This window comes from Acinetobacter sp. D009 (genome assembly GCF_038562025.1).
Classification (GTDB): Bacteria; Pseudomonadota; Gammaproteobacteria; order Pseudomonadales; family Moraxellaceae; genus Acinetobacter; species Acinetobacter pittii.
This window is the reverse complement of record NZ_CP151886.1, coordinates 2,535,841-2,592,545: the sequence shown is the minus strand read 5'-3', so window position 1 is coordinate 2,592,545 and position 56,705 is coordinate 2,535,841. Positions and strand designations below refer to the sequence as shown.

The window sequence follows — 56,705 nt, the reverse complement described above, 5'->3', positions numbered from 1 at the left end:
AGATATTTAGGCTACTTTATATCCCATAATTTAATTATTTTATGAAAATAAATAATATTTTACTATTCTAATTGACTTGATGTGTAAAACCCTATTTTTATTAATTTTTTAAGAATAGAAAATTTTTACTAATAAATGCATCCTTTTTACTAGTTCAATTAACTATTTTTAAAAAATATGGCACTAAGTCTTTAAAACTTAATGCCATATTTTTAAATAAAAACAATAAAAGTTTTACTTAATCTTTTTAAAGATAAAGTCATTAATCTTATGACCTGACTCAATACCACGGCGTTCAAACTTAGTCACTGGGCGCCACTCTGGACGTGGATAGCTATTGCCTTTACCCGCCAAGTTTTCAAGGTCTGGACGGTTGTCTAAAATATCAAGCATCCATTCAGCATACGGTTCCCAGTCTGTTGCTGCGTGGAATGTACCACCCAGCTCAAGTTTTTGTTCAACTAATTGCATACGCTCATGAATAACAAAACGACGTTTGAAATGACGTTTCTTTTGCCAAGGGTCTGGGAAGTAAAGTTGTACACAGTTAATACTGTTGTCTGGCATTTCACGTAAAACCTGAATCGCGTCTGCATCAAGTACACGTAAGTTTTTAAGTTCCGCCATACCTGCTTCATAAAGACACTGAGCAATACCAGGTACGTGAACTTCAATACCCACATAGTTGCGTTCAGGGTTTGCTTTTGCCATAAGCACTAATGAACGACCCATACCAAAACCGATTTCAACAGTTAAAGGACGTTCTGGATGTTCGAAGTGCTGACGTAAGTCACCAACAGGATATTCCAAAATTAAATCGCGATGTTGTTCTAATGCCGTGCGTTGAGACGTATTAAGTGGTGCTGAACGACGCATAAACGTCACAATTTCACGGTGTTCAGGCAAATTGTCTAAGTCTGCAATTTGCGTTTCTAACTGATCGATCGACATAACCTTGGCAATATTGAAATTCAAATGCGGTATTTTAAGTCTTCATGTGGTCAAGTCAAATGTTTCGGTGTTTTTCTTCATGTAGATGTCATGTTCAATATTTAATCTAAGAATCTATATAAATTTCAAATGAACATATTTACTCATGAAAACTTTTCAATTACGCACACTTTCTGTGCTGTTAGGGGCACTTGGTGCTTTTACATATAGTCCTTGGGCACAAGCACAGCTCATGTTTAGTCAATATGTTGACGGCAGTAGTAACCGCAAAGGTTTGGAAATTTATAATCCAGATGGGACTACAGTTAATTTAGCCGACTATGAAATTCAACAATTTAATAATGGCGGTACAGCAAAAACAGCAACTTTCCGTTTACAAGGATCGTTAACCAGTAAGCAGAAGTTTTTGGTAGGTCGCTCTGAGTTACAGGCTGAACTTGGTAGTAAAGTAAATCAGGTCGCTGCATTATCTTTTAATGGTGATGATGCTGTTGTACTTGTTTATAAAGGCACACCTGTAGACCGTTTTGGGCGTATTGGTGAGCGACCGGAATCAGGATGGGGAACAGCCGTTTCGAGCGTGGGAAATAGTTTTAAGCGTCTTGAAACTGAGAATCCAACTTTAAGTATTGATACAACTGCAGCATTTGATTTGGACCGTTCATGGTCAGCTTGGACAAACCGCAATGACTTTTCAAATTTATCTGGCTCAACAACACAGCCTCCTGTTGAAACGATAAGTTGTTCAAGCTCCGATACACCAATTGCTGATTTATCAACCGCAGCACAAAACCACACCTATACAGTGCGTGGTGTGATAACTGCTGACTATCGTTATGCCAATGGCTTCTCTGGTTTTTATGTTCAGACACCAGACACAAAAGCACGTGCAAATGTCAGTAATGCTATTTTTGTTTACATTCCAAATAGTAGTGCTGTAAAAGGTGGGCAAGTTGGCGATGAAGTTATTTTGCGTGGTCGCTTAACAACTTATCAAAACCAATTGCAATTAGATCAATTACAACAAGATATTCAAACTTGTAATAGCAATATGGCAAATCAGGTGCAGCCGATTAGCGTTGAACTTCCATTTGCTAGCTTAACAGGTGGTTCAACCCATTCTCCGCAGCGTTATCAAGGTATGTTGGTCAAACTACCTCAGACTTTAACGGTGAGTGAGAATTACAATTACGGCCGTTATGGTGAATTATCTCTAAGCTTAGGCCGCTTATATATTCCAACCAATTTATATCCTGCACTATCTCCAGAAGCCAAAGCTCTTGCTCAGAAAAATTTATTGTCGAAAATTATTTTTGATGACGGCTATAACAACCAAAACCGTACTCCATGGTTACCGACAAATTTTAGCGCTGCTAATACGCTACGTTCGGGTTATCAACTTAAGAATGCTGAAGGTATTTTGGAATACCGTTTTAATGGTTGGCGTGTGCAACCAGTGCTTGGACGTAATCAGCCTGAAGTGATTACTCAAACAAACCCGCGTCAAAATGTCATTACCAAAAATGCTAATCACATTCGTGTAGCTTCATTTAACGTTTTGAACTATGACAATGGTGCAACGGGTTTCCCAACAGAGCGTGGTGCAACCACACAAACTGAGTTTGATAAACAGCACCGTAAAATTGTGAGTGCGCTCAAAGCAATTGATGCCGATGTGTATGGTTTAATGGAAATTGCGAACAATGGTTATGGGCCTAATAGTGCAATTGCCAATTTGACCAAAGCTTTAGGTAGCGATTGGAAATACGTCGTTCCTGAAAATCTAGACCGTTTAGGTGGTGATGCAATCGCAGTTGCTATTATTTATAACAGCAAGCGTGTTAAACCTTTAAATAAGCCTGTAGTGCTTGATTTGGGCGACAAGAACCGAACAACATTGGCGCAAAGTTTCCAAGCCGTTCGTGGTAATAAAACCTTTACCGTTATTCCAAATCACTTGAAATCGAAAAGCTGTAGTGGGGTGGATGCTAGCTCTATTGATGCAGACCAAAAAGATGGTCAAGGTTGTTGGAACCCGACTCGCGTGAAAGCAGTAGATCAAATTGTGCAGTGGTTAGCGAAAAATCCGACCCAAGTGCCTAAGCAAAATGCTTTACTTGTAGGGGATATGAACAGTTATGCAAAGGAAGAACCTATTTTGTCATTTGAAAAAGCGAACTATAAAGTTTTACTTAATGACACAAAGGTCGGTCAGGGTACTCAGGCATATAGCTATGTGTATGGTGTTGCGAGTGATGCCAACGGCAATGGTGGAGCAGGTAACTTAGATCATGCAATTGCTGATGCAGCTCTATATCCAAAAGTAGTGAGAACCTTTGCATGGCATATCAACGCAGACGAGCCAACGGTTCTAGATTACAACGAAGAATATAAAACGGATGAGCAAAAGGCATTGTTTTATGGTGAAGATGCTTATCGTTCTTCGGACCATGACCCTGTAATTGTCGATCTAGATTTAAATGGAAAAGACTCAAGTCATCCTGACAATGATAAGAACAATGGGATTTTTGATTTCTTAACTGAATTAGTGAATTGGCTTAGCCAGCTTTTTAAGCGTAATTAACGGAAAAATTGCGTGACGCAAATGTGTTTTATCATATTTTAAACAATCGTCACGCAAGACAACTTGCAAGGAATGACTTTTTGAAGAATATTAGATGGTGTAAGTATTTTATAAGTTTACGCTTTTTTACAATTAAAGAATTGTGCAAACCTTGCAGGTTTTCTAGAAGCAATTTAAAACGTTAATATGAGATAACAAGGATCAGATATGAAATTATATTATTCGCCAGGCGCATGTTCTTTAGCTGCACATATTATTTTAAATGAAATTAATGTTGATTTTGACTTAGAACGGGTAAATTTAAAAACTCATAAAACAGAAAAAGGCGCAGATTATTACGAAATTAATCCAAAAGGATATGTACCAGCTTTAGAAATTAACCCTGGTTTAATGTTAACTGAGAATGTTGCGATTTTACCTTTCCTTGCTCAGCACGATCCTAAGCAGGATTTAATTCCTCCATCAGGGATGGGCCGTGCGAAAGTATTGGAATGGTTGGGTTATTTGAACTCTGAATTGCATGATGCTTATGCAGTTTTCTTTGGGGCACCTTTAACGAGCGATGAAAAAACCAAAGCTTATGCTGAAATCGACCGTCTTTTAAAATATATCGATAACTATTTGTCTGAATCTGATTACGATTATTTGGTAAATGATAATTTTGGTCCAGCAGATGCTTATCTATTTGTTTTAACAAATTGGTCAAACTCAATTGAGCATGACTTAACACCTTATAAGCACATTATTGCATTACGCAATAAAGTTGCAGAGCGTCAATCTGTACAAATTGCGATGCGTGACGAAGGCTTAATTTCATAAAAGATTTAAGAGCCAAAAAAAAGCCCCTAATCAATAGGGGCTTTTTTATACTAAAAACGATTAGTGTTGAGCGTCTTTTTTCACTTCAGCAGCGGTATTTTCAACAGCTTGAGCTGTATCAGCAGTCGCTTTACGTGCAGTCGCTTCTGTTTCAGCTGCAGCTTTAGCAGTCGCGTCAGCAGCGTGATCGGTTGCAGCATCGATCTTCTCAGCAGCATTATCAGTTGCAGTTGCAATATCGTCAGCAGCTTTATCACCAGCAGATTTGATATCAGCACTTGCTTGTTGAGCAGCATTTTCTAAGTGTTCACCTGTAGTCGCGCCAGTTTCTGGAGCTTTATCTTTATTACAACCAACAAGGGCAACAGTCGCAGCAAGACCTAAAGCAACAAGTAATTTATTCATTGTGTTTTTCCTTCTAATTCATGGCATCCAAATATGGATGTCTAAAATATAAACATAAAGTAAATGATTAATAAAGATCGAAAATTGTTAAAAAGTTGTAACTCTAGTATTAAAAAAGCCTAGCATTTTGTAATGCTAGGCTTGAAATAAATAATAATGATTTTGACCGATTTTACTGCCCAGAACGGATGATGTAATCAAACGCTGAGAGTGATGCTTTAGCGCCTTCACCTGTAGCAATAATGATTTGCTTGTAAGGTACAGTCGTACAGTCACCCGCCGCAAATACACCTTGTACATTGGTTTCGTTGCGGTCATTGACAATGATCTCGCCACGGTTGGTTAATTCAACTTCACTGTCTTTCAAGAAGTCAGTGTTTGGCAGTAAACCAATCTGTACAAAGATTCCTGCAAGCTCGACCACATGCTCTTCATCAGTCGCACGGTCTTTATATTTAAGACCAGTCACTTGTGAACCATCACCTAACACTTCTGTACTTAAGGCATTCATAATCACCGTTGTGTTTGGCAAGCTATGCAATTTGTTTTGCAACACTTGGTCAGCACGAAGTTTGGTATCGAATTCAACCAGAGTGACATGCTCAACAATCCCTGCAAGGTCAATTGCTGCTTCAACACCTGAGTTACCGCCACCAATCACAGCAACACGTTTGCCTTTGAACAATGGACCATCACAGTGTGGGCAGTACGCAACACCACGGGTACGGTATTCTTGCTCACCCGGTACATTCATCTCTCTCCAACGTGCACCTGTTGAAAGGATCACCGTTTTCGATTCAAGTTTTGCACCGTTTTCAAGTTCAACTTCAACCAGACCATTTGCAGTCTTGTTGGCACCTGTGATTTTGCTGACACGTTGCAGGTTCATGATATCGACATCATATTCACGAACATGTGCTTCCATCTCGGCAGCAAACTTAGGACCTTGAGTCTTTTGCACAGAGGTGAAGTTTTCAATGTCCATGGTGTCCATGACCTGACCACCAAAACGTTCAGCCACGATACCTGTATTGATACCTTTACGTGCCGCATAGATTGCAGCTGTTGCGCCCGCAGGACCACCACCAATCACCAATACATCAAAAGCATCTTTGGCATTCAGTGCTGCCGCATCTTTTTCAGCAGAGTTGGTGTCGAGTTTTGCCACAATCTCTTCAAGGGTCATACGACCTTGACCAATGTGCTCGTTGTCTTGGAATACCATTGGTACAGCCATGATTTTGCGTTGTTCCACTTCATCTTGGAAGAATGAACCGTCAATCATGGTTGCCGTGGTGTTCGGGTTATAAATGGCAATCAGGTTAAGCGCCTGTACCACGTCCGGACAGTTATGACAGCTTAATGATACAAACACATCAAAGTTTGCTTTGAGGTTTAAGCCTTTAATCTGGTTAAGCACTTCATCTGACACTTTAGGTGCATAACCAGACACCTGCAACAGTGCCAAGATCAAAGACGTAAACTCATGACCCATTGGTAAGCCTGCGAAGAACACACGAGGCTGTTCACTTGCTTTAGCCACACCAAAGCTTGGACGACGTGTATTGTTACCGTCAAAACGGGCAGTCACTTTGTCAGAAAGCTCAGCGATTTCACTCACCAACTCTTTAATTTGAGCTGCTTTATCTGATTCATCTAAAGCAGCAACTAATTCGATTGGACTTTCTAGACGTTCTAAGTAAGCTTTTAATTGAGTTTTAATGTTTTGATCTAACATCTGTTTTTACTCCAATGCATCCAAATTCTTTCAATAGATGCATAGTACGTGAAAACACAGAATAGGTGAAACAGTATGTTTTTATAGATTTAATCGGTTTTTTGAATTATCAAAAACATTCATAAATAAGATCAATAATCTATCTCTCAAATATGCTTTTTTATGTTTTGTAGTGTTTTAAAGTGAAAGTATTTAAAAATTTATATATGTTATATGGCTGTAAAGATTTTATGTCATAACATTAAAAGGTACTTTCATGTCATTGCAACGCGGCATTTATCAGCATTATAAAGGTAATCTCTATCAAGTTTTTTCTGTGGCAAAACACAGTGAGACTGAAGAAGAGTTAGTCGTTTATCAGTGTCTTTATGGTGACTATTCAACTTGGGTACGTCCGCTAGAGATGTTTACTGAAACGCTGAAAATGGCTGATGGAAGTATCGTGCCGCGTTTTAAGTTAATTCAAAGCACTTAACGCAAACGACTTTTATATAAAATAACGATTTTAAAGGGTGAATATATGCCAAATACTTTTTTCTTACAAAGAGTTGCCGATTTATATGACACCTTTAAACGACATGATGCACAGCAGACAGACCGTTTGCTGCGGTATCGTAATATTGAGGCGGAGTCTGCAAAATTATTATCGCAATTTATTCGGATGCAGCAAGCTAAATCAATTTTAGAAATTGGGACTTCAACAGGTTACTCTACTTTATGGCTTGCTGAGGCTGCTCAAGCTACTCATGGAAAAGTAACCACGCTTGAAATTGATGCCAATCGTAGTAATGAAGCTAAACGCCATGCGACTGAACTGGCATTAGAGGAATTGGTAGATTTTTGGGTGGGAGATGCAGCCGACTATTTAAAAGAAACTCAGGAAACTTTCGATTTTATTTTGTTAGATGCTGAGCGACCTGCTTACGAGAATTATTGGCCAGATTTAAAACGGCTGATGAAGCCAAAAGGTGGCGTACTCATTATTGATAATGTTATTTCACATGCGGCTGAAGTCAGCTCATTCTTAGCTTTAATTAAAAAAGATGAAAATTTTATGAGCAGTATTTTGCCTGTAGGCGCTGGTTTATGCATTGTAGTGGCAAGGTAAGCCATTTAAAAATCTGATTTATTCATTCATAAAGGCCTGTTCAAAGCAGGCCTTATTTCATTATGTTATGAAGCATTCACTAAAGATAGGCGAGTAAAGTGTAAGTCGAATTCTAAATATTTATGTACAAAAGCAGCTTTGTCTGTTGATCGTAATAAGTTGTCATAAATAAATTCTGGTACAGGATGATAAAGTTCGCCTGAACCATCGCTATAAAATATTTTTAGATGACGTGAAGTCGCATTGTATTTCCATGAAGTGACTGCCACAGTATTCGCCATAAATTTTTCCCCTTTTATTTCATATTACTTAAGCTCAAAAAACATCGGTTATTTATTCGACATTACTCAAACTTCATGTAATGGGGAAGGGCATAATTGTAAAAGTATCAGTAGAAAATGTGATGTGCTTATTCAAAACAAAAGAACCATCCGATGAGGGATGGTTCTTTGAGTTTTTAAAATCTAATAAGAGATTAGATTTTACCAACTAGGTCGATAGATGGAGCAAGAGTAGCTTCGCCTTCTTTCCATTTAGCTGGGCAAACTTCACCTGGGTGAGCGTGTACGTATTGAGCAGCTTTTACTTTACGAAGAAGTTCAGATGCGTCACGGCCGATACCACCAGCGTTGAGTTCAACGATTTGGATTTTACCTTCTGGATCGATAACGAAAGTACCACGGTCAGCTAAACCTTCAGATTCGATAAGAACGTCGAAGTTTTTAGAAAGAGTCCAAGTTGGGTCACCAACTAATGGATATTGGATTTTTTTGATTTCTTCAGAAGTGTCGTGCCAAGCTTTGTGAGTGAAGTGTGTATCAGTAGATACAGCATAAATTTCAACACCAAGTTTTTGGAATTCAGCGTAGTTGTCAGCTAAGTCACCAAGTTCAGTTGGACAAACGAAAGTGAAGTCAGCTGGATAGAAGAATACAACAGACCATTTACCTTTAAGGTTAGTTTCGTTAACTTCAACAAATTGGCCGTTGTGGTAAGCAGTTGCTTGGAATGGTTTAACTTCAGTATTAATCAAGCTCATCATTGTCTCCATGATTGAGGTTTATATTTAAACTTGTTTACGAGATGTAGAATAAATAAAAATTCTTTATTGGGGAAATAGTATTTTTACATGACTAAAATCGGAAAATCGAATAAGTGATAAATTTACGATTTTTAAGTCCCCAAACACTGTATTCGATTTGACTGCAAAAACATGTAAAACAAATGACAGTTATCGTAAAAGAAACTTGCCTAACAACATGAAGTCTAGTGAGACAAAATTCAAGGGTAAAATTTTAAAAAATTAAAAATATATAAAAACCCAACTGTTTTACCTTATGGTCATTAGAGCGTAAAATAGAGGATTGTTGTATTTTCAGGAAAATTTGTCTGTGCAGAATGATTTAAATATTGATCAGTGGGTGATGGCAAGAGATCGTTACCGTTTAAATCGTTTGCGTAAAGATAAAAAAGCCAATACAGCAGAGATTGAAAAATTATTTGAACAATCTAATGCCAAAGTAAGGCAGCGATTTGAACGTCTCCCTAAAATTAAACTGAATCAGGATTTACCTGTTTCTCAATATGCAGACCGCTTAATTGATGCGATTCAAAAGCATCAGGTAATTATTGTGGCAGGTGAGACAGGTTCAGGTAAAACCACACAGCTTCCTCAGATTGCAATGTTAGCGGGACGTGGCTTAACGGGAATGATTGGTCATACTCAGCCACGTCGTTTAGCTGCACGTAGTGTTTCTCAGCGTATTGCAGAAGAAGTCGGCGAAAAGCTTGGCGAGTCTATTGGTTTTAAAATCCGCTTTAATGAACAAGGTTCGCAAGATTCAATTGTACGGTTAATGACCGACGGTATTTTGCTTGCCGAGTTAGGTAATGACCGTTATTTGTCTAAATATGACACGATCATTATTGATGAAGCGCATGAACGCTCACTCAATATCGATTTTATTATGGGCTATTTAAAGCAGTTACTGCCAAAACGCCCAGATCTAAAAGTTATTGTGACTTCGGCAACTTTAGATGTAAATCGCTTTAGTAATTACTTTAATGACGCACCTATTTTTGAAGTAGAAGGGCGTAGTTATCCTGTCGAAGTACTTTATCGCCCAATTTCAGAAATGAATATTGGCGGCAGTGATGACGATGAGTTTGATGATTTTGAAGAAAACCTTCCTCGTGCAGTTGTACAGGCTGTAGAAGAATGCTTTGCTGACGCAGAAGCAAAAGGTCATCCTGAACATGCCGACATTTTAATTTTCTCAAGCACAGAACAAGAAATTCGTGAGTTGCAGGAAACCTTGCAAAAGTACGGGCCTAGACATACCGAAATTTTACCTTTGTATGCGCGTTTAGCTGTTTCTGAACAACAGAAGATCTTTAGTCCGGGTGGAAAAGGCCGTCGTATTATTATTGCGACGAACGTAGCCGAAACTGCACTTACGGTTCCAAACATTCGTTATGTGATTGATAGCGGTTTTGCTCGTATATCGCGTTATAACTATCGTTCACGTGTACAACGCTTACCAATTGAAGCAATTTCTCAAGCCGCAGCCAATCAGCGTAAAGGGCGTTGTGGCCGTATTGCTCCGGGTGTGTGTATCCGTTTATATAGCGAAGAAGACTTTTTAAGTCGTCCTGAATTTACCGAACCTGAAATTAAAAGAACCAACTTAGCATCTGTTATTTTGCAAATGCAGAGTTTAGGGTTAGGTGAGTTAGAAAACTTCGATTTTATTGAGCCGCCAGATTTCCGCCTTGTAAATGATGGTCGTAAGTTACTGATTGAGTTAGGCGCACTTAACGAGAAGAAAAATGAGCTGACTAAAGTCGGGCAAATGATGGCACGTATGCCAATTGACCCACGTTTGGCACGTATGATCGTGGGCGGTGCTCATTTTGGCGTACTCAAAGAAATCTTAATTGTGGTAAGTGCTTTAGCGGTTCAAGATCCGCGTGAGCGCCCAGCCGATAAACAAATGCAGGCTGACCAAAAGCATGCATTATTCAAAGAAGCGGATTCAGATTTTCTGTTTTATTTGAAGCTTTGGGAGACTTTAAATCCTAAAGGCGAAGCAGGAATGTCTGAAAATAAACGGCGTCAATTTGCCAAGCAGCATTTCTTAAGCTGGTTGCGTTTACGTGAATGGAAACAGACACACCAGCAATTGGTTGAGTTAGCCGAAGGCTTAAAACTTAGCTTTAATGAAAAGCCTGCAAATTATGAAAACTTGCATCGTGCATTGCTGACAGGTTTATTATCCTTCATTGCCAATAAAACTGATGAACGTAATACCTTTATGGCGGTGCGTCAGCAAAAGGCTAAAGTTTTTCCAGCAAGTACGCTGCACAAAACCAATACCTCTTGGGTGATGGCTTTTGAGATGGTCGAAACCTCTCAAGTGTACTTACGTACTTTAGCCAAAATTGACCCTGAATGGATTTTGCTTGCTGCACGCGACTTATTGAAATATCACTATTTCGAGCCGCATTGGTCTAAGAAAGCTGGGATCGTAAATGCCTATGCGCAAATTTCTTTATTTGGCTTAATTGTTGAGCCAAAACGGTTAATTAATTTTGAGAAAGTTGACCAACCTGCTGCTCATGAGATTTTCTTACGCGATGCATTAACCACAGGTAACTTGGGTACGATTCCGCCATTTTTAAAACACAACTTACTTAAGCTTGAAGAAGTAGAGCGAGTTGAAGATAAATTGCGTCGCCGTGATTTAGTGGTCGATGAAGAAACAATTTATCAGTTTTATGCCTCTAAGATTCCGGAAGAAATCGCGAGTCGCCGTAGTTTTGAAGACTGGCGTGCCACAGTAGAAGCAAATAATCCTCGTTATTTATTTATTGACGATGATGCGCTCTGGCTCAATGATCGGCCAACTACGCAGCAATTCCCAGATCATTTACACAATGGGCAGCTGCGTTTAGCAACCACATATCATTTTGACCCGAGCCATGACGAAGATGGTGCTACTGTTCAAATTCCTGTACAGGCGCTGCCTCAAGTCGATGAAAATATCTGGTCATGGGGAATTCCAGGTTGGCGCCAAGATTTAATTGAGGCTTTACTCAAAGCTTTACCTAAAGACAAGCGTCGTAATGTGGTGCCAATTCCTGATACAGCTCGTAAGCTCATGCAAGGGGTTGATGCAGTACATTTACGTGAACATATTTTTAGTTATTTAGCTTTTGCCTTGCGTGGTGAGCAAATTACTGAAAAAGATTTCTCGTTTGAACGTATTGATCCATATTTGGTGCCTTTCATTAAGGTTATTGATGAAAAAGGTAAGCTGATTGCGAAAGGGCGTGATTTACCTGAGTTAAAAGCACGTTGTCGTGTAGAAACGCATCGTCCAGTGAAACAGCAAAAAGGTGAGTTTAAGGACTTTCCTGAAAACTTTACTTTCGAGGCTTCTCATAAAGTTACGGGCGTTGTAGTAAAGCAATATCAGGCTTTAGTTCCGACCAAGGCTTTTGCTGACCTCGAAGCTAAAGATGAGTCAGGCATTGTTATTCAAACGTTTAACGATCAGGCTGAGGCGATTAAACAGCATCGTGAAGGTATTATTCGTCTAGTCCATATGCAACTTGGCGATTTGGTTCGTCAGTTGAAAAAGCAGATTTCAAAACCGCTCGCGTTGGCTTATTCACCTTTGGGCGATAAAGCTAAGCTTGAGCAGATGTTGGTCTATGCAACGTTGCAGATGGCAATTACGACTCTGCCAATTAACGCAGATGAATTTAACAAACTGCTCGAGCAAGTTAAAAAGCAATTTTTGACCCATGGTCAGCAAGCACTTGAGCAGTTAAGTGATATTTACATTCAGTGGCAGCAAATCCGTCGTCAGCTTTTAGTGCTTGATCCAAACGTGTTTGGGCGCAGTATTGATGATATTGAAGATCAACTAGATTTAATGTCACTTGGTAATTTTGTTTACTGCCAACCAGTCGATCTTTGGCAGGAATATCCGCGATATTTAAAAGCGCTGCTATTGCGTTTAAATCGATTGCCAAATAATCTACAGCGAGATCATGCCGCTATTGATGATGTCGATCCATGGATGGACAAGGTATTTAAATTCAAAAATAATCCCAAAATCAAAGAATTGTATTTGATGTTGGAAGAATTCCGCATTTCTTTATTTTCTCAACCGATGAAAACCAAGATGCCTATTTCGCCAACTCGACTGCAAAAGTTATGGGATCGTTTGGGAATCAGTTAAGATAGATCGGGGTCTGTTTATGTTGTTGTTTAGCCTACAACGCAATTTATAAATGAAAGATTAACAGACCCTATTCATTTTTTTAGGAGTTTTACATGGGCATTCGTATCACAGGTACTGGGTTATTTCACCCAACAGAAATCATTTCTAATGAAGAACTGGCCGACAGTTTAAATGCTTATGTGGAACAATATAACCAAGAGAATGCAGAGAAAATTGCAGCAGGTGAACTCGAAGAATTACGTGGTTCTAGTGCTGAATTTATTGAAAAAGCGTCTGGTATTAAGCGCCGTTACGTGATTGAGAAATCAGGTATTCTCGATCCAAATCGTTTGCGTCCTCGTTTGTCTGAACGTTCAAATGATGAACTTTCACTTCAAGCAGAGTGGGGCGTCATTGCTGCGAAACAGGCAATGGAAAATGCAGGCGTAACTGCTGAAGATATCGATGTTGTGATTTTGGCATGTTCAAACATGCAGCGTGCTTATCCAGCAGTTGCGATTGAAATTCAGTCGGCACTTGGCATTCAAGGTTATGCCTACGACATGAACGTTGCATGTTCAGCTGCCACTTTTGGTTTGAAACAAGCGGCAGATGCAATTCGTTCAGGCGCTCGTCGTGTTTTATTGGTGAACGTTGAGATTACATCGGGTCACTTAGATTACCGTAATCGTGATTGTCACTTCATTTTTGGCGACGTTGCAACGGCTTCTATTATTGAAGAAACCACTACTAAAACTGGTTTTGAAATTTTAGATATTCATTTATTTACTCAATTTTCAAACAACATTCGCAATAACTTCGGTTTCTTAAACCGTAGCGAAGATGCAGTGGTTGACGACAAGTTATTCCGTCAAGATGGTCGCAAAGTCTTTAAAGATGTTTGTCCGTTAGTGGCAAAAATCATTAATGCGCAGTTGGAAAAAATGCAGTTAACTGCAAACGATATTAAGCGTTTCTGGTTACACCAAGCCAATGCCAACATGAATGAACTAATCTTGAAATATGTGGCTGGTAAAGAGGCAGATCTAAGCCGTGCCCCAATTATTCTAGATGAGTTTGCTAATACCTCTTCAGCAGGCGTGATTATTGCTTTACACCGTACAGGCCATGAAGTAGATAATGGCGAATATGGTGTGATTTCATCTTTCGGCGCTGGTTATTCAGTAGGTTCGATTGTTGTTCAAAAGCACGTTGCTTAAGTTACTAGATTAATTAAAAAACGCTCGTAAGAGCGTTTTTTTATGAGTCAAAAATAATAAAGCGGGCCAAAATTGGCCCGCTTCAATTGAATCAAAAATGATTAAAACTTTTTGGTGTAGTTTACAAACAAGCGGTCCTCACCAAAGTCATTGCCATGTTTTACGTTGTAATCAATACGAATATATTGCAGAGCGACGCCTTTTAAGAAAGGCTGCTGAAACGCATAGTTTAAAATCACATTCGATTCAGTTTCATGGTTTTTGTCACCATTGGCAGCTTTAAAGTCATGTCCGTAAACATATTTCACCATCGCATTTAAACCTGGTACATAATCTTTAAAGTCATAGCCGTACATGACATGGTACGACTTTTCATCTTCTTTAAAGAAGCCGGTGGCATTCCAGTTAATGAAATACGTCTCTGGTAAGAAACCATCTGGTAATGGATAAGCCGACTCACCGATAATTTGTTGGTATCCCAACCCAAAGGTATGGTTTTTTACTTTAAGAGTCTCTAGCACCCCGATGTTTTGCGCATCAATATCAAAAGTGTTGCCATCATCTTTTGCATTGAAGTACTTAAACTTAGAAGTAAGAGCGAAATTAGGTTGTTTCCAATTATGCTCAAGCCCTACATAGTGTTTATTGTAGAGGTCTTCTAAATTACCAAAATAATATTCGCCCTTTAAAGACGGCGTAAATTGATAGCGCAGATCTATGTAATTTAAACCATTAGATTCTTTGGTAATGCCGTTCGCTGTAAAAGAAAACTTTTTAAAATCTTCTTCATTTCGTGGAGAGACTTTTTCAACCCGACCAATTTCTGCATAGAGCTGATCTGAAAGTTGCGACTTAAGATTGGTTCCCCAATAAGAGGCAAGTAATTGTCGGCTGGCATCCACAGCCGTTACAGGCAGATCTAACCAGAGTTCACCGACACTTAAAAGGGTTTTGTCATAACCTAGTTTTAAAGTTGCGCCGTATTTTAAAAAGTCAGATGCTTGTGATTGAGTTTCTTTATTAAAAGGCAAAACTGTGTCCGCAACATGTTTGTCAGAACTTAAGCGCACGGCGTATTGAACAGAAGCATCTGCACCAATCGTAATAGGTTTGTCTGCAATTTGCAGCGGAGTGTCATGCATTTTCGATTTATAAAATAATGACGCTGCCTGAGACCAGCTACCAGTATCTTTGAGGGCATCATTATCAAAATTACGATTGATATAGGCATTCTTTAGCGTGAACTTCCATTCATCTTCGGGCTGCTGATTTGGATTTGCAGCGAATGAATTGCCACACATCAATACTAAGGTCGCGAAAGTTAAAGCAGATGGCTTAAAGCGGTGTAATAATTCCATAGTCTATTTCCAAAAAAGATGCGCCAGTCCTCGGCGCATTTATATTTATTGCTGGGTAAGCGTGTTTTGACGGTTAAAGGTTGATGGCGTTTGTGCGGCAACAGAGGCTTTTAGATTGACCATAAATATTGCAAGTGCAGCAATCACACCCGGAATTGCAATCGCTAAGAAATTCATTTGGTGAGGAAGCTCAAGTGTGAGTAAGGCGCCAGTTAAAACTGGTCCAATAATCGCGCCAATACGACCAATTCCAGATGCCCAGCCCATGCCAGTTGAACGAAGTGCGGTCGGATAGAACTGTGCAACGAAAGTGTAGAGTAAGATCTGCGAACCAATTGTGGCAGCGCCAGCAATCGCAATTAGGCTATATAAAATAAATTGTGGACTATTAATGCCAAGCAGAATTAAAGCTGCTGATCCCACAATAAACATGATCGTAATAACAGGTTTTAAATGAAATCTGTCTGCTAAAGCACCGCCACCAATTGCACCGACCATGCCGCCAATATTGAGTGCAAACAGGAACAACATGCTTGCACCTAATGAGTAGCCCGCTTGCAGCATGAGTTTAGGTAACCAACTTCCTAAGGCATACACCATGAGTAGGCACATAAAGAAAGCAATCCAGAACATAAATGTGCTGAAGGTACGACCTTGTTGGAAAAGTGCTCGGACAGGGGCATCGGTTGTGGTGCTTTCATTTAACACCAGTTGAGTATTGGCGTTTACCTGAGTTTGAGGCGCAATTTTACTAACAATACCTTTCGCCTGCTCGCTATGGTTTGATTTCACTAAAAAGGCGAGAGATTCTGGCAAAAATTTCCAGATGAGTGGGAGCAGCAACAGGGGAATACCCGCAATTAAAAACATGATTTGCCAGCCCCTATCTTTTACTAGCCATGCACCGAGTAGAGCAGATGTCATGCCGCCAATAGCATAGCCACTAAACATGATTGCGACTAATGTACTGCGGATTTTTTTTGGTGCGTATTCAGTCATAAGTGCGACCACATTTGGCATAACGCCACCAATCCCAAGACCTGCAATAAAGCGCAAAATAGCAAACTCAGTTGGTCCTTTGGCAAAGGCACCTATAAAGGTAAATCCACTAAATAAGGTGACACAAATCAGGATGGTTTTTTTACGTCCCAGTTTGTCTGAAAGTGTGCCGAAAATCATGGCGCCGAACATCATCCCGAATAGAGCAGCACTGGCGAGTAAACCTGCTTCTACCGCAGTTAATGACCATTGTTGCATTAACAGAGGAAGAGCAACCCCATAAATAACTAAATCATATCCATCAAAAATAATAATAAGTAAGCACCAGATTAAAACTTTCCAATGAAAAGATGTAAAACTGGCTTTATCAATTAACTCATTAATATTAACCTTGCTCGTATCCATTTTCTTCACCTCCAATTTGTGAAGCATCGCGTTATTTTTTAATAAACTATTTTGTTATTGGGTTAGAGTCAAAAACCTAATTGATATATCTTTATGTCTTTAAGGTATTGTATTTTTATTGAATTAAGTTGTTGAAAAATATAATTTATTTTTATTGTTTTAGCTGTCTTTGCTGTATCTTTAAAATAGGGTTAAATATTGTATTATGAGAATTTTAAGTAGTTTATGGATGTTTTTTTATAGATTTTATTGATGATAATCATAGCTAAAAATATCGTTAAATTTATATTATGAATTGAAGTAAAAATATAAAAACAAAATACTAAAGTCTATTATTTAATTATTTTAGAGATTCATCTTAAAAATGAAATTTAATCTATATTCAATAAAAAATCGCCAAATCAGAATTAGCAAATTATTTACATCCTGATTTGGCGATTGAGGCTTTATTTTAGTGGCGGGCGCTTAGATAAAAAACTTAATTTGTGGCTGGCGTTGAACGTGGGGTGAGAATGAAATGGGCGATTACACCAATACAAATACCCCAAAAGACTGAGCTTAATCCAAGGAAATGCATGCCTGATGCTGTGGCTAAAAAGGTAATAAGTGCAGCATCGCGTTGATGGTCATTCTTCATGGCAACAGAAATATTGGTGGCAATAGCACCTAGCAAAGCTAAACCTGCCAGTGCTGCCACCAACTCTTTAGGAAGTAAGCTAAATAGCATGACAATACTGCCAGCAAATAAGCCTCCTAAAATATAAAAAATTCCGTTGGCGATTCCTGCGATGTAACGTTTTTCTTTAAGTTCATGTGCATCTTTGCCCATACATAAAGCTGCGGTAATTGAGGCAAGTACAATCGTAATACCACCGACACAGGCAACAGCTAAAGAGGCAATACTAGTGACAGTAATAATAGGTTTGGCTGGGGTGTCGTAACCGCTGAGTTTCATAATCGCCATACCCGGTAAAAATTGACCGGTTAGACTGACTAAAATGAGAGGAATAGCGAGGTTGAGTGTTGAGTTCCATGTCCATTCTGGGCTTATCCACTGTGGGATTGCTAAATTAAAACTCACATCAACTGGATTCATTTTGCCTAAAATGAGGCTTAATAAAACTCCTGCAGCTAACACCCAAATCATGGTGTAGCGTGGGATTACTCGTTTGGCAATTAAAAAGACAATGAGCATGCTAAAGACAATAAAAGGCATGCTATCAGACGCGGTAAATAGACCAATGCCAAATTGAAAAAGAATACCTGCCATCATGCCCGCCGCGACATCTTGCGGAATCCACTTTAGTAATTTGTCGAAGTAACCTGTAACACCAATTAAGAATATAACAATGGCAGAAGTAATATAGGCGGCTACTGCTTCATTCAACGAGACGTTTGGAAATAGGGTAACTAATAGGGCAGTGCCCGGTGCAGACCATGCGGTTATGACAGGCGTTTTATATTTAATCGAAAGATAAATACCTGAAACGGCGGCACCAATTGAGATTCCCCAAATCCATGACACCATCATGTCGGTGGACACATGAGCACGCTGAGCAGCTTGGAAAAAAATAATCAGTGGGCCTGAGTAAGAAATTAAAACCGCAAGAAAGCCAGCAACTGTTGCTGATATGGACCAGTCATTTTTTAATGTCTTTAACAGGGTTGCCATGTGTGATTGCCTCCATGCAAATCATGTTATTTACCCAATCATGCAAAAAGATCAGGGTTAACCCTGATCTCCACCTCCGACCGAAATAACCGATCCGGTCATATAGGATGCTTCGTCTGATGCAAGAAATAAAATTGCATTGACTTGTTCTTGAATTGTGCCATAACGACCCATAAATGTTCGATCTATTGTTTGATCAACCACTTGCTGCATCCAGTCTTTTTCATTTTGACTTAATGGGTTGGCGTTTCGCGGTACTTTGCGAGGTGGTGCTTCGGTTCCACCCGTCGCAACAGCATTGACTCGAATTCCGTCTTTGGCATGTTCAAAAGCAAGCGATGCCGTTAAAGCATTTACTCCACCTTTAGATGCCGAGTAGGGAATACGATTAATACCACGGGTTGCAATTGAAGACACATTTACAATCACCCCCGATTGTTGCTTAATCATGGCAGGTAACACGGCACGGCAACACCATAACGTTGGAAACAACGAGCGATTCACTTCCTTAATGATCTCTTCTTCGGAAAACTCTTCAAAAGGTTTCATCCAGATCGCACCACCCACATTATTGATCAGGATATCTACCCGACCAAAATGTTCGATGGCTTTTGCAACTACTGCTTGCGCGCCTGCATAGGTTTCAAGGTCAGCATTAACCGTGACGGCATTGCCATTTGCACTCTGAATTTCTTTGAGAACCTCTTCAACATATTCGGAGCGGTCAGCCATGATGACTTGGCCGCCTTCAGCTGCAACTTGCAGTGCCACGCCACGACCAATGCCTTGAGCACTACCCGTAACAATCACGACCTTATCTGTAAATCTTTGACGGTTTGACATAGATAATTTCTCCACCTATTAATTCGCAGAGAATTTTTCAAACAAGAAATTAGCAGGTTTGATATTTTCAGTTTCTAACCAGCCACGTACAGCTTCTACCATTGGTACTGGGCCACATAGATAAACATCGACATCACCGCCATTTAACCATTCACTTTCAATATGACCCGTTACATAGCCTTTGCGTTCATGGTTGCTCTCAGGGCTTGCAACTACAGTTCGATATTCGAACCATGGAAATTTCGCCTGCAACTCATTGAGTTTTTCTAGAGCAACCAAATCAAAGTCATTGGTGACACCAAAGACTAAACGAACTGGTTGTTCTGAACCTTTTTCTTCAAGCACTTGTAACATCGACATAAATGGGGCAATACCAGTACCGCCTGCAAGCATTAGCACTGGACGCGCTACATTACGTAAGTAGAAGCTACCGAATGGACCTGTAAATGTCATTTTGTCGCCAGCTTTAGCATTCTTGCTTAAGAATTCACTCATCTTGCCATTTGGTACATTACGTACCACAAAGCCTGTTAAGCGATTGCCCGGTTTTGAGCTAAATGAATATGAACGTGTTTCGCCAGTTTCTGGAATTGCAACATTGACATACTGACCTGCAAGAAAATGAATATCCGGTTGACCTTCATCAAGTTGAATATCAAATGTGATGGTTGAGTCTGATAAGTTTTCAACGCGGGCTAGGGTACCTTGGAAACTATGAATTTCTGTTTTGCAAACATCTGATGAGGCTTGAATCTGGAATACTGCATCGGACGTTGGGCGACATTGGCAAGCAAGAATATAGCCTTGCTCAGCTTCTTCAGGGGTTAATGCGTCTTCAATATAGGTTTCTTCTGGCATGTCATAACTACCGGACTCGCAAAATGCGCGGCAAGTTCCACATGCACCATCACGGCAATCCAAAGGAATATTAATTTTTTGGCGATAGGCTGCGTCAGATAGGGTTTCGCCTTGAGCTACGTTAATGAAACGTGTAACACCATCTTCAAATTGAAGTGCGATATTGTGGTTTGACATGGCATGTATCCTACAAAATATTTGAAACTTTTACCCTCAGCCAACAGTCCGTTTAACTGAGGGGGTATGTCTTAAAGGTGGTAGATATCAATCACTTGATTGATGTAGTCATTTTTCAAAACGACATACTTGCTCAAGATTTTTGGTTGATCACCTGAAAAATCGATCACATAACGTGACATACCGAAATAGCTGTAATTTGTCTTGTAACGGAAACTCAAGGTATTCCAGTTAAAGCGAACAGTAACTTTGTCGCCATCGCGCTCAACGACTTCAACATTGGCAATATTGTGGCTTGTGCGAGTATCTGGCATGGTTGCAGATGAGCGCTCGGTTTTAATACGGAACACACGATCTTCTAAACCTTGACGGTCTGGATAATAAATAAGTGAAATTTCAGATTGCGGATCTTCAGTTAATTTATCGTCGTCGTCCCAAGCTGGCATCCAGAAAGACGCTTCTGGCGCATAGCATTCAAGCCAGTCATCCCATTGTTCATCATCTAAAAAGCGAGCTTCACGATAGAGAAACTGAGCAATATTTTCTAAAGTTGCTTTGTCTTGAGTACTCATGCTGTTTCTCCCTGATCAGCAATTTCTTTCTCTGATGCAATCGCGTGTTTCATGGTTTGTAACCAATATTGATGTTGGGCCAGATACAGGCCTTCATCTTCAGTTTTGATACCACTTAACATGGGTTTTAAACCAATTTCGTTTGCTGCATCGTCTGGTCCATAAATCCAATGTTTTGAACCACGGCACATATCATTCCATTCAAGTGCAATACCTGCGTAGCCTGCCTGACAAGCGCGGAACTCTTCTAAATCGTCTGGTGTTGCCATGCCTGATGCATTAAAGAAATCTTCATATTGGCGGATACGACGTGCACGGGCTTCAGGTGCTTCGCCTTTAGGTGCGATACAGTAAATGGTGACTTCAGTTCGATTAACCGAAAGTGGGCGAAGTACACGAATTTGCGAACCAAACTGATCCATCAAATAAACATTTGGATAGAGACACAAGTTACGTGAACGCTCAATCATCCATTTCGACATCGCTTCACCGTATTTTTCGGTGTATTCGTCTGCTTTCGGGAAGTTTGGACGGTCTTCTGGGTTTGCCCATTGTGTCCACAGCAACATGTGGCCATTTTCAAAGCCATACGAGCCACCGCCTTGTTTACCCCAAGAACCTGCACTCATCGCACGAATGTTATCAGCAGCTTGAGTTTCTTTACGGTGTTGAGTCGTTGCTGCATAGTTCCAGTGAACAGCAGAAACATGATAACCATCAGCACCATTTTCAGCGGTGAGTTTCCAGTTGCCTTCATACGTATAGGTAGATGAACCACGTAAAACTTCTAAACCATGTTCAGACTGGTCAACAATCATGTCGATGATTTTGGTGGTTTCTCCCAAGAATTCTTCAAGTGAAGGAACATCTGGATTTAAGCTACCAAATAAGAAACCTTTGTAACTCTCAAAACGAGCCACTTTTTTAAGGTCGTGTGAGCCATCTTGGTTAAAACAGTCAGAATAGCCTGCTTCACTTGGATCTTTAACCTTAAGCAATTTACCTGAGTTGTTAAACGTCCAGCCGTGGAAAGGGCAAGTATACGTTGCTTTATTACCACGCTTGTAACGGCAAAGTTGTGCTCCGCGGTGTGAACACGCATTGATCATGGCATTCAATTCACCGTTACGGTTACGTGCAATAATGACTGGCTGACGACCAATGTAAGTGGTGTAGTAGTCATTATTGTTTGGAATTTGGCTTTCGTGCGCTAAGTAAACCCAATTGCCTTCGAAGATATATTTCATTTCGAGGTCAAAAAGGGCTTCGTCAGTAAACACTGAACGATGAAGTTTAAATTCACCTGTATCGATGTTATCGACAAGTAATTCATCAATACGGTCAAGATGGCTAGTATTGATTACAGGAATACGTGGCATGTCCGTTCTCCGACTTTCCAAAAGTGTGGAAGTCACCAAGGCCTTAGCTACGATCTACAAGGTCTTGATATCCTAATATTGTCAATGAAGCGCATGAGTGCGCTGGGTTTAACCGTGAATTGATGAAGATGAATAACTGGAAGATTGGCAAGAAGGCTTGTTCACAAAGCAATTCATCACTTCATCGGTTTGTTGCTTGTATATACCTTAAAAGAATGGTTAAACTGTGTCTAAGACTGAATTTGCATTTTTTTATATCTTAAAGGTATGGAAACCTTATGGAACTAAGACATTTACGGTATTTTGTGGCGGTTGTTGAAGAGCAGAGCTTTACAAAGGCAGCCGAAAAACTATTTATTGCTCAACCACCTTTGAGTAGACAGATTCAAAATCTGGAAAGCGAGCTTGGCATTCAACTGTTTGAGCGTGGAAGTCGTCCTTTACAAACTACACAAGCAGGGCATTTCTTTTACCAGCACGCCGTTAAACTTTTGTCGAATGCTGAAGAAATAAAAAGTATGACCAAGCGTATTGGTCTCATCGAAAGAAGTATGACCATTGGTTTTGTTGGGTCTTTACTCTATGGTTTGTTACCTCGAATTATTTATTTATTTCGCCAGCAGCAACCCCATTTGAATATTCAGCTCATGGAGTTAAGTACAACCGAACAGTTACAGGCATTAAAAGAAGGACGTATTGATGTCGGTTTCGGACGTTTAAGAATTAGTGATCCTGCTGTGAGACGAATTCTTTTACGTAAAGAGCGTTTGGTGGTTGCTGCACATACCAGCCATCCAATTGCACAGCGCACGGAAGGGGTATATCTAGCTGACTTGATTGATGAAAAGATGTTTATGTATCCCACTTCGCCAAAGCCTAATTTTTCAACTCAGCTTTTGAATATTTTTGCCGAACATAGTTTGGTTCCGAAAAATATGCATGAGATACGAGAAATTCAACTGGCTTTGGGCTTAGTGGCAGCGGGAGAAGGGATCTGCATTATTCCAGCAAGTGCCGATACCATTCGATTTCCACACTTAAACTATATTCCGATTTTAGATAACGGCGCGGTCAGCCCAATTTTTATTACAGCACGGGCAATGGACCGAAGTGAAGATTTACAGTCATTGTTTGATTGTATTTATCAGGTTTATGACTTAGAAGGGATACCTTATCAACGGACTGTCTTTACACTTGATCAGAACCCGATAGATGATTCAAACGGTATCGACTTTTAAATAACGGAAGTGCATAGCCTCAAAAGATGAAGCTATGCGTTGAAGTAGTTTAGAAAGCCCAAATGAGTTTTAGCCAGCTGGTATGGCCTTCGGGACGATATTCGACTTCGGTTTCTTTTAGAAATTTGGCTTCAATAGACCAGTTCTTATCAGCATATTGAATGCCTGGACCAATTGCAAAAGCCTGTCCTTTAAACCCAATGTCACTTCCGTTTACTTTGTCATCTGTGGTTTGTTTAAAAGCATAGCCTTCAACTGCCACTTTGATTTTTGGGTTAATGCGATAACCCAAGCTATAGTCACCCGCAATGTATTGTCCAGATTGGTAGTCGGTTGCGTCGTTACGCGTATTCCAGCTATAAGACAGTTTAGTAGAAAGGTCTAAACCTGCTGCGTTGGCATAACTATAGGCAATAATCGGTCGAATGGTGTGATAGTTTTTCCCAAGATTAGCTTCAACTGGATGTGTCGTACTTGGAGTATCGTATTCTCCTGTCCCGAGCACAGTTTCTAGGGCTGCAATCCAGTGATGATTTCCTTGATGCCAGCCGAGCATGCCACCCAAAATCAAGTCTCCGAGACCTTGGTTTGAGTCAGCCATTCCATTTACTTTGAGTCTTAGATCAACCAATGGCTGGGCTGCATAAAACCCGAGTTGTCCATCCATAATTTTTTGATCGGTCATCCAGACCAACCGCGGAACCACGGCGTTGACATCAACATGGAACTGGTCGGGACCATTTTGAAACTCTGATGCGTGATAATTTTGATAATAACTGAGTAGATAAACCCCAGCAGGTGGTAAGGCACCCGCCATCATACCTTCGGCACCTAAGGCAAAAGAGTCCGAGCCGTTTTCTGTCGCAAATGCAGAAGGAAGGTAAAGGGCGCTGATTACACCACATATGATTGCAGCAATTTTGTTATTCATAGAATGTCCTATTCTGTGTTGTTTGGCTTGTCACTAAAAAACGTTATTCCTTAACGGTCTTTAAAAACTTAAGTCTGTTTAGTCTAAAAATTTGGGATGCAGAACTCCTGTGAGCCTTGTATTTTCTTTCTAAATTACAAATACAAAGCTCATTTGAAAAAGCGGAGTGCTTAAAAATTTATCTTTAAATATGTTTAAATAAAGCCGAACGCGATTGTCCAGCAGCGCCATCTGCTGCACTTAAGAACCGTTCAGTGTGAATGTCCCGTTCGAATAAGCGACTTTGCATGAGTGTTGAAATTGCCGAGTCGATCATGATGGGTGGTCCACACAAATACGCTTTGTGTCCACCACATCGATTTTCAAAGTAATCGGCAACAGCCTCGTGCACAAATCCGGTAAATCCAGTCCATTGGTCTTCTGCTTTTGGTGCATTGAGAGCAGGGATATAACGGAAGTTCGGATAGTCTTTTACGAGTTGTTCAAACAAATTTCGGTTGTATAGCTCTGCCAAGTCTCGTGCTCCTTGGAAGAGGTAAATCGTGCGACTATCTCCAGACTCAAGTAAATCTAAAATCATCGATTGTGGACTTGAAAGACCTGAACCACCTGCAATGAAGATGGCGTTTTGATCATCTGACTTGCGTACAAAAAATTGTCCATAAGGGCCTGAAATATCAAGCTGATCACCTGTGGCAAGTTGTTCATGCACATAAGTCGTCGCTGCACCGCCTTCAACTTTACGAATATGCAGCTCAACAATGCCCACTTCACTTGGCGAATTAGCAATTGAAAATGCACGAGTTCCTTCAATATATGGGAACTGGACATTGATATATTGACCCGCTTGGAACTCAATTGGACGATTTAGTTGTAGTCGGATTCCTTTGATGGTCGGCGACAGGTCTTTTATTTCAATTACTGTCGCTTGAAAGTCTTGAACCAAATGACCTAAGAAATCTGGGTCTTCATCGACATCGGCTTCAATGATCATGTCGGATTGTGGTTTGCAGCAGCAGGCAAGCACCTTATTTTCATCACGTTCAATATCCATGAGCGCAAAGGGAGAGGCTTCACCGACATCATAAAAACCATCGGTGACTTGAACCTTACATGTCCCGCAAGTGCCATGACCACAGGCAAAGGGTAACCAAACGCCTTGACGTAGGGCAGCATCTAAAATGGTTTGGTCTTCTTCTACTTCAATCGTTGTTCCGATCGGTTCAATGGTGACTTGATAACTCATGACACACCTCCGAATTAAACGTAGCTGTCGTTATAGCCATTTAACTCTGGCGTAACGAAACGAAGTAATGACTTATGCCCAAAACCAAGCTCTGCCAAAGTTTTTGTACTCTCTGGTTCGATTGTTTGACCATCTAAGGTGTATTGCACTTTTGACCAATCAATTTTGGCAAAATCTGGATGTTGGGCAAAACCACCTGTAATTTGTTGCTCAATCAACTGTTCAAAAGTTTGTTGAGGCGAGGCAAGCATGGCATGTGCCGAGCAAAAAAGGGTGTGATGATCCCAACCCACGTAAAGTAAGAATTGATCGCCATAATTTTTTTGCAAATCAAGTGGTTCAAATTGATAATTGTTGTGTATCGCGCGAACAGTCATGTTCAATCTCCTTATTTCCTATCAGGCAGCTTGATCACTGCCTGAAAATTCCTTGTGCTTAAGCTGCGTTGCCTTTCCATTTTTTCCAGCGTTGTTGATCTGGTGAGCCTTCAATATCCAGATTGTCGGCGCCGACATTCATGCGGTAATAATCACGGAGCATGGTTTCGAGGTCACCGCCACCACAGTTGCCTTGCAAAATTTGATTTACAGGTAGCCATGCTTGTATATATTTCTCAGGCTCGCGTTCGAAAATGTCATGACAGCCATCTGAACAGGTGTGGTAGTGTTCGCCTTGGTAGATGCTATGGCGATAACTAAACTGAGTTGGGTCATCACCCATTTCGGTAAAGGTCATTGGAATCTGACAAACCTGACAAAGCTGTGGTAAACCTGCGCTATAGAAGCGTTTACCCTCGGCTTCCATTTTGCGAGCCAGCTCCCATTTTGGACGGTAGTATTTATCGAAAGTGTCTGGATATTTAGCCGATAACCAATCCATTTCTTCGTCAGTTGGAATCCAAGTATGGAAACCGGCAGCATGACCAAAGTTATAGAAAATCCACCATGCCTGATGTGAGACATGCTCTTTTTCTTTCACAATGACATCGCTATATTTCGGCATACGAATGCCATAACGGCTCAAATCTTTAAATAGTGCGCCGCCTGCTTGTTCAAAGTAAACTTCCCAAGCTTCTTTCCAAGACATCACTTTGTTTGGCAGCATGTAATCCATCATCATGCCTACAATTGAAAGCAAACGTGTCCCACGCCAGAACCATTTATCAATCCATTCCTGAACAATAGGTACGTTGTCTTCATGTTGTTCGAGCAAGAATTTCACGATTTCAAGACCAAGCGTCATGTGGCGAGCTTCATCTGACTGCGCACTAAAACCAAAGGTTACGGTTGCCATATCGCCGTTATAAGCTGCACCTGACATAAATGGCACAAACAGCAAGTTGGTAAGTACATATTCAAAAGCAAAACTAATCGCTAATAAAAATTCGAAAGGGCCAGCAGAACGGGCATCTTCAAAAAATGATTTAGGCACAGACAAATACCAAACGCGGTCATGCATGTGCGCCCAATCCTGAAAACCATCAAAGAACTTGTTGTAATGGCTCATGGCATGAATTTGGGTCTGTACATGACGCAGCTCATCAATCGACTGCATCTGAGAAGCAATACGTGCTCCAATTCCACTAAACTGGCGGCCTACATGTGCATAGCCTTGATAAGCTTGATATTCAAGTGGAGTAACCGCCGTTAAAAAGAGTTTGATCGCATTTAAGTAGCGTTCATTGCTGACATTCATCTGACCATTGTTTTGAGCAAAGGCATCAAAAATGGCATAAAGTTTTTTCTCTTTTTCTGCCTGATATTTCCAGTAAGCATCCATGGTTAAGCGGAAAGGATCTTCCCATTTAGACCAGTCCGTAATTTTGATACCTTCAAACTCTTCATAAGGGAAGGCCTCTTTACGGTCAGCATAGGAAAAGTCCCAGTCCAGATCACGGGTTAATGTGCGGTAACGATCTTTCGCATTTAATTTTTTGCTGGTTTCTTTCGTTTGAGTTGTCATGATTGATCATCCTTAAATCTTTGTTAAACAACGTCTATGTTGTGATTAATTCCAGTGAAGGCGGAAAGTATCGTCATCTTCTTCGACGTTGCCGCCCAGCGTAATCATGTTGAGTTGTAACGATTGGATATCCCAATCTTGGCCTAGTTTTTCAGATACGGTTTCGGCTTTAATGACCAAATCAGTTTCACTTTCAATTCGGATCATGGCGGGTAAATACTGAATTGAAGCTTCAGGGTTATCTTCTTCAATCGCTTCAAGGATGTAGCGTGAAGTATCGTTGTCTTGTAACGCGAGATAGACTTTAGACATGTTGCTTCTCCTTAAGCATTTGCAAGTTCTAGTTGTAGGCCGAGTTTTTTTGCGCGATCAATCACGACTTGTTCTGCTTGATCGACTGCATCTGCTGTTAAGGCTGCTGTTGCCCAAGGTGTAAAGGCTGCTTTTACTTGAGCTAAAGACTGGGTGAACCATTCATTTAATAGCTGTTTGTTATGATCGGATTCTGCTGCCGCAGTTTTAATGACGGTGTCTGACCACTTACGTAAATCACCTAAAGTGTCTTTCATAAATTCAGTCAGCATGGCTAAGTCACGAGCATTTTGACTCACTAACCACTGATCAAACTGTTGATAAACAAGCTCGGTCACAAAGCCGTCAATCACAAGATTTTGTAATAAAAAGAGTTTGAAGTAGTCTTGCTCGGTGAGGCTTTCTTCACACAGACGGCGTAAGCCTTGCCATGCAGGATGTTGCATCCAAGCCTGTTTTGCCTGCTGTAGTGAGTCGCCGCTGTTGCCATCTAAAGCTAAGCCAATCCGTGAGATGTACTGCGCAATTCCTAAATGATCCATCGCGGCATAAATACAAGCTTGGGTAAGTACGGTGCCATAACCATAGGCACTGCCAGACATCATGTGTAAGTTTGCAGTTTGTTCAACGTGGCGAAATGGCAATAGGCATTCAATAACCTTGGCTTTGACTTCATCAGACAAGTGTTCTGCAAGCTGACGTTTTTCAAAAAAAGCAAAATTACTTTCGGCTGTGTCCTGTAAACGCGCACGGTGCTGAACATAAGTTCCATAATAGAATTGACGTGGATCTTTAAATGCATACCAGTCTTGCATTTGCAGGGCAGTATGGGTTTTATCATTTAAGGTCTTTTCAGGTTTCCACAAAGGACGATAGTGAAAGTTAGTTTCTGCCTGTACATCAAAACTTACTTCTTGATATCGAGTTGCTGGCTTACTACCAAATCGTCTTTCGATATAGGCGTAGTTCTGGCGAATAGGTTCGACATTTGACGTTTTGATTTCTAAAGTCATGGCTTTATCTCCTTATATTTTTTACATCTGATCATCTTGATCGTTGCTATTACGTTGCGTGCCGACTAAGGTTGCTTCAGTGCCATAGCGCCATTTTTCTTCCTGAGCATCGTTAAAAGCTTGCTGCTCTTGGGTCATTTCAACCACTTGATTGGTCTTACAAAAATCATTAAATGCATGTTTAGGCAAAACCAGTTCCACAAATAGACTTGGATCGTGAATGGCAAAATCGAATTCGATAAACTCTGCGTTTAAGTCGCCAGTGACCCGAATATATTTGGTTAATGCTTCGACTTGAGGTTGCGTCATGCTGTACTCCATCAAGACATGGTCTTGAAATTGATGAATGCTCCTTGCTCTCGCTATAAGCTTTACAAAAGCTATGCCAACTTTATTTTTATTATTAAAAACAATTAATTAAGATTTTTATGGAAAATGAGGAATTTTTTAAATTCACCATTTCATGAATTTTTTTGAATGGTGAAATAGAGATGTTCATGATTTGATGAATAGGGTCGTAAAAATTTCTTTTTGGATTGTTTGAGGCTTTAAATGGAGAGATTTAGAAATACTTTTTTAGTATGAAGTTATGTCTTTAAGATACTAGGACATTTATCTGGTTCTTCGATAAGATGAGATAAAACCCAAATGTGTTTAATGGATTAAAACAGATCACTCATGGCTCGAGTAAAATACGATACAACGGGACGATACGCAGATCATCCGCAAGAAATTCACGATTTGCTGTCTAAATTGCACTTTGATACTGCCCACGGCCAAATCTGGTTTGATGAATATCGGATGCTGCTTTTACACACCAGCATTATGGGATATTTGCGTAAAGACTTAGCGCACATGATTGGGCTTGAACGGACCAAGCGTTTTTTTATTCGTTTAGGTTATCAAGCTGGGTTAAAAGATGCAGAAGTTACTACAAAAATGCGTCCCGATTTAAATGAACACGATGCTTTTATGGCGGGTCCACAAATGCACGCCATTCGTGGAATGGTGCAAGTACAGGCCAACCAGCTCAATTTAAGCCATGATAAAAAACAGTTTTATGCCGATTTAAATTGGCTCAATTCTTTTGAAGCCGATGTGCATTTAGAGCATTTTGGCCCAAGTGATGAACCTGCGTGCTGGATGCTTCTGGGTTATGCGTGCGGCTACAGTAGTTTTGCGACGGGCATGACCATTATTTATCAAGAAATAGAGTGTAAAGCTTGCGGCGATGAGCATTGCCGTATTATTGGTAAGCCTTTAGAAGAGTGGGAAAATGCTGATGAACTGATTCAGTTCATGTCTCCCGAACCCATGGAAAAAGAACTGATTGCGTTGCAGGCTGAACTTTTTGAACTTAAAAAATCAATTTATAGCGACAGTGAAGCCGATTACCAATTATTTAGTTCTGTGGGTAAGTCAGCATCTTATAAACAGGTCTGTGCATTATTAACAAAAGCAGCAGGTTCGAAAGTTTCTATTTTGCTACAAGGTGAAACCGGCGTTGGTAAAGAAGCTTTTGCTCGAGGAGTTCATGCAAATAGCCAAAGAAAAGACCAACCTTTTATTGCAGTAAACTGTGCAGCGATTCCACCAGAGTTAATTGAGTCTGAATTATTCGGGGTAGAAAAAGGTGCTTATACAGGAGCGCATCAATCTCGCTTGGGGAAGTTTGAACGAGCCAATGGTGGTACGATTTTTTTAGATGAAGTGATTGAGCTTTCTCCTCGTGCCCAAGCAGCACTATTACGCATTTTGCAGGAAGGTGAATTTGAGCGAGTCGGAGATTCACAGACACGTATTTTAGATGTCCGTGTAATTACAGCAACCAATGAAGATCTTGAGCAGGCTGTAAAAACAGGGCGATTTCGGGCAGATTTATATTATCGCTTAAATATTTTCCCAGTACAGATCCCGCCTTTGCGAGAGCGCCGTGAAGATATTCCTTTATTGGTTGAACACTTTCTTCGTCGCTTTGAAAAAATGTACGGCAAAACCATTCAGGGTGTAAGTGAAAAGACCAAAGTTTTTATGCAGCAATATGAATGGCCGGGAAATATTCGTGAGTTGGAAAATTTATTAGAAAGGGCTGTTTTATTAACGGATGATCAGCAACTGATTAAGTTAAATGCCATTTTCCCACAGATCAAGCATGAACCAGAGCAGGCTGTAGTTGTTGAAACCGACTTTGAGCAATTGTTGCAGGCAGAGTTTAATTTAGAAGAACACGAGAAGCAGTTAATTTTAACGGCTTTAAAAAAGGCAAATCATAATGTGTCTGAAGCGGCACGTTTATTGGGGCTAACTCGGGCAGCACTGGATTATCGAATTAAAAAATTTCAGCTTTGAGTCAATATCAACAAGCTCAAAAATAAAGGCCTAACTTTAAACGTTAGGCCTTATCGACTATTGCACTTTCGCTGGGAAACCATCTTCTTCAAGTGCTTCGGTAATTTTATCGATGCTTTCACTGCTTTCAACAGTCACGATTTTGGTTGCTAAGTCTACATCTACTTTTGCATTTGGATCGACATCTTGAATCGTTGCAGTCACACCACGTGCGCAGCCGCCACATGTCATATTTTCAATAAGTAGTTTCATGTTCATACTCCATCAAGAATGAGATGTTTGTTTGGATAACACTGAGTCTAAACCTTGTCATGATTGTAAGGTCAAGACCAAATTTTTAAAAAAATATGCTTGACCTTCCCATGATGGGAATCTGTATGCTCAATACAGAATATTAAATTTTGCAGATTTGCAGAGGTGTTTGATGGACTCAAAAACCACAAAATTGCCAGCATATAGTGAAACACTTCCAATCGAAGGCATGACCTGTGCCTCGTGTGTAGGTCGTGTTGAAAAAGCACTTAAGAAAGTTGAAAATATTGAGATTGCCAACGTTAACTTGGCAACAGAAAAAGCGGTTGTTTATTCAAATCAACCGATTCAGCGTGAAGCACTGGTTAAAGCTGTTGAACGAGCAGGTTATGATGTTCCTAAAGCTGCGCCATTTGAGTTATCTATTGAGGGCATGACCTGTGCATCTTGTGTTGCACGTGTAGAAAAAGCACTTAAAAAAGTAGACGGCGTTCAAGAAGCTACGGTCAACTTAGCAACAGAGCAGGCTTGGGTACAAGCAGATGCATCAGTTAATGTTGAAGACTTAATTCGCGCTGTTAAAAAAGCAGGTTATGACGCTAAAGCATCTGAAAAAAATCAAGATGAGCAACTCGATAAAAAAGCGTCAGAGTTAGATCAGCTAAAAAAAGATTTGATCATTTCGATTGTGTTGGCCTTACCTGTGTTTATTTTGGAAATGGGTTCACATCTCATTCCAGCTTTTCACATGTGGATCATGGACACGATTGGTCAATACAACAGCTGGCTTTTACAGTTTGCTTTGACTACATTAGTGCTCGTTTTTCCAGGTCGCCGTTTTTATCAAAAAGGAATTCCAGCCCTGTGGCGTTTGGCACCAGATATGAACTCGCTAGTGGCAGTTGGCACCTTGGCTGCCTACAGTTTCTCGGTCGTAGCAACCTTTATGCCGCATGTGTTACCACAAGGCACCGTCAATGTTTACTTTGAAGCGGCTGCCGTTATTGTCAGTTTAATTTTGCTCGGACGATATTTTGAAGCTAAAGCTAAAGGGCGTACTTCACAAGCGATTCAACATTTAGTGGGAATGCAGCCAAAAACTGCTCGTATTCAGCGTGACGGTCAAGTGGTGGAAGTTGCTGTTGCCGACGTGGTCAGTGGAACTATTGTAGAAATTCGTCCGGGTGAACGTGTACCTGTCGATGGTGAAGTGATTGAAGGGCACAGCTACATTGATGAATCTATGATTACGGGTGAACCAGTCCCTGTTGAAAAAATAGTAGGGCAACAAGTAGTTGGGGGTACGGTCAATCAAAACGGTACTCTAAACATTCGGGCAACCGCAGTGGGTAGTTCGTCTGTGCTTTCACAAATTATTCGCATGGTTGAACAAGCCCAAGGTTCTAAACTTCCGATTCAGGGCTTAGTCGATAAAGTCACCATGTGGTTTGTACCTGTAGTGATGTTAATTGCTGCAATTACTTTCTTGGTTTGGTTTATTTGGGGGCCAGAACCTGCGCTCACTTTTGGATTGGTGAATGCCGTTGCAGTACTGATTATTGCATGTCCTTGTGCGATGGGACTTGCAACACCAACTTCTATTATGGTCGGTACTGGACGTGGTGCCGAGTTAGGTGTCTTGTTCCGTAAAGGTGAAGCTTTGCAGCTTTTACAAGAAGCGCAAGTAGTTGCAGTTGATAAAACGGGCACACTCACCGAAGGCAAACCGACACTCACTGACTTTAATGTGCAATCAGGTTTTGAGCGTGAACAAGTGCTGACTTTGGTTGCTTCGGTCGAAGCCAAGTCTGAACATCCCATTGCTCTTGCGATTGTTCAAGCAGCAGAGAGTGAAGGCCTAAACCTATTACCAGTAACAGCATTTAACTCGATTACAGGTTCAGGTATTGAAGCAGAAGTTTCAGGCCAAAAAGTACAAATTGGCGCAGACCGTTATATGCACCAACTTGGTTTAGACACCAACTCTTTCCAAGCGATTGCTGCTCAGTTAGGTGAAGAAGGCAAAACCCCGCTATACGTTGCTATTGATCAAAAACTTGCGGCAATTATTGCTGTGGCAGACCCCATTAAAGAAACAACCTATGCTGCGATTGAGGCCTTGCATCAATTAGGTCTCAAAGTTGCCATGATTACAGGAGACAACCGTCATACGGCGCAAGCAATTGCCAAAAAGCTGAACATTGACGAAGTTGTGGCAGAGGTTTTACCCGAGGGCAAAGTGGACACAGTCCGCCAACTGCAAAAACAGTATGGGCGCTTAGCTTTTGTTGGTGATGGTATTAACGATGCACCAGCCTTGGCACAAGCAGATGTCGGTTTAGCTATTGGTACAGGAACAGATGTTGCCATCGAAGCAGCTGATGTTGTGCTCATGTCAGGTAGTTTAAAAGGCGTACCGAATGCAATTGCATTAAGTAAAGCCACCATGCGAAACATACGTCAAAACCTGTTCTGGGCATTTGTATATAACGTAGCCCTAATTCCAATTGCAGCAGGTGCCCTATATCCAGCATTTGGTGTGTTACTTTCACCGATGTTTGCAGCAGGCGCGATGGCACTTTCTTCGGTCTTTGTTTTAGGCAATGCATTGCGCTTAAAACGCTTTCATGCGCCAGTAGAGTAAGCGTGCTGAAAATCAACTTTTGGTTTAAGATCATGACAGCAGGTCTTAAACCAAATTTAATATTTGAGGTGTGAGATGAATATCGGTCAGGCATCCAAACATTCGGGCATTTCGGCGAAAATGATTCGCTACTATGAAGAAATCGGTTTACTTGAAGCAGCTCAGCGTTCTGCTTCTGGCTATCGCATCTATTCAGAAACAGACCTTAAAACTTTAAACTTTTTAAAGCATGCTCGAGAGTTAGGTTTTTCATCTGAACAGATGAAAGAGCTTATTTCACTTTGGAAAAATACTGATCGGCATAGTGCAGAGGTGAAAGCCTTAACCGTCAAACACATTGCCGAATTAAAGCAAAAAATTGCACACCTACAAGAAATGGTTAATATTTTACAGGCTTCTGCCGATGATTGCTGTGGCGACCAACAGGCTTCTTGTGCCATTTTAGATCATATTGAAAAAGGGGTGGGTGTAAGCTAAATCCCATAAAAATAAAAAGGTAAAATCATGATTTATACAGCTTCTTGTCTTTGTAATGGTGTTCAACTCAGCATTAATGCTGAATTAAATCCCATTATGGTTTGTCATTGTAAGCAATGCCAAAAAGCACTAGGGGCTGCTTTTGCTGCCATCACTCAAGTACAAAAAAGTGATTTAAACATTGTGCAGGGTGAAAACCTGTTACAGGCTTATTTTGCATCACCTAATAAAAAGAGAGTGTTCTGTAAAACTTGTGGTTCACCGATCTGGAGTGAACGTCTAGATAAGCCAGAAGTGGTACGCCTGAGGGTCGGACTTATTAATGAAGAAATATCGACGCCAGTCATCTCTCATGCTTTTGTTAATTCACAAGTGAAGTGGTATCCAATTTGTGATGACGCTCGCCAATATCCAAATGGGGTAGAAAACCCTTAAATATTAAAGATAGATCGTATTTTGTTCATTTGTAAAAAAACGTGAACAAGACTAGTCATGAATAAATAATGTGCTATAACTGTACCTAAGGTAATCGTAATATCTCCTCGATCCACAGGGAAACTTGGGACAGGGCAAAAGATACGATAAGACCTTACATATAGCTAGCAAAGAGCAAACAAGAGTTGGATAGACACAACGCTTATATTGCTCACCGTTGCAGAAAAGCCCGTGAAACGGGCTTTTTTAATGCCTGTAAAAAAACTATTTCTTATTTGGAAATATCTTATATTTTTAAACTATTTATGAAAAAGTAATGTAAAAATAATAAAATATTTTAAATATACAGACTTTTCTGTATTGCAATTTGTTTTTATTAAGGGTACATTTGGTTAACGGTTTAAAGTTCAAGTTTAATAATGAACTCATGGTCGTTGTGGGAGATCTAAGAGCCTGCATTTTCCCCAAGATGCGGGTTTTTTTTATGCCTGTAAAAAAGTAAAAATTGTAATCAGCTTAAATAAAAAATATCTAATTTACTGTTATCTAAAATATTTTAATTAGCCTACGATCTAAAGATTGCGTAGGCTTAAAGTTGTGAATACCACTTAGGAACGATATGCCAGACAAGCTTGTGCGCAAGCAAGACATGCTTTAGCACAAACTTGGCAGTGTTCGTGGTCATGTTTACTGCATTCTGCTGCACAAAGTTGACAAGCGTTCGCACAAAGTTGCATGGCTGATTCTGCTAGTTCAGAGTTTCTGAGTTCTAAAGACGTACAAAGTTGGCAGGTTTCTACACATGTCATGCAATGCTTAATACATTCACGCATCATACTTACATGTTCTTCTTGCAAACATGCTGCTGCACATGTTTTGCAGGCAATCATACATTCAATACAGGCTTGAATTGAGGTAGAGGTATTACAAAATAAAGAAGAGTTGGTTTCTTGTTGAGTTTCCATAAAAGTTCTCCTGTCGAAGACTATTATTAAAAAACAGAATATTGTTATCTCTTTTCATTTTATAAAATCATTTGTTTGCTAGGTGAGTTTGAAATGAAAGGTCTACAAACGCTCAATAGGGTTTAACCTCGTATAAGAATGTTACATCTAGCTAATTCAGTTATAAATTTCAAAACTACTTGCCTAGTATTAGATTTAAAATTTGATTCGATATAATACTTTTGGCTAATTTCTTATTGTGTGAAAATTGTGCAAATTATCAGTGTGAACTTTAAGGGCACACGAAATGGAAAACGTTAATCAATTTGCTCACGGAGCTGAGCATGAAGTCCACATACATTGCAAACGATCATTAAGCACTTTAATACTGAGTATGCTCGTATTAATTACAACTGGTCGTTAAAAGAAAAAGCACCTAAGGGTGCTTTTTCTATATGAGTTTAAAGTAAATACCTTCACTTAAGAGTCTATAAAGCCACGCCGTTTTTTGTAGGCTTTACGGTCATAAGAAGGGATATTTGATTGCTGGAGATCAATCGCGAGTTGTTTTTTGCGTTGAAACTGAACTTCATTTAAAAGAGCAGCATAAATTTTGGGACGATCAGTTTTAAACTTTTCTACATCCAACGGAATCGTATCTTCATTCTTAACAATGTACAGCACAGAGCCATTGCCATTCGTTTCGTAAACCGTCCAACCAACTCGTACAATGTAGAGTCCGGTTTTCTGATTCTTACCTAAATAAGATTTAAAACCATCTGGATGAGGGCGAACATAAGCATTCATCATGCATCCTCCATCATCTGATTTATTTGATGAAAGCGACAATCAAAGAATTGATGGGGAACGGGACATCATATTCAGTAAAATCACGATTTCTAGTTGTTTATATATTGATCAATTTTAAAATTTCAAGTCAGAAAAAAGCGTTTATTAAATAAGCTGAATAAGAAATAAATATTAAAAATAACGGCTTATTTTTCTGTGAAAAAAAGCTTGATTTAAGTGTTTAGCGAGCAGAAAAAATAGCGCTTATTCTATGTTTCTGTGATCAATTTTGCATATTTAAAATTATTGAAATAGTAAGTGAATTTGTAGTCAGGTGGAGTTAATTGTTTGTTTTAAAATTAAAAAAATAAACTTCAATATTTCTTGTTACAACCATTATGTCGACAATAGATATTCCTTTTTGACATATTTCGCCTAGCATAACTAAAGAGTTCGTTGCCTATGGTGTCATTTATGTTTATTGGACTTGTGGTCACCATTTTGTTGACTCCAGGCCCAACAAATACATTGTTAGCCTCGGCTGGAATACAAGCAGGGGTGAAGCAGTCTCTTAAACTTATTCCTGCTGAAGTGATGGGTTATCTCATTGCAATTACTTCATGGGGTGTTTTGCTTGAGTCAGTTTCACATTTTATCCCTTGGCTTCCTGCCTTATTAAAGTTAATAAGTGCAACTTTTATTCTCTACCTTGCATTTAAACTTTGGATAACATCAACAAATGACATCAAATTAGACAACCCACTGATTACGCCTAAGGCTTTATTTGTTGCAACACTTTTAAATCCTAAAGCTTTACTCTTTGCTTCTGCTATTTTTCCACATGCAGCATGGGAAGTGCTTCACGTTTATTTTGTGCATATTGCTATTTTTTTATCATTAATTACACCCATTGCATTTTTATGGATTGCTTTTGGAACCGTATTAATTTCAAACAAAGTAACTTGGTTAAACCAACGTAATTTACAACGTACGGCTGCATTTATTTTAACTTTTTTTGCGATGCCAATCGGCTATTCTGCGATTAGCTCATTTTAAACTTAACCCTTTATTTATATTAAAAAATTTAATTTTCAGGAGATTTTCATGACAAGATTAAAAGTAATTATCAAGGATCAGTTTGATAAAGAATCAATTGCTTTGGCAAAAGTTAGACCCATGAATGACCACGTGCTTGAGCTTCATAAAAGTGTTGAACATATTGAAATTAATGACGATATTATTTTACCCAATATGGATTTGCTCTATGAAAACCCTAAAGACGGCAAAATTTATCAGTTAATTGGTCCATTCAGTGAGGAATAACTCTTAAATTAAATTTAACAATAACCATGAGTAGAGTTTGTGTTTGTATGGTCTTAATAGAAGTCGTTTTATTTAAGAGGTGGTGAAAATTAAGCCAAACTAACGTATAGACACAATTAAAATATTGAACATCTAAAATGGTTATGGGACTATGCCTCTGTGTAAAAATGTGACCTAATCCACATTTTTGCATTTCAGGATTAAGTGGATTTCACTAAGCCCATTTCTTCAATGAGAAGTAGGAGTGGGCTTTTTTTATTCTTTGAATGTCTCATCTAAAGCTTGTTGAACGGCTTCAATTCGTGATTTACACGCTTTATAAGCCGTAATAGATTCTTCAACAATCTTCATTAAATTATCGATATCCGGGCTTTCTTGAGATTCTAATAATTCGGCATTTTTCTTCAAAATGTCATGACCATCTTTAAACGTTAACTCTTCATTCTTCATTTGGAATTACCTGTGTAATGTTGGCTTCAACCACACCATCTTGCATCTCAATAGCAATGGCGGGGCTTGAAATTTGATGTATAGAGCGAATCGCTTTTCCTTCTGATCTAACAATTGCATAGCCCTTGGCCTGAACCTGTTTCGGGTTTTGCAAAAGAATTTCTTTCATCAAAGATTCGATTTGGGCTAATGAAAATTTAACTTGTTGCTGTGAGCTAAACTCAATACGTTCTTTCATCTGGTCAAGCAAACGATGTGCCGAGCTAAGTTGACTCTGTGCCGAAGATTTAATCTGTTGAAGCAGTTGATCATTTTTGCTTTGATAGGTTGTGATTTGATGCTGAGAAAGTAGCTTAATCGTTTGCAGACTATCTACAGCTTCTTGGACGCGTTCAACAATGTGGTTTCGGATGCCAGCAATCACTTTACTTGGTGTATCAAATGAGCGATGGGCAATTTCATCAAGAATAGTACGATCTTTCTCATGCCCGATGCCTACCCAAATGGGTACACTACGTTTGCAAAGTAGGGCGGCAAGTTCATAATCATTTAAATAAGCCAAATCATTCACCGATCCGCCACCGCGAATAATCACAATCAAATCAGGTGGAAAGCTAAACGTGCTGGCCCATTGTCTTAAACCTGAAGCTAAAGATTCAATCAAGCTGGTTGCAGCCGTGTTTCCTTGAAAAGTAGCGGTGTGATACACAAAATGACAAACCCCATTTCGCTCAAGTGCATCTGCATCTTTTTTAAAGTCACCAAGGCCCGCAGCATTTTGAGGAGCAATGACTAAAACATTTTGAATATCAAAAGGAGTGGGAAGAAGTTTATTTTTATGGATTAAACCTTCTTGAGTAAGTCGTTCAATAATTTGCTGATAACGTTTAGCAATTTCACCCAACGTAAAGCTTGAGTCAATCTCTTCAATGTTGACCGAAAATCCATATTGAGGATCAAAACGTGCTCTAATTTTGATGAGTACATTTAAATCACTTGAAATCTCAATCCCAGTTTCACGTTCGAATTTTAAAACAATTTTACTCGCTGAAAATTTCCAGATCGTGGCTTTACAGCTGGCAATGACTTTATCAGTCTCTGCATCTTTTTCTGCGAGTTCTAAATAGTAATGACCGCCCTTAATATTTAAATTTCGAATTTCTGCTTTTACCCAAACTGGCTCATCAAAAGCCACACGTATGACTTCCTGAACTGTGCCGAGATATTCACTAAGGGAAAACTGAGGTTCAGACATACGAACTAAAAATTAAAGGGCCAAACTAGATAGTATAAAAGCCATCCAACCAAGGCAATTGCTGTCTATGAATATCGGGTTCTATTTAAAATAAATACAACAATTTAAAGAATTAAAAATTGAAAGTGATAAGTGAATTTAGACTGAATGGTTAAAATGAAAAAATAATAAAAAGAGAATTGTTAATAATTACAACCGATTAAAAAATAAAGTTTGCTTTATAAAATATATGAGCGTATAAAGCTTACTTCCAATTGCGGGGTGGAGCAGTCTGGTAGCTCGTCGGGCTCATAACCCGAAGGTCGTTGGTTCAAATCCGACTCCCGCATCCAAAAATATTATGCTCTGTGATGTACCACTTTTCATAATACGAAAATTATGAAAAGCAATTAGCTTATAAATAACCCTATATAAAGCTAAATATTAAATTCTAGACGAAATGTCCATACCCTAAATCTAGCGTTCTAATTACATACCGTAAAATCACATGAGCTCAGTGATGAGTGAATGATTGTGAATATAGTAAATGAGTGGCACATTGCCACAGCCGTAAATGGCAATGAAATTAATGTGAGGATTGTTCCTCATGTGCGTAAACAAAACTCTCTCGATGGATATCGTTGGGTCGAAGTTGGTAAAAAAATTCAACTTCAGTCTGGTGAAGAAATTGAGTTAAACCAAGATGGTAAAAGCTTCTATACTGGATTTAATCAACTTTATCGTTTAAATACATATTGTTGATAAAACCATGGTAATAAAGCGAGAAAACCTATCTCTTTTAAAGGAGATAGGTTTTTTTATATCTACAGTTTATATAAATAATTAAAGTTATAAAAAAGGTGAAGTAATTAAAAAAAATTGTCTTATTATTTTAATTATATTTAATAACTCAATTAACCTGCTCGCCAGAACTGGCGACCCATAACCTTAAAGTTTTTACCGTTCTCTTCTGTTACGCGTCGATCTCTAAATTTTTCATTTAAACTATGCAAAATTAAAGAACCATCTGCTTCTTTAAAAATCTGTTTAATCATCCCTTCGCCAGCAAAGTAAACCGCATAAATCTCGCCATCAATGACTTCTGTTTGAGAGATATCAATTCCGACCAAATCTCCATCTTTAATGTAATCTGTCATGCTATCACCCTTAGCTTTAATAATACGCATGCATTCTTGAGCAACGCGTTTTTCTTTAAAGAATGAAGCAGGGAATGGAATTTTTCCATTAATAGCATCAAAGTGAAATTCAATAGATTCACCTGTCCCGCAAGAAAAGTTAGCTTCTACAACTTCAATCCAAACATACTGATCGGTAGATTCTGCACTCACTACAGTCGGGCTAAATACATCACTTTCTCTAAAAGAATCTTCAGTATTCCCCGTCGTTAACCAATAACCATCTACTCCTAAAAATTGGGCAATTAAAGGAAGAAATGCAGATTTTAAATTTTTCCCTGACTCTAAAGCCTGATAGGCGGGTTGCGACATCTTTACAGCTTCTGCCACTTCAGCCTGAGTTTTTTTGGCTTTAATTCTAGAGTCTTTTAAACGGTCTTTAAGAGCCATAATGGTTACACCAGTAAACTTATAACAAATATATAACTTAAGTTATATCTAGTAAAACAACTATAGTTATTGACTAATAATAACTATAGTTATAATATCAGTTATATCTCAAGATGAATAGAGAAATTTAAGAGGTGTCTAAGTCACTATTTATCGCTTTATCAAAACTTTGAGATGGAAGCTAAATTTATTTTGTTTCTATAGGTAGCAGAATAAAAGGGAGATAGCTCAATTATTATTTGCAAACAGGCTATCAAAACAAAAATTGGAATAAAAAAAAGCCCGATTCCGTGGATCAGGCTTAATGTTCGTCGATAAAGGGTATCAAGAACATGAAGAATTTAACAAAGATTGTGAGACCTAACAAAAGTTTCCGATATACGGCAAAGCCTTATATGAACTTTTTGGTCAAAAAATTAAGGCGTGTAAAAAGCTTAAATCCACAAAATTTAATACTTTTTTACATTTTTAGAAAAGGAAATATTTGTTTATAAATTAGTGGCTTAATTGCATATAGTTGGGCTCTTTATGATTGTTGTACCAGATGAAACGTTTTGAACACACATTTGTAGTCATAGCTTAGCTATATTGCTCAAAGAATGTATCAAAACCTCAAGAATAACAAACGATAAAGACGCCTTACTAACGAGTACATTGAGTTGGAGATAGTGAATGACTACAGCAATGCAGAACAGAGCTAAACAACTTAAAAATGCAAAACGTGGAGGGTATATCCCGACAATTGCCAAAGACGTAAACAAATATAAGGTACAAAAAATAAAAAGGGCACTTGAGGAGGCCAAGCAGATTGTAAATGAGCTTGAAGATGACGCATTCGAATTCGATGATCAAGTCTCTATGCAAAAAGCGATTGGTGCAATCACAGTGATTGAGTTGATTGAACAAGCCTTAAACGGTGCACACTAACAGGCTTTAGCATACAAACATTCTTTCTCGGACCCCTGAAATAAATGGGGTCAAGGATAAGTTCGTCTTGCAATTTAGCGCTGCTTTAAAGCGTTAGTGTTTTTTATTGACTGTAATAAAGAAAACGAAGGGATTAATAAACATTGAAAACCACAAGCTGGTCAACGTGATGAGTTTTCAAGTTTTACCCTTTAGCGCAGGACAAAGTCATGGAAACAGTTTCTAGCAGTGGGTTAGCCACATTTTTAAATTTTTATAGTATTGCAATTATGGTGGCTTTGGCAGTCAGCTTAGTTGTCGCAGTTGTATTGATGATGCGTTTTCCTCGTTCTCCACAAGAATGGATTGTTGCTCTCATCTGTACAGTAGTTTCAAGCCTGACAGGCGGCTCATTCATTATTATGAAATGGAACCTGCATGAATGGGTATCCGATATTTGGGGAATGATCACCCTATCTGGATTTTTCTTCATCTGTGGTTTACCGGGCTGGGCTATTGTGAGATGGATATTTAACTTCATCAATAAACAAGAAGGTAAAACGATTGTAGAGGTCATTAAAGACCTAAAAAAAGCAAAAGATGATCTCCAAAATAGCTAAAGACAGCTTTAAATATAAAGGTAGAATAAAATGAATATTGATCAATACTTAGAAAAAGTTATCAGCCGAGAAGGCGGATATGTTAACCATCCATCAGATCATGGCCATGCGACTAAATTTGGCATTACAGAAGCAGTCGCTCGATCGAACGGATATCAAGGCAACATGCAAGACTTGCCCTTAAGTGTCGCCAAATCTATTTATAAGCAAAAATACTGGCTTGAACCACAGTTTGACCAGATTAATGCGATTAGCCCAGCTATTGCAGAAGAGTTACTGGATACAGCTATAAATTGTGGCATCAATTTTACAAAGCCTTTATTACAACGTGCTTTAAATCTGCTGAATAAGCAGGGGAAGGAAGGTTGGTCAAATCTTGTGGTAGATGGCCAGTACGGACCTCTTACTTTGCAAGCACTGGCTACGTACTTAAATAGACGTAATAAAGAGGGTGAAAAAGTACTCGTGCGCATTTTAAATATTATGCAAGGGCAGCATTATATTGAAATTACCGAGAACAACCCTAACTACGAAGATTTCTTTTATGGTTGGATATTAAACAGAGTAACACTCTAAAAATGTATTAGAAAAGAATATGTTTAAAGATCTAATGAGTTAAAAAGCCTAACCATGAGTTAAGGCTTTTTAACAAATAATAGGTCGAGCAATGCTTTATTGTGCGATAAGTAAAATGGCAAGTAGAAAGAAAATAGCACCACTAATTTTATTGAGTATCGTGAAATTATTTCCAGCTAACATTTTCTCTTTAAAAATTGAAGAGAAGTTTGCGTAAACTAAATGAATTAAAAAACCAATAAAACAAAAGGTTAAAGAAAGAATTAAAAATTGATTTAAAATCTCTTTCTTGATATCAATAAATTGAGGGAAGAGTGCGATAAAAAATACGATTGTTTTAGGATTAAGCAAAGATGCGAATAGGCCCTGATAAAACAATTTAGATTTACTTACAGCTTTATCTTTTTGTTGATCGGTCATTAACTCTTGGGTTGCAAGTTTTTTAGTAAAGTTTTTATATCCGAGATACATTAAATAAAATGCACCAATAAATTTTAAAACCGTAAAAATAGTAGGGTTACTAGTAATAATAAGTCCTACACCGCTGGCAGAAATTACAGCAATCACAAACATACCAATAATTAAACCACTTATTCCAAACAAAGCAGTTTTAACACCATAGTTAATTGAATTTGTGACAGTAAATAAAACTCCCGGTCCTGGGCTTAATAGGGTAAGAAATGCTATTGTTATAAATACTAAAAGACCGCTCACGCTGATATATCCTATTTATCAATTGAGGCAAGATTGTGCGGTTACTTTAAATGAGAAAATAATCGTTGTATACAGAAGGTTATGTATATTTAAGTCTTACATAGATTAAATATTTAAAATATAGATTTGTATAAATAAATAGGGCATATAAAACTATAAAAGTGAAAGCAACATAAACACACAACGTTAAAAATTGAGCATGTTAGTATACTAAGTCTATACCTCAAGAAATCTATAGTATGACGAAAAATGAACGGCAGTTTAAATCTGGCGAGTTTCAATTTTCCTTTTTAGCGTTTAAATATTGGGGTATATGGTTTTTAGCTTTTATTCTAATGTTATTTGCGATGTTACCTTGGGCTATTCAATGGCGCCTTGCTGACTTACTATCAAAAATAGCGTGGAAATCTTTAAGTTCTCGAAGAAAAACTACACTACGTAATTTACAAGCATGTTTCCCAGAAAAAACACCTTTGCAAATTGAGGCAAAAGCTAAACAGGTTTTTGTTGATACTTTAACGGGTGTATTTGAAGCTTTAAATGCTTGGTATTGCCCAAATTGGTTTAAAAGTCGTGTTCACATAGATGGTTTAGAAAATTTAACCAATAATCAGGAAAATGGCGTACTTTTATTAGGTACCCACAGTACGCTTTTAGATGCAGGTGGAGCGGCGTGTACTTTATTCTTTAATATGGACGTGGTTTACCGACCTCAAAACAATCCGTTTTTAGATTTTCTGATTCATCGTAGTCGTGCGCGAGTGTATAAAAACCAAATTGCTCGAGACAACATGCGTGGACTCATACAAAACCTTAAACATGGGCATGCGATATGGTATAGCCCAGATCAGGATTTTGGCTTAAAACAAGGCGTAATGGCATCATTTTTCGGTATTCAGGCAGCTACCGTTACAGCGCATCGCAGACTAATGGATATCTCAAAAGCAGCAGCCGTGCCTTTATATTTTTACCGTAGTGGTGATATTCGTAATCCGCAATATCATGTTTTAGTAGAACCTAAATTAGAAAATTTCCCGAGTGGCTGTGAAGTCAGTGACGCTGAAAGGGTAAACAAGATTATTGAAAACCAAATTCGCATTGCCCCTACACAATACATGTGGTTTCATCGACGCTTTAAAACACGTCCTGCTGGTGAACAGAAATTCTATTAATGGCGTCAGTAACTCAAGAATTAAAAGTACTTCTTTCAATTAAAATATAGAATATTAGATTTTTAATTGAAAGGATCTTTAATCAAATCAAGATGAAAGATGTTGAGTCAACACTATAAAATTTTTCTTGCTTTAATTATTTTGAATATCGATTGCAAATGATTTTGAAGCGTGTATAGTCGAGCATAACTAACAAAATATTCTTGTCCTCATAAATTTCTATTTCGCAGTTTTATTTATAAGTCTTCGGTTCATTCAGATATTTAAGTTTTCACGTCTATTTTTTTAGTTAAATTGGTTTCCCCCAATAATAAGTTATAATATTTTAAAATTTAGGATAAATATATGTCTACTTCTACTGGTACAGTAAAATGGTTCAATGAAACTAAAGGTTTTGGTTTTATTGCGGCTGATGAAGGTAAGGATATTTTCGCTCATTTTACCGATATTCAAACACAAGGTTTTAAAGTTCTCTTAGAAGGCCAACGTGTTGAGTTTACTGTAGTACAGGGTAAAAAAGGCCCACAAGCTTCAAATATTGTGATTCTTCAGAATTCATAATTTCATAGAGCGACTAGAGTTGTTTTAAATATATTATTTAAATAGAATATGTTTAAGGCTAAAGCGCTTTAGTAGAGATTAAAAACCCACTCTATCTTGTGGGTTTTTTATAAGTTTTAATTAAACTTATCTTTAAAAATAAAAAGCAGAATAAAAATGTGCTCTTAAAAGTGCTTCTAAATTTTTTGTTAAAATATAAGTAATTAGGTGTATGGAACTAAAATGGATATTTGTATTGGCGGTATTTTAGACGGTCAAAAGATAGAAAATCATAATGATGTTTTTAAGATAGAAGAGCACTATTCAGACAATAGCTCTCAGTATGTTAAACAGCATTTCCACCTATTTGGAAAAATATTTACCTTTTGGGTGTGCGAAGATATTGATTTACAACAGGCAATCAGAAAAGCCGAGAGAATTTTAGCGAATAAGAAAGAAACTCTTTAGTTGTTTGAACTAGAACACTTCCGTGCCTTAATTTGGTTTAAAGATTTTCTTATTAAGTAATAGATATTTTTTATATTAGCTTAATAGAATTCGTTACAGAATTTTTTACAATACTCTTGTATATGTTACACAGCTTAACATTTTTTTTGTGGTATTTACTAACAATAGTAATACATTAGGCTTAATCTAAAGTTGTTTTATTTATTGCGCGAATAAAACAAAACCCACTTTAATAATATATCTTATTAAAGTGGGTTCTTTATTCAGACGGTCATCATTAATTCAATATACATAATTAAATTATAGATAATATTTGTTGTTATAAACCTCTCTTAAGAAAGGAAAACATTTTAAATGTTAAGTGCAGTACAACCTAATATTTGTTTTATTGGCAGTAGTAATCTAGCTTTAGCGTTAATAGGAGGGTTGGTTTTAAAAGGATTTAAAAAAGAAAAAATACACCTCATTGAAGAGAAAAAGATTAATGATACAAATGCTTTGAAGCAAAAAGAAAATGGGCTAAAAAAAGCTGAAATTGTTGTTTTGCTACTAGAGCCTAAACAGTTAAAAGAGATACTTATACCGCTAAAAAAATGGTTAGCTAGTAAAATTATAGTTTCTATGATGGCGGGAGTAGATATTGCAAACTTGACTCGTTTTACGGGTTCGAAAAAAATTGTTCGTGTAATTTCAAATCCGCCTGTGCTGACGCATACGGGGACACATGTGCTTATTGCTTCAGAGCAAATGGACCAGCTTGATAAAGACCTAATCGAAATGCTGTACTCTGCAACGGGTCAGACTTTTTGGGCGCCGTCTGAAACGCAGACAGACGCAATTATTGCTTTGTCTGGTTCTGGGCCGGCTTACTTTTTCTATATTTTAGACAGCATGATAAAGACAGGGGTTTCTTTAGGACTTGATAAACAATTTGCTCTAGATTTAGCACTCCAAGCGGCTAGTGGCGCAGTTGAAATGGTCCGTAAAAGTAATGTCCCGCCAGCGGATCTGTGTGGCAAGGTGACCTTGGCTAACGGGATTACCGAATCAGCACTCAGAATGTTTGAGCTAGGAAATGTATCTGATGATATACGTTTAGCTATGAAGGCCGCATATCATCGTAGTAAAGAAATCACTTCAGAAATTATTACTGAGGTGAGTTAAGTATTCTTTAGCAAACTAGGCCTTTAAAAAGTATTCCCAAATAACGAAGCCTAAGCCAAACCCAATAAACGAGTAGAGAGTAATAATAAAGAATACAAAACTGGCCTTATTTTTTTTCTTCAAAATGTTCATGGCGATGCCTCCAATTCAGATTAATTACATTTTGAAGAAGTGAAGGCTGTAATCATAGATACAGAATTTTTTAAAAAAAATATAACAGAGCTATGATCTGTTATATTTTCTAGGTTTTATCTTAATAAGGGTTTTAAAATCAATAAATTAATGAATTGCCTGTACGTGTTTAGCATTTCTATTCGATTAACATTAAATCGGCTGTATTGGCAGATTTGAGAGGGCGTAGGGCAAAGGTCGAACGGGTGTGGCGTATTCCTTTAATTGAATAAAGTTTTTTTCTTAAAAATCGTTCGTAATGGTCAGCATCTTTGACTGCTACTTTAACCAGATAATCATAGTCACCTGTGACGAGATGCGCTTCCACTACTTCAGGTATATCTGCTAATGCTTCACTGAAATTTTCTAGCATTTCGTCATCGTGGCGCTCTAAAGTAATTTCAATAAAAAAGACTTCATGAATGCCAATCGCTTTTTGGTTTACGTTTACCGTATATCCTTCAATAATTTTTAAAGTTTCCAGACGTTTTAGTCGTGTCCAACACGGAGAAGATGAAAGCCCTACTTCTTCGGCCAGTTGAGCTACAGTTAAACGGCCATTTCCACGTAATGCAGATAAAATTTTCCGATCTATACGATCTAGTGTGTATTCTGTTCTGTTCAAAATATAAACCAAAGAAGAATCTTCTGATAAAAATCAATATACTTCATTTTTATGCTGTGAATGTTTAAAAATTTTAAAAAATACAGGAAACATTTTGAGTCAAAGGTACATACACTATTTCTATGCATCGAACCTTTCTGGATAGAGGTTGGGATGGAGCAAAGAGCACTGTTTCAGTAAGGGTGACTAAACAGTGCTCTTTGCGGATTTCTTATTAATCTTTAAATCTATTTTTATTAACTGGCATGACATATCAAAACAAATCAAATAATAACTTTTATTTATCAATTGAAGAAAAACTAATCATTATTTTTTATCTAAATTTTCCTTTAATGTAATTCCATTACAAAGGAGGAGCAAGGTTATGATCACCCAGCATGATATAAATCAAAAACAATATCAAAATAAATCTCTCGACTATTTAAATAGCCAAGCTCATTCTGAAGGTATTGAATTTAATAAATTTATTAATGAAATTCAGAAAATTGAAAAAGCTGTAGTCCTTGATTTAGGCTGTGGTGGTGGGCATGTTTCCTATAATGTTGCTCCGCATGCCGACCTTGTTTTTGCCTACGATTTATCTCATGAAATGTTAGACACTGTGTCTAAGACGGCGAGCCAACGCAAATTAAAAAATATCTTTGTGCAGCAGGGCATTGCTGAGGACATGCCTTTTAGCGATCAGCAGTTTGATGTGGTCATTAGTCGATATTCTGCACATCACTGGCAACATGTTCCGACTGCCATGAAAGAAGTAAACCGCGTGCTTAAGCCAGATGGCATTGTTATTTTTGTAGACATTATTAGTTCTAGCTCGCCTATATTAGATACATTTTTACAGACCATCGAAACGATTCGAGACCCAAGTCATGTACGAAACTATAGTGTGAAAGAGTGGGTCTATTTTATTGAAGATGCAGGCTTTGATTTGGTGGGTTTAGATAAACAAACGCTTTCGTTAGACTTTGATAGTTGGGTAAAGCGCATGAAAACGCCTGAAGATCAAATCAAAACTTTACGTTATTTGCAGGAAGGTTCATCTGACCTTGTTAAGAAGTATTTTAAAATCCAAAATGACGGTAGCTTTGAAAGCCATGTGGGCTATTTTGTCTTTAAGAAATTAGGATTTTAAAGCGCCGAAATGAGTAAGGGTTTTAGTAGATTAGAAATGGATTTAATATCACTAAAACTCTTTTTCCGAATAACTCGAATAATATTAAAGATGGTTATAAAACAAATTTAATATCATTCACTTGATAAAAATTAATCACCCAATTTTATTAAGGTGATTAAGTATTCAAAAGAGAAGGGGTTTTATCCCATTTTCTTTATTATTAATAGACACTTATAAATAATTATTATTTAATACGCCCGCAATATTATCACTAATACTTTTAATAACTTTGTCGGGGAAATAATGCGTAATATTTTAGTAACGATTTTCACTTTATTCTTAGCAACATCAATTTATGCTGCTCAAGAGTCTAGAAATCTTCTAGAGCAAACACAGTGTGAGAAAGCAGTGGAATTGCATGGTTTTTTAAGCCGTGCTCAGCTTGATTGTAATTATCACTATTATTCAGAAGAGTTAAAGGATGCTGCCGCAAAATGTACTAAACATGATCTTGGCGAAAAATACGGTAGAGAGGTTATGAAATTTGGTATGAAGGAATTTGAAGAACGTAAGAAAGCGGATACACAGGGACACTTTTGCCATAAGGTTTTAAAAGAGTTTCCAAAATATATTAAACAATAAAAAATAAGGTTTTAAAAACCTCTTCTAGCAAGCCGATAAAATGGATTTAATTATTCATTTTATCGGTGTATCACTAAATATAATCTACCAATTAAAATAGAAAATAAATCTTAAAAATACACCTAATATCACATTGACACATATAATCGCTCTCATTATTCTCTGCGAAAGAACGGAGGCGGGACGCTTAGTGCGTGCCAGTTCCTAGATGACTGGTCTGTCAACCCACCTCCGTTCTTTCATCATGATTTCATAAATGAATTAATTGTTTTTAAAAGTAGTCTGAATAATATTTATAGCTTTTGAAAAGTTATTAAAAGGAATAGTCTTTTTAGAGAGTTGAGCATTACTACTCAGAAATTTTTCTAAACGTTTATCAAAACTATGTGAAAACTGAATCAACTCTAATGTATTTTTTAGAGTTTCTTTGGGTTTTTTGCGTGTAACTGTAGACTTTAAATAACGTTGTAAAAGCCTTATTGTTCTTAAATAAAAAGGAACTTCCATTTTTAAAATTAAAGAGCATTCAAGAAGTAATGGAAGTAAGCGTTTATCGTAAGCTCCTTCTACAATCCAGCTATCTTGTAAGATAATTTCTTTAATACCCAGTGAGATTGTTTCTTCCGAATTCTTTACAAACTCAGTTCCACTTATATTCCAGTAGATTTCATCAAACCCATAAGTTGAAATCTTTAATTCATCAGCTAATTTCTTAGTGATAGTTGTTTTACCAGCGCCAGAAGGGCCTACAATACAAATTTTCATGGTTTATCTTTTTAAAGGGATATTTCAAAAAAATGGTTATAAATAGAAACTAGACTAAAGTTTATAAGTCACTCATCTGTTTTATCAAAGCTTAATAATTTTATTTTGTACAATAAAAACTCAATTATAATTCCGACTTGAAGGAAATAAACTCATGAAAAAACTTTTACTCATTTGTTTAATCGGTTTGGCAGTTACACAGGTTAATGCTCATTCTGGGGGTACAAACTCTAAAGGATGTCATACGAATAGCAAAACTGGTGACCATCATTGTCATTAAATAAGGGTATGAAAGAGTAAGCTGATTTCTGGTTTACTCTTTTTAATATCTTTAGTTTTATATTTTTTATGAATAATAAGAGGAAAAAGAATGGAAATGATATTGGGAGTATTTGGCTTATTGGTTTTATTTTTAATATTAAGTAAAAAACATAAGAAGAAAAATCTCACTAGTGAAAGATCAATAATCTATTTGGTTGATATTGTTGGGGAGCAATCCTATCAAGCAAATTTAAGAAAGATTGCTGGGCCTAAACAAGAAAAGTCAAAATATGTAGAAGTAATGGCTAGAGTTGTTTCTGAACCTTTTAATGCCTATGACAAGAACGCAGTTAAAATTGAAATTAACGGTTTAACAGTTGGCTATTTAAGTAGAAATGATGCCAAACTATTAGCTGCTAAAGTGATAAATAAGACTGTGCCAGCTTTAATTAATGGTGGTTGGCTTGATAACGATAGTGAAGGTAGCTATGGCGTAAAACTCGGTATTCAAAGTCTTAATGAATTAATATAACGAATTGCATTTTTAAGTTTTACTTAAATTTTAAAATCTAAAAAAATAAAAGCATTCTCTAAGGTATTAATAAATCTTTTTACTCATGTTTTTAAAGCTTTATTTGTAGCCAATATCACATTGACACCTAAAACCCCTCCGATTATCCTTTGCTTGCTGGCCACATTGCCAGTCGGTTTTAGCAGGCCGTATTTACCCAACGCACACGAAAAAGTCTCTCTTTTTTGTGGGCATCCCTACGTGTCTCCCTCTGCGGCGGAACGGGAGGGGGACATCTTCGGATGTGCTGATTTTTGGGTAAATCAGTCTGCTAACCCCTTTTCGTTTCGCCACCATAATCATTTAGCAGTGATGTGGCGAAACTTCTTTATTACCCAAAGGAGTCCGCTATGCGTACTATTTCTTCTTTATTGGCTTTTGCCAAAGTCTCTCTATTCATACCACTCGAGCAATCTATAAAGCGGTTCAATCGACTCTAGGTTTTCTACGCCTTAAGAATCTAAAACACAGCAACTATAAAACTTGAGATAGGTCAGCACGCCATTTTGTGCGGCTTTTGCATGCCTGTTTTTTAGCACTCATTTTAAGAGTGACGGCATTTCTATCTCATTTACATACAACAAAAAATTATTTTAAGCGGTATATCTATGCCAAATTTACAATCTTCCTTTAAAGCATTAAAAGTGCTTCACGTAGCAAAAGACTTATTTAATCAATATGGGTTTCATAAAGTTGGTGTCGACCGAATTATTAGCGAGGCCAAGGTTTCCAAAGCCACTTTTTATAATGCTTTTCACTCAAAAGAACGGCTAATCGAGAGGTGTATCAGTTTCCAAAAAGACACGCTAAAAGACAAAGTGTTTTCCATTCTCTATTCTTACAATGAACTCATGGTGCTGGATAAACTTAAGCAAATTTATTTTTTACATGCGAGTTTAGAAGGGCCATATCATTTACCCTTTAAGGCATTGTTTGAAATTAAAAGAGTCTATCCCAAGGCCTATGGCGTTACGATTGAGTACCGCACTTGGCTCATCAATGAAATTTATAAACTGCTTTTAACCGTCAAAACTACCGCCTCAGTCGAAGACGCTTACATGTTTTTATGCATGATTGACGGGGCGATGTTCCGACTTTTTGAAAAAAATAGCATTGATGAAAGCGCGCTAGTTCGATTGTTTCTTTTTAATCTGTGTCAGTCTAGATAACTCTTAAACGAAAGAAAGCCTCCCAAAAGGAGGCTTTTCTTAGCATTTAATTAAGTGCTTAGCTCAATTACACAGGTTTTGCAGCCTGTGCCATACCTTCAAAATATTGAACCGCAGGCGAGCGAGCCATATAAGCTAAAGCTTGCTCGGTGTCTCCCTCATGAATTGGGTTAAATTTTGGTGAAACCCATCTTAACGTCGCTTTCCACAAAAATTTAATGGTCGGTAAGTTGTCTGAGCGAGTCGCGGTTTTTTCAAATTCACGAATAATTTTAAAGTAGCCACGGCGCATCAATTTTTGAATATCTTCATGCTCTAAATCTTGCTTACCTAAACTACGGGCAAAGTCAGCAAGGAAGTAAATAAACAGTGGGAAAACCGCCGCCATAATCACTTGGCGCGACACATAAAACCCAAACTTGTTTGTCAAAAGGTGCTCAAATAAATCATAAGCAACACAGCGATGTTCAACTTCTTCAGCCAAATGCCAACGGAACAAATCTGCCATAGCAGGGTCAGCTTGGTCCCAAGTCTTACTATCCAGCGTCCACTGACCAATAGTTCCGGTAAAGTGCTCGATTGCAGCAATCACGCCTACTCGGAAAAGTAACCAATATTCATCAAGCTTTTCGCCTTTTAAAAAGGGTATGCCGAGGGGTTTGTCACCCAATAAAATGTTAAAAACAAAATGGGCACGGTTAAGTGTTTCTTGAATGTTGTAACCATTTTCACGTAAGAAGTCCTGTGCTTTTTCATGGGCACGTGCATGAGCAGCTTCTTGACGGACAAATCCAATCACTTCTTGTTTTAATGTTTCATCGGTAATCAAGGGCAGGGTTTTATTAAACACACGGCAAAACCAAAATTCACCAGCGGGCAAGAGCATGTTGATGCCATTGGCGACATGCGAGCATAGAGGATCATTCGGCATCCAACAGACCGATGATTCGGTAAAATCGAAATGGACCTTTCTTGCTTTAAGCTGATGATTCCCTGTGATCATATACGTCACCCTATTCATAATTGTTCATTTAATGCGAATGGACAATTTTTAGCATTAAGTAAAATTGATCACCATGTGCTTAAGGGACAAAATGAGCCTCAAAAAGGTTTATAGAGATAAAAGCAGCTCTGTTAAAGATTGGGTATATTTAACACAACACGAGGGTAAGCTTTTTTATTTTAAATATGAGAAGAATAAAAAAAGCTCCTTAATAAAAAGGAGCTTTGGTTTTAATAATTTAAATTTTTAATTATAAATTTATTTTATTTTAATCTAGCTAAAACTAGCTAGCTTAGAAGTTTAGATCGCTTGCCATTGCTCTTTAACTTCTTCTGAATTTTTATTCAGAATAACTTGGTCTTCTTTTACCTCCCCAATCCATCCAGTAGGAATGAGGTGATGTTGACCACTTTCGTCTCGGGTGAGTTTTAACTGGTTTTCACCATCGAGATGATCGACAGTACCTACTTTAGTACCACAAGAAGCAATAACATCTGCGTGTTTTTTAATATCATTAATATTTAAAGTGTTCATTTTAGACCTCTTCTTTGGAAATAGAAAAACGGTAAGAACTAAACTACTTTAAATAATCGATTAAATGTTGAGTTTTTAATAAACCTTACATGATCGGATTATAAGTTCACTTAATCGTGATATTTGAGTAACAATGAAATAATTAGATATAAAACTAATAATATTTTTCTTTTTATTACAATTTATATGTTTATCTAAACAGAAATCTTTAGTTATGGTTGGGTTAAGTCTTATAAATAATTATTTGCAATGAATATTAAAATACCTATAAACATGACGATACTGAGCAGTCTGAGTGAATTTGAAGCTGCCCTAGCTGAAGATAAAAGTAAGCTTCGTATAAATTTACTTTTTCAGCTTGTAAATTTAACTCAAAATTTGCCTCATCCAGCTTCGGGTCAAACCTATCAACGTTGGCAACTTTTTGCGCAGATTGCTGGAGTTGATTTAAGTCTAGCTAAGCTTTTTGAGTCTCATTGTGATGCTTTAAGCATTTTAAATGAATTGGGTTATCAGCAAGAAATAGATGACCAGACTTGGGCAGTTTGGGCAGCAGACGGTGGACCAGCACCATTGCAAATAAAAGACAATCTTTGTAATGGCATAAAACCTTGGTGCTCTGGTGCTGAATTCATTCAAAAAGCTTTAATAAGTTATAAAGATCAGCAAGGGCTGCCGCAGCTTTGTATTGTCGACTTAAGTCATCCATCCATTACAACCGATTTAAGCCACTGGCACGCCGTAGGCATGCATGCGACACAGACTGCGCAAGTAACTTTTAAAAATACACCTGTTAAATTGATTGGTCAGCCAAATAGTTATTTAAAACGCCCAGGTTTTTGGCATGGTGCAGCAGGTGTAGCGGCCTGTTGGTATGGTGCCGCCGTGCGTCTAGCTAACTTTTTGCAAGAAAGCTGTCAGGCAAATCCGAATCCTTATAAAAAATTGTATTTAGGTGAGGTCGCTCAGCAGCTAGAAATCACTAAGCAGTATTTTCAATATGTGGCCAAGCTCATAGACCATAAACCAACGCTAAGTCATGAGCGGGAAATACGCATATTACGTGCCCAAACAGAACAATGCTGCCTGAGCGTTATTGAGCGAGTAGGGAAAGCCTTGGGTGCTCGTCCTTTTTGTGAAGATGCGACATTTGCTCAGCTCATGGCTGATCTGCCTGTGTTTATTAGGCAAAGTCATGCTGCTTTTGACTATGAACAAATTGCAGAACTCTGTGTGTCGGAGCAAAGCCTATGGGAACTTTAAAACATCCTTTGGTCGAAGACCGCGTTATTTTTGGTGAGGGTACGGCCAAAGAGCAATGGTTACAGGCATTTCAAGAGCATCCATTAGCGCCTTTAGATCTTGAGCTATTTCGCTCAAAAAGAGTGGTAATTATCGCTCCACATCCGGATGATGAAGTGCTTGGCTGTGGTGGCTTAATGCAACAGCTTATTGCACTGAACTGCAAGATTTTGGTGTTAGCAGTAAGTAACGGCACCCAAAGTCATCCTCACTCTACAAAATATCCTCCAGATCAGCTCAATATTCTTCGCCCACAAGAAAGCTTAGCGGCCTTAAATTGTTTAGAGGTAACAGAGTCAACCGAGCGTGTAGAGCTTAATTTGTTAGATGGTCAGATCCATTTGCAAACCGATCAACTGTGGCAGAGTTTAGACAAGTTAGTTCAAGCCGACGATATTCTGATTTGTAGCTATGAATTTGATGGTCACCCAGACCATGAAGCAGTAGGTAAAACCGTACAAGCCTATGCAACCGCTAAGCAACTACTCTGTTTACACGTATTAATTTGGGCTTGGCATTGGGCAGAGCCTTTAGACCCACGCATTGATTGGCACCGAGCAAAAGCATTTTCCTTAACACAAGAACAGCTAACTAAAAAACATCAAGCAATTTTGCAGTTTAAAACCCAACTAGAAGCAGATGAAAGCACGGGGAATGCCGCAGTGCTATCTCCAAGTGCGATTAATCGTCTTTTAATGCCTTATGAGGTTTATTTGAGTGATTCATTCTCGCGTGTACTTTGAAGATTTATATCGTCATAACAGTGACCCATGGGGCTATGACTTTCATTGGTATGAAGCTCGTAAAAGACAAATTTGTCTCGCGCTGCTGACAAAACCCCGCTACCCAAAAGTGTTAGAAGTGGGTTGTTCAAATGGACATTT

The 56,705-nt window shown here is 38.4% G+C and carries 58 protein-coding genes, 1 tRNA gene and 2 pseudogenes (1 of these 61 running past the window's edge); 30 read left to right on the top strand and 31 right to left on the bottom strand.

The genetic code is table 11. The features are described from left to right. Positions 1–234 precede the first annotated feature (234 nt). Complete coding sequence (trmB, locus tag AAC388_RS12360; RefSeq protein WP_002121537.1) at positions 235–951, bottom strand: tRNA (guanosine(46)-N7)-methyltransferase TrmB; 717 nt, start codon at positions 949–951, stop codon at positions 235–237. A 145-nt stretch (positions 952–1,096) separates the two neighbouring features. Here trmB and AAC388_RS12355 point away from each other — a divergent pair, with 145 nt between their 5' ends. Continuing rightward, a complete protein-coding gene (locus tag AAC388_RS12355; protein ID WP_342370697.1) occupies positions 1,097–3,535 on the top strand; it encodes an ExeM/NucH family extracellular endonuclease in 2,439 nt (812 codons plus the stop codon). A 207-nt stretch (positions 3,536–3,742) separates the two neighbouring features. Continuing rightward, positions 3,743–4,354 (top strand): glutathione binding-like protein, encoded by a 612-nt coding sequence (locus AAC388_RS12350; protein ID WP_002121577.1) that lies wholly within the window; start codon positions 3,743–3,745, stop codon positions 4,352–4,354. Between the two features lie 60 nt (positions 4,355–4,414). On the opposite strand, the gene AAC388_RS12345 is transcribed toward AAC388_RS12350, so the two are convergent. Beyond that, the gene (locus AAC388_RS12345) at positions 4,415–4,759 is read right to left on the bottom strand and encodes a hypothetical protein (protein WP_002121546.1); all 345 of its coding nucleotides are present in this window, start codon (positions 4,757–4,759) and stop codon (positions 4,415–4,417) included. A gap of 172 nt (positions 4,760–4,931) precedes the next feature. Continuing rightward, a complete protein-coding gene (gene ahpF, locus AAC388_RS12340) occupies positions 4,932–6,497 on the bottom strand; it encodes an alkyl hydroperoxide reductase subunit F (protein WP_342370696.1) in 1,566 nt (521 codons plus the stop codon). 256 nt (positions 6,498–6,753) lie between these two features. Between ahpF and AAC388_RS12335 the strand changes: the two genes are divergently transcribed. Together AAC388_RS12335 and AAC388_RS12330 are read left to right on the top strand one after the other, a co-directional pair. Continuing rightward, on the top strand, positions 6,754–6,972 hold the full coding sequence (locus AAC388_RS12335; protein WP_014206204.1) for a DUF1653 domain-containing protein: 219 nt from the start codon (positions 6,754–6,756) through the stop codon (positions 6,970–6,972). A gap of 45 nt (positions 6,973–7,017) precedes the next feature. Further along, a complete protein-coding gene (locus AAC388_RS12330; RefSeq protein WP_014206205.1) occupies positions 7,018–7,605 on the top strand; it encodes an O-methyltransferase in 588 nt (195 codons plus the stop codon). 65 nt (positions 7,606–7,670) lie between these two features. Here AAC388_RS12330 and AAC388_RS12325 read toward each other — a convergent pair whose 3' ends face one another. Both AAC388_RS12325 and ahpC read right to left on the bottom strand, forming a co-directional pair. Then, complete coding sequence (locus AAC388_RS12325) at positions 7,671–7,886, bottom strand: KTSC domain-containing protein (protein ID WP_005070287.1); 216 nt, start codon at positions 7,884–7,886, stop codon at positions 7,671–7,673. A 194-nt stretch (positions 7,887–8,080) separates the two neighbouring features. Then, positions 8,081–8,644, bottom strand: coding sequence for an alkyl hydroperoxide reductase subunit C (ahpC, locus tag AAC388_RS12320; RefSeq protein WP_003652649.1), 564 nt, complete (start codon positions 8,642–8,644; stop codon positions 8,081–8,083). A 352-nt stretch (positions 8,645–8,996) separates the two neighbouring features. Here ahpC and hrpA point away from each other — a divergent pair, with 352 nt between their 5' ends. Then, entirely contained in the window at positions 8,997–12,854 is a 3,858-nt protein-coding gene (gene hrpA, locus AAC388_RS12315; RefSeq protein ID WP_342370695.1) for an ATP-dependent RNA helicase HrpA, read from the top strand. A gap of 95 nt (positions 12,855–12,949) precedes the next feature. Beyond that, complete coding sequence (locus tag AAC388_RS12310; RefSeq protein WP_013198471.1) at positions 12,950–14,056, top strand: beta-ketoacyl-ACP synthase III; 1,107 nt, start codon at positions 12,950–12,952, stop codon at positions 14,054–14,056. 101 nt (positions 14,057–14,157) lie between these two features. On the opposite strand, the gene AAC388_RS12305 is transcribed toward AAC388_RS12310, so the two are convergent. From AAC388_RS12305 to benA, 7 genes and pseudogenes are all read right to left on the bottom strand, one after another. Further along, complete coding sequence (locus AAC388_RS12305; protein WP_206237792.1) at positions 14,158–15,414, bottom strand: OprD family outer membrane porin; 1,257 nt, start codon at positions 15,412–15,414, stop codon at positions 14,158–14,160. A gap of 45 nt (positions 15,415–15,459) precedes the next feature. Continuing rightward, a complete protein-coding gene (locus AAC388_RS12300; RefSeq protein ID WP_342370694.1) occupies positions 15,460–16,818 on the bottom strand; it encodes an aromatic acid/H+ symport family MFS transporter in 1,359 nt (452 codons plus the stop codon). 478 nt (positions 16,819–17,296) lie between these two features. After that, positions 17,297–18,490, bottom strand: a complete 1,194-nt coding sequence (gene benE / locus AAC388_RS12295) for a benzoate/H(+) symporter BenE (protein WP_342370693.1) — start codon at positions 18,488–18,490, stop codon at positions 17,297–17,299. Between the two features lie 57 nt (positions 18,491–18,547). Next, entirely contained in the window at positions 18,548–19,333 is a 786-nt protein-coding gene (locus AAC388_RS12290) for a 1,6-dihydroxycyclohexa-2,4-diene-1-carboxylate dehydrogenase (protein WP_069036788.1), read from the bottom strand. Between the two features lie 18 nt (positions 19,334–19,351). Next, positions 19,352–20,368 carry a benzoate 1,2-dioxygenase electron transfer component BenC gene (gene benC / locus AAC388_RS12285; protein ID WP_024438680.1) on the bottom strand — a complete coding sequence of 339 codons (1,017 nt, stop codon included), beginning with the start codon at positions 20,366–20,368 and terminating at the stop codon, positions 19,352–19,354. A 52-nt stretch (positions 20,369–20,420) separates the two neighbouring features. Then, positions 20,421–20,940 (bottom strand): annotated as a pseudogene (gene benB, locus AAC388_RS12280) (benzoate 1,2-dioxygenase small subunit). After that, the gene (gene benA / locus AAC388_RS12275) at positions 20,937–22,319 is read right to left on the bottom strand and encodes a benzoate 1,2-dioxygenase large subunit (protein WP_068563719.1); all 1,383 of its coding nucleotides are present in this window, start codon (positions 22,317–22,319) and stop codon (positions 20,937–20,939) included. Before benA ends, benB begins: the two are co-directional and overlap by 4 nt. A gap of 122 nt (positions 22,320–22,441) precedes the next feature. Between benA and AAC388_RS12270 the strand changes: the two are divergent. Both AAC388_RS12270 and AAC388_RS12265 read left to right on the top strand, forming a co-directional pair. Beyond that, positions 22,442–22,553 (top strand): annotated as a pseudogene (locus AAC388_RS12270) (hypothetical protein). A 44-nt stretch (positions 22,554–22,597) separates the two neighbouring features. Continuing rightward, complete coding sequence (locus AAC388_RS12265; protein ID WP_017386346.1) at positions 22,598–23,557, top strand: LysR family transcriptional regulator; 960 nt, start codon at positions 22,598–22,600, stop codon at positions 23,555–23,557. 49 nt (positions 23,558–23,606) lie between these two features. Here the strand turns inward: AAC388_RS12265 and AAC388_RS12260 are convergent, their stop codons facing one another. The 7 genes from AAC388_RS12260 to AAC388_RS12230 all read right to left on the bottom strand — a co-directional run bounded on the left by AAC388_RS12260 (position 23,607) and on the right by AAC388_RS12230 (position 29,330). After that, positions 23,607–24,488 carry a transporter gene (locus AAC388_RS12260; protein ID WP_069036786.1) on the bottom strand — a complete coding sequence of 294 codons (882 nt, stop codon included), beginning with the start codon at positions 24,486–24,488 and terminating at the stop codon, positions 23,607–23,609. 184 nt (positions 24,489–24,672) lie between these two features. After that, the gene (locus tag AAC388_RS12255) at positions 24,673–25,734 is read right to left on the bottom strand and encodes a phenol 2-monooxygenase domain-containing protein (RefSeq protein ID WP_002119881.1); all 1,062 of its coding nucleotides are present in this window, start codon (positions 25,732–25,734) and stop codon (positions 24,673–24,675) included. A 14-nt stretch (positions 25,735–25,748) separates the two neighbouring features. Next, complete coding sequence (locus AAC388_RS12250) at positions 25,749–26,111, bottom strand: phenol hydroxylase subunit P4 (protein ID WP_002119925.1); 363 nt, start codon at positions 26,109–26,111, stop codon at positions 25,749–25,751. A gap of 58 nt (positions 26,112–26,169) precedes the next feature. Next, positions 26,170–27,696 (bottom strand): aromatic/alkene/methane monooxygenase hydroxylase/oxygenase subunit alpha, encoded by a 1,527-nt coding sequence (locus AAC388_RS12245; RefSeq protein ID WP_002119916.1) that lies wholly within the window; start codon positions 27,694–27,696, stop codon positions 26,170–26,172. A gap of 45 nt (positions 27,697–27,741) precedes the next feature. Beyond that, complete coding sequence (locus AAC388_RS12240; protein WP_000049450.1) at positions 27,742–28,008, bottom strand: MmoB/DmpM family protein; 267 nt, start codon at positions 28,006–28,008, stop codon at positions 27,742–27,744. Positions 28,009–28,019: 11 nt separating this feature from the next. Beyond that, the gene (locus AAC388_RS12235) at positions 28,020–29,021 is read right to left on the bottom strand and encodes an aromatic/alkene monooxygenase hydroxylase subunit beta (protein ID WP_002119874.1); all 1,002 of its coding nucleotides are present in this window, start codon (positions 29,019–29,021) and stop codon (positions 28,020–28,022) included. Between the two features lie 21 nt (positions 29,022–29,042). Then, the gene (locus tag AAC388_RS12230; RefSeq protein WP_002119893.1) at positions 29,043–29,330 is read right to left on the bottom strand and encodes a phenol hydroxylase subunit; all 288 of its coding nucleotides are present in this window, start codon (positions 29,328–29,330) and stop codon (positions 29,043–29,045) included. Between the two features lie 369 nt (positions 29,331–29,699). Between AAC388_RS12230 and mobR the strand changes: the two genes are divergently transcribed. Continuing rightward, entirely contained in the window at positions 29,700–31,370 is a 1,671-nt protein-coding gene (gene mobR / locus AAC388_RS12225) for a phenol degradation transcriptional regulator MobR (protein ID WP_130118629.1), read from the top strand. A gap of 57 nt (positions 31,371–31,427) precedes the next feature. On the opposite strand, the gene AAC388_RS12220 is transcribed toward mobR, so the two are convergent. Further along, positions 31,428–31,628: a heavy-metal-associated domain-containing protein gene (locus AAC388_RS12220; protein WP_078210158.1), complete on the bottom strand. Its 201-nt coding sequence runs from the start codon at positions 31,626–31,628 to the stop codon at positions 31,428–31,430. 166 nt (positions 31,629–31,794) lie between these two features. On the opposite strand from AAC388_RS12220, the gene AAC388_RS12215 reads away from it, so the two are divergent. The 3 genes from AAC388_RS12215 to AAC388_RS12205 all read left to right on the top strand — a co-directional run bounded on the left by AAC388_RS12215 (position 31,795) and on the right by AAC388_RS12205 (position 35,178). Further along, complete coding sequence (locus AAC388_RS12215) at positions 31,795–34,266, top strand: heavy metal translocating P-type ATPase (RefSeq protein WP_342370692.1); 2,472 nt, start codon at positions 31,795–31,797, stop codon at positions 34,264–34,266. Positions 34,267–34,341: 75 nt separating this feature from the next. Beyond that, positions 34,342–34,743, top strand: coding sequence for a Cu(I)-responsive transcriptional regulator (gene cueR, locus AAC388_RS12210; protein ID WP_001020650.1), 402 nt, complete (start codon positions 34,342–34,344; stop codon positions 34,741–34,743). A 27-nt stretch (positions 34,744–34,770) separates the two neighbouring features. Then, positions 34,771–35,178, top strand: a complete 408-nt coding sequence (locus tag AAC388_RS12205; protein ID WP_342370691.1) for a GFA family protein — start codon at positions 34,771–34,773, stop codon at positions 35,176–35,178. Positions 35,179–35,786: 608 nt separating this feature from the next. On the opposite strand, the gene AAC388_RS12200 is transcribed toward AAC388_RS12205, so the two are convergent. Together AAC388_RS12200 and AAC388_RS12195 are read right to left on the bottom strand one after the other, a co-directional pair. Beyond that, a complete protein-coding gene (locus AAC388_RS12200; protein WP_017403103.1) occupies positions 35,787–36,143 on the bottom strand; it encodes a four-helix bundle copper-binding protein in 357 nt (118 codons plus the stop codon). Between the two features lie 459 nt (positions 36,144–36,602). Beyond that, a complete protein-coding gene (locus AAC388_RS12195; protein ID WP_032037882.1) occupies positions 36,603–36,932 on the bottom strand; it encodes a hypothetical protein in 330 nt (109 codons plus the stop codon). Positions 36,933–37,373: 441 nt separating this feature from the next. Between AAC388_RS12195 and AAC388_RS12190 the strand changes: the two genes are divergently transcribed. Both AAC388_RS12190 and AAC388_RS12185 read left to right on the top strand, forming a co-directional pair. After that, on the top strand, positions 37,374–37,967 hold the full coding sequence (locus AAC388_RS12190; RefSeq protein WP_005076893.1) for a LysE family transporter: 594 nt from the start codon (positions 37,374–37,376) through the stop codon (positions 37,965–37,967). Between the two features lie 48 nt (positions 37,968–38,015). Beyond that, positions 38,016–38,234: a hypothetical protein gene (locus tag AAC388_RS12185; protein WP_017481389.1), complete on the top strand. Its 219-nt coding sequence runs from the start codon at positions 38,016–38,018 to the stop codon at positions 38,232–38,234. A 255-nt stretch (positions 38,235–38,489) separates the two neighbouring features. Here AAC388_RS12185 and xseB read toward each other — a convergent pair whose 3' ends face one another. Further along, complete coding sequence (gene xseB, locus AAC388_RS12180; protein WP_002119890.1) at positions 38,490–38,684, bottom strand: exodeoxyribonuclease VII small subunit; 195 nt, start codon at positions 38,682–38,684, stop codon at positions 38,490–38,492. Next, positions 38,674–39,939 carry an exodeoxyribonuclease VII large subunit gene (gene xseA / locus AAC388_RS12175; RefSeq protein ID WP_342370690.1) on the bottom strand — a complete coding sequence of 422 codons (1,266 nt, stop codon included), beginning with the start codon at positions 39,937–39,939 and terminating at the stop codon, positions 38,674–38,676. The genes xseB and xseA overlap by 11 nt, the downstream gene beginning before the upstream one ends. A gap of 255 nt (positions 39,940–40,194) precedes the next feature. On the opposite strand from xseA, the gene AAC388_RS12170 reads away from it, so the two are divergent. Both AAC388_RS12170 and AAC388_RS12165 read left to right on the top strand, forming a co-directional pair. After that, positions 40,195–40,271 (top strand) — tRNA-Met (locus AAC388_RS12170). Between the two features lie 175 nt (positions 40,272–40,446). Next, positions 40,447–40,680 (top strand): hypothetical protein, encoded by a 234-nt coding sequence (locus tag AAC388_RS12165; protein ID WP_005070233.1) that lies wholly within the window; start codon positions 40,447–40,449, stop codon positions 40,678–40,680. 152 nt (positions 40,681–40,832) lie between these two features. On the opposite strand, the gene AAC388_RS12160 is transcribed toward AAC388_RS12165, so the two are convergent. Continuing rightward, positions 40,833–41,504 (bottom strand): LexA family transcriptional regulator, encoded by a 672-nt coding sequence (locus tag AAC388_RS12160; RefSeq protein ID WP_002119885.1) that lies wholly within the window; start codon positions 41,502–41,504, stop codon positions 40,833–40,835. A gap of 672 nt (positions 41,505–42,176) precedes the next feature. On the opposite strand from AAC388_RS12160, the gene AAC388_RS12155 reads away from it, so the two are divergent. From AAC388_RS12155 to AAC388_RS12145, 3 genes are all read left to right on the top strand, one after another. Then, a complete protein-coding gene (locus tag AAC388_RS12155; RefSeq protein ID WP_002119927.1) occupies positions 42,177–42,431 on the top strand; it encodes a hypothetical protein in 255 nt (84 codons plus the stop codon). Between the two features lie 209 nt (positions 42,432–42,640). Further along, positions 42,641–43,030, top strand: coding sequence for a hypothetical protein (locus AAC388_RS12150; RefSeq protein ID WP_002119864.1), 390 nt, complete (start codon positions 42,641–42,643; stop codon positions 43,028–43,030). Positions 43,031–43,060: 30 nt separating this feature from the next. After that, the gene (locus AAC388_RS12145; protein ID WP_032056598.1) at positions 43,061–43,606 is read left to right on the top strand and encodes a glycosyl hydrolase 108 family protein; all 546 of its coding nucleotides are present in this window, start codon (positions 43,061–43,063) and stop codon (positions 43,604–43,606) included. A gap of 96 nt (positions 43,607–43,702) precedes the next feature. On the opposite strand, the gene AAC388_RS12140 is transcribed toward AAC388_RS12145, so the two are convergent. After that, positions 43,703–44,320, bottom strand: coding sequence for a LysE family translocator (locus tag AAC388_RS12140; RefSeq protein WP_017399418.1), 618 nt, complete (start codon positions 44,318–44,320; stop codon positions 43,703–43,705). Positions 44,321–44,559: 239 nt separating this feature from the next. Here AAC388_RS12140 and AAC388_RS12135 point away from each other — a divergent pair, with 239 nt between their 5' ends. The 4 genes from AAC388_RS12135 (at position 44,560) to AAC388_RS12120 (ending at position 47,664) form a co-directional block, all read left to right on the top strand. Continuing rightward, positions 44,560–45,492: a lauroyl acyltransferase gene (locus AAC388_RS12135; protein WP_032056596.1), complete on the top strand. Its 933-nt coding sequence runs from the start codon at positions 44,560–44,562 to the stop codon at positions 45,490–45,492. A 345-nt stretch (positions 45,493–45,837) separates the two neighbouring features. Next, positions 45,838–46,053, top strand: coding sequence for a cold-shock protein (locus AAC388_RS12130; protein WP_005070223.1), 216 nt, complete (start codon positions 45,838–45,840; stop codon positions 46,051–46,053). A 222-nt stretch (positions 46,054–46,275) separates the two neighbouring features. Beyond that, positions 46,276–46,500 (top strand): hypothetical protein, encoded by a 225-nt coding sequence (locus tag AAC388_RS12125; RefSeq protein WP_002117453.1) that lies wholly within the window; start codon positions 46,276–46,278, stop codon positions 46,498–46,500. Positions 46,501–46,854: 354 nt separating this feature from the next. After that, positions 46,855–47,664 carry a pyrroline-5-carboxylate reductase dimerization domain-containing protein gene (locus AAC388_RS12120; protein WP_202745447.1) on the top strand — a complete coding sequence of 270 codons (810 nt, stop codon included), beginning with the start codon at positions 46,855–46,857 and terminating at the stop codon, positions 47,662–47,664. A gap of 15 nt (positions 47,665–47,679) precedes the next feature. Here AAC388_RS12120 and AAC388_RS12115 read toward each other — a convergent pair whose 3' ends face one another. After that, the gene (locus AAC388_RS12115; protein ID WP_002117441.1) at positions 47,680–47,796 is read right to left on the bottom strand and encodes a hypothetical protein; all 117 of its coding nucleotides are present in this window, start codon (positions 47,794–47,796) and stop codon (positions 47,680–47,682) included. A 178-nt stretch (positions 47,797–47,974) separates the two neighbouring features. After that, positions 47,975–48,460, bottom strand: a complete 486-nt coding sequence (locus AAC388_RS12110) for an Lrp/AsnC family transcriptional regulator (RefSeq protein WP_031944142.1) — start codon at positions 48,458–48,460, stop codon at positions 47,975–47,977. A 364-nt stretch (positions 48,461–48,824) separates the two neighbouring features. Between AAC388_RS12110 and AAC388_RS12105 the strand changes: the two genes are divergently transcribed. Together AAC388_RS12105 and AAC388_RS12100 are read left to right on the top strand one after the other, a co-directional pair. Continuing rightward, positions 48,825–49,592 carry a class I SAM-dependent methyltransferase gene (locus AAC388_RS12105; protein ID WP_002117457.1) on the top strand — a complete coding sequence of 256 codons (768 nt, stop codon included), beginning with the start codon at positions 48,825–48,827 and terminating at the stop codon, positions 49,590–49,592. Between the two features lie 285 nt (positions 49,593–49,877). Next, entirely contained in the window at positions 49,878–50,216 is a 339-nt protein-coding gene (locus AAC388_RS12100; protein WP_002117449.1) for a hypothetical protein, read from the top strand. Positions 50,217–50,477: 261 nt separating this feature from the next. Here the strand turns inward: AAC388_RS12100 and AAC388_RS12095 are convergent, their stop codons facing one another. Next, on the bottom strand, positions 50,478–50,981 hold the full coding sequence (locus AAC388_RS12095; RefSeq protein ID WP_078224249.1) for an AAA family ATPase: 504 nt from the start codon (positions 50,979–50,981) through the stop codon (positions 50,478–50,480). Positions 50,982–51,351: 370 nt separating this feature from the next. Here AAC388_RS12095 and AAC388_RS12090 point away from each other — a divergent pair, with 370 nt between their 5' ends. Together AAC388_RS12090 and AAC388_RS12085 are read left to right on the top strand one after the other, a co-directional pair. Further along, positions 51,352–51,774, top strand: a complete 423-nt coding sequence (locus AAC388_RS12090; protein WP_078224248.1) for a hypothetical protein — start codon at positions 51,352–51,354, stop codon at positions 51,772–51,774. Positions 51,775–52,421: 647 nt separating this feature from the next. Next, on the top strand, positions 52,422–52,982 hold the full coding sequence (locus tag AAC388_RS12085; protein ID WP_078224247.1) for a TetR/AcrR family transcriptional regulator: 561 nt from the start codon (positions 52,422–52,424) through the stop codon (positions 52,980–52,982). 67 nt (positions 52,983–53,049) lie between these two features. On the opposite strand, the gene AAC388_RS12080 is transcribed toward AAC388_RS12085, so the two are convergent. After that, positions 53,050–53,985, bottom strand: coding sequence for a metal-dependent hydrolase (locus AAC388_RS12080; protein WP_068528747.1), 936 nt, complete (start codon positions 53,983–53,985; stop codon positions 53,050–53,052). Positions 53,986–54,285: 300 nt separating this feature from the next. Further along, positions 54,286–54,519 carry a DUF2171 domain-containing protein gene (locus AAC388_RS12075; protein WP_032063456.1) on the bottom strand — a complete coding sequence of 78 codons (234 nt, stop codon included), beginning with the start codon at positions 54,517–54,519 and terminating at the stop codon, positions 54,286–54,288. 249 nt (positions 54,520–54,768) lie between these two features. Here AAC388_RS12075 and AAC388_RS12070 point away from each other — a divergent pair, with 249 nt between their 5' ends. The 3 genes in view from AAC388_RS12070 to AAC388_RS12060 are tightly spaced (each overlapping or abutting the next) and all read left to right on the top strand, a layout consistent with a single transcriptional unit that may run on beyond the window. Beyond that, positions 54,769–55,782 carry an acyl-CoA dehydrogenase family protein gene (locus AAC388_RS12070; protein WP_068528750.1) on the top strand — a complete coding sequence of 338 codons (1,014 nt, stop codon included), beginning with the start codon at positions 54,769–54,771 and terminating at the stop codon, positions 55,780–55,782. Next, positions 55,770–56,564 carry a PIG-L family deacetylase gene (locus tag AAC388_RS12065; RefSeq protein WP_342370689.1) on the top strand — a complete coding sequence of 265 codons (795 nt, stop codon included), beginning with the start codon at positions 55,770–55,772 and terminating at the stop codon, positions 56,562–56,564. The genes AAC388_RS12070 and AAC388_RS12065 overlap by 13 nt, the downstream gene beginning before the upstream one ends. Continuing rightward, positions 56,539–56,705, top strand: the beginning of a protein-coding gene (locus AAC388_RS12060; RefSeq protein WP_075382622.1) for a class I SAM-dependent methyltransferase. Its footprint extends 433 nt past the window's final position; only the first 167 of its 600 coding nucleotides appear in the window; its start codon is at positions 56,539–56,541; its stop codon lies beyond the right edge, outside the window. Before AAC388_RS12065 ends, AAC388_RS12060 begins: the two co-directional genes overlap by 26 nt.

Excerpts from the sequence above, each read along its gene's own strand:
- AAC388_RS12215 (WP_342370692.1), top strand. The coding sequence starts at position 31,795 with ATGGACTCAAAAACCACAAAATTGCCAGCATATAGTGAAACACTTCCA.
- AAC388_RS12230 (WP_002119893.1), bottom strand. The coding sequence starts at position 29,330 with ATGACGCAACCTCAAGTCGAAGCATTAACCAAATATATTCGGGTCACT.
- AAC388_RS12145 (WP_032056598.1), top strand. The coding sequence starts at position 43,061 with ATGAATATTGATCAATACTTAGAAAAAGTTATCAGCCGAGAAGGCGGA.
- AAC388_RS12155 (WP_002119927.1), top strand. The coding sequence starts at position 42,177 with ATGACTACAGCAATGCAGAACAGAGCTAAACAACTTAAAAATGCAAAA.
- AAC388_RS12120 (WP_202745447.1), top strand. The coding sequence starts at position 46,855 with ATGTTAAGTGCAGTACAACCTAATATTTGTTTTATTGGCAGTAGTAAT.
- AAC388_RS12260 (WP_069036786.1), bottom strand. The coding sequence starts at position 24,488 with ATGAATAACAAAATTGCTGCAATCATATGTGGTGTAATCAGCGCCCTT.
- AAC388_RS12310 (WP_013198471.1), top strand. The coding sequence starts at position 12,950 with ATGGGCATTCGTATCACAGGTACTGGGTTATTTCACCCAACAGAAATC.
- AAC388_RS12105 (WP_002117457.1), top strand. The coding sequence starts at position 48,825 with ATGATCACCCAGCATGATATAAATCAAAAACAATATCAAAATAAATCT.
- AAC388_RS12300 (WP_342370694.1), bottom strand. The coding sequence starts at position 16,818 with ATGGATACGAGCAAGGTTAATATTAATGAGTTAATTGATAAAGCCAGT.
- AAC388_RS12325 (WP_005070287.1), bottom strand. The coding sequence starts at position 7,886 with ATGGCGAATACTGTGGCAGTCACTTCATGGAAATACAATGCGACTTCA.
- AAC388_RS12265 (WP_017386346.1), top strand. The coding sequence starts at position 22,598 with ATGGAACTAAGACATTTACGGTATTTTGTGGCGGTTGTTGAAGAGCAG.
- mobR (WP_130118629.1), top strand. The coding sequence starts at position 29,700 with ATGGCTCGAGTAAAATACGATACAACGGGACGATACGCAGATCATCCG.
- AAC388_RS12135 (WP_032056596.1), top strand. The coding sequence starts at position 44,560 with ATGACGAAAAATGAACGGCAGTTTAAATCTGGCGAGTTTCAATTTTCC.
- AAC388_RS12065 (WP_342370689.1), top strand. The coding sequence starts at position 55,770 with ATGGGAACTTTAAAACATCCTTTGGTCGAAGACCGCGTTATTTTTGGT.
- AAC388_RS12160 (WP_002119885.1), bottom strand. The coding sequence starts at position 41,504 with ATGGCTCTTAAAGACCGTTTAAAAGACTCTAGAATTAAAGCCAAAAAA.
- benA (WP_068563719.1), bottom strand. The coding sequence starts at position 22,319 with ATGCCACGTATTCCTGTAATCAATACTAGCCATCTTGACCGTATTGAT.
- AAC388_RS12355 (WP_342370697.1), top strand. The coding sequence starts at position 1,097 with ATGAAAACTTTTCAATTACGCACACTTTCTGTGCTGTTAGGGGCACTT.
- AAC388_RS12100 (WP_002117449.1), top strand. The coding sequence starts at position 49,878 with ATGCGTAATATTTTAGTAACGATTTTCACTTTATTCTTAGCAACATCA.
- AAC388_RS12335 (WP_014206204.1), top strand. The coding sequence starts at position 6,754 with ATGTCATTGCAACGCGGCATTTATCAGCATTATAAAGGTAATCTCTAT.
- AAC388_RS12115 (WP_002117441.1), bottom strand. The coding sequence starts at position 47,796 with ATGAACATTTTGAAGAAAAAAAATAAGGCCAGTTTTGTATTCTTTATT.
- AAC388_RS12205 (WP_342370691.1), top strand. The coding sequence starts at position 34,771 with ATGATTTATACAGCTTCTTGTCTTTGTAATGGTGTTCAACTCAGCATT.
- AAC388_RS12130 (WP_005070223.1), top strand. The coding sequence starts at position 45,838 with ATGTCTACTTCTACTGGTACAGTAAAATGGTTCAATGAAACTAAAGGT.
- AAC388_RS12090 (WP_078224248.1), top strand. The coding sequence starts at position 51,352 with ATGGAAATGATATTGGGAGTATTTGGCTTATTGGTTTTATTTTTAATA.
- AAC388_RS12190 (WP_005076893.1), top strand. The coding sequence starts at position 37,374 with ATGGTGTCATTTATGTTTATTGGACTTGTGGTCACCATTTTGTTGACT.
- AAC388_RS12250 (WP_002119925.1), bottom strand. The coding sequence starts at position 26,111 with ATGACTGTTCGCGCGATACACAACAATTATCAATTTGAACCACTTGAT.
- AAC388_RS12330 (WP_014206205.1), top strand. The coding sequence starts at position 7,018 with ATGCCAAATACTTTTTTCTTACAAAGAGTTGCCGATTTATATGACACC.
- AAC388_RS12235 (WP_002119874.1), bottom strand. The coding sequence starts at position 29,021 with ATGACTTTAGAAATCAAAACGTCAAATGTCGAACCTATTCGCCAGAAC.
- AAC388_RS12220 (WP_078210158.1), bottom strand. The coding sequence starts at position 31,628 with ATGAACATGAAACTACTTATTGAAAATATGACATGTGGCGGCTGCGCA.
- AAC388_RS12085 (WP_078224247.1), top strand. The coding sequence starts at position 52,422 with ATGCCAAATTTACAATCTTCCTTTAAAGCATTAAAAGTGCTTCACGTA.
- AAC388_RS12345 (WP_002121546.1), bottom strand. The coding sequence starts at position 4,759 with ATGAATAAATTACTTGTTGCTTTAGGTCTTGCTGCGACTGTTGCCCTT.
- ahpF (WP_342370696.1), bottom strand. The coding sequence starts at position 6,497 with ATGTTAGATCAAAACATTAAAACTCAATTAAAAGCTTACTTAGAACGT.
- AAC388_RS12290 (WP_069036788.1), bottom strand. The coding sequence starts at position 19,333 with ATGTCAAACCGTCAAAGATTTACAGATAAGGTCGTGATTGTTACGGGT.
- AAC388_RS12195 (WP_032037882.1), bottom strand. The coding sequence starts at position 36,932 with ATGATGAATGCTTATGTTCGCCCTCATCCAGATGGTTTTAAATCTTAT.
- AAC388_RS12095 (WP_078224249.1), bottom strand. The coding sequence starts at position 50,981 with ATGAAAATTTGTATTGTAGGCCCTTCTGGCGCTGGTAAAACAACTATC.
- xseB (WP_002119890.1), bottom strand. The coding sequence starts at position 38,684 with ATGAAGAATGAAGAGTTAACGTTTAAAGATGGTCATGACATTTTGAAG.
- xseA (WP_342370690.1), bottom strand. The coding sequence starts at position 39,939 with ATGTCTGAACCTCAGTTTTCCCTTAGTGAATATCTCGGCACAGTTCAG.
- AAC388_RS12150 (WP_002119864.1), top strand. The coding sequence starts at position 42,641 with ATGGAAACAGTTTCTAGCAGTGGGTTAGCCACATTTTTAAATTTTTAT.
- AAC388_RS12165 (WP_005070233.1), top strand. The coding sequence starts at position 40,447 with ATGATTGTGAATATAGTAAATGAGTGGCACATTGCCACAGCCGTAAAT.
- trmB (WP_002121537.1), bottom strand. The coding sequence starts at position 951 with ATGTCGATCGATCAGTTAGAAACGCAAATTGCAGACTTAGACAATTTG.
- AAC388_RS12305 (WP_206237792.1), bottom strand. The coding sequence starts at position 15,414 with ATGGAATTATTACACCGCTTTAAGCCATCTGCTTTAACTTTCGCGACC.
- AAC388_RS12070 (WP_068528750.1), top strand. The coding sequence starts at position 54,769 with ATGAATATTAAAATACCTATAAACATGACGATACTGAGCAGTCTGAGT.
- ahpC (WP_003652649.1), bottom strand. The coding sequence starts at position 8,644 with ATGAGCTTGATTAATACTGAAGTTAAACCATTCCAAGCAACTGCTTAC.
- AAC388_RS12240 (WP_000049450.1), bottom strand. The coding sequence starts at position 28,008 with ATGTCTAAAGTCTATCTCGCGTTACAAGACAACGATACTTCACGCTAC.
- AAC388_RS12255 (WP_002119881.1), bottom strand. The coding sequence starts at position 25,734 with ATGAGTTATCAAGTCACCATTGAACCGATCGGAACAACGATTGAAGTA.
- AAC388_RS12350 (WP_002121577.1), top strand. The coding sequence starts at position 3,743 with ATGAAATTATATTATTCGCCAGGCGCATGTTCTTTAGCTGCACATATT.
- benE (WP_342370693.1), bottom strand. The coding sequence starts at position 18,490 with ATGGCAACCCTGTTAAAGACATTAAAAAATGACTGGTCCATATCAGCA.
- benC (WP_024438680.1), bottom strand. The coding sequence starts at position 20,368 with ATGTCAAACCACAATATCGCACTTCAATTTGAAGATGGTGTTACACGT.
- AAC388_RS12245 (WP_002119916.1), bottom strand. The coding sequence starts at position 27,696 with ATGACAACTCAAACGAAAGAAACCAGCAAAAAATTAAATGCGAAAGAT.
- AAC388_RS12080 (WP_068528747.1), bottom strand. The coding sequence starts at position 53,985 with ATGATCACAGGGAATCATCAGCTTAAAGCAAGAAAGGTCCATTTCGAT.
- AAC388_RS12185 (WP_017481389.1), top strand. The coding sequence starts at position 38,016 with ATGACAAGATTAAAAGTAATTATCAAGGATCAGTTTGATAAAGAATCA.
- AAC388_RS12125 (WP_002117453.1), top strand. The coding sequence starts at position 46,276 with ATGGATATTTGTATTGGCGGTATTTTAGACGGTCAAAAGATAGAAAAT.
- AAC388_RS12200 (WP_017403103.1), bottom strand. The coding sequence starts at position 36,143 with ATGGAAACTCAACAAGAAACCAACTCTTCTTTATTTTGTAATACCTCT.
- cueR (WP_001020650.1), top strand. The coding sequence starts at position 34,342 with ATGAATATCGGTCAGGCATCCAAACATTCGGGCATTTCGGCGAAAATG.
- AAC388_RS12075 (WP_032063456.1), bottom strand. The coding sequence starts at position 54,519 with ATGAACACTTTAAATATTAATGATATTAAAAAACACGCAGATGTTATT.